The sequence below is a fragment of the bacterium genome, from assembly GCA_035691305.1.
Classification (GTDB): Bacteria; Sysuimicrobiota; Sysuimicrobiia; order Sysuimicrobiales; family Segetimicrobiaceae; genus DASSJF01.
Genome location: DASSJF010000073.1, coordinates 57,672 through 101,249 on the forward strand (window position 1 = coordinate 57,672; position 43,578 = coordinate 101,249).

At 69.4% G+C, this 43,578-nt stretch carries 40 protein-coding genes (1 of these 40 cut by a window edge); 29 read left to right on the plus strand and 11 right to left on the minus strand.

Annotated features, from left to right (window positions below):
- Positions 1–1,140, plus strand: the 3' portion of a protein-coding gene (gene hydA, locus VFL28_13685) for a dihydropyrimidinase (GenBank protein HET7265711.1). 252 nt of this gene lie to the left of the window's left edge; only the last 1,140 of its 1,392 coding nucleotides appear in the window; its start codon lies off the left edge, out of view; it ends in the stop codon at positions 1,138–1,140.
- Here the strand turns inward: hydA and VFL28_13690 are convergent.
- Positions 1,137–2,756, minus strand: a complete 1,620-nt coding sequence (locus VFL28_13690; GenBank protein HET7265712.1) for a gamma-glutamyltransferase — start codon at positions 2,754–2,756, stop codon at positions 1,137–1,139. The genes hydA and VFL28_13690 overlap by 4 nt on opposite strands.
- A 48-nt stretch (positions 2,757–2,804) precedes the next feature.
- On the opposite strand from VFL28_13690, the gene VFL28_13695 reads away from it, so the two are divergent.
- The 4 genes from VFL28_13695 (at position 2,805) to VFL28_13710 (ending at position 6,756) form a co-directional block, all read left to right on the plus strand.
- Entirely contained in the window at positions 2,805–4,391 is a 1,587-nt protein-coding gene (locus tag VFL28_13695) for an ABC transporter substrate-binding protein (GenBank protein ID HET7265713.1), read from the plus strand.
- Between the two features lie 11 nt (positions 4,392–4,402).
- The gene (locus tag VFL28_13700) at positions 4,403–5,152 is read left to right on the plus strand and encodes a cysteine hydrolase (GenBank protein ID HET7265714.1); all 750 of its coding nucleotides are present in this window, start codon (positions 4,403–4,405) and stop codon (positions 5,150–5,152) included.
- A 90-nt stretch (positions 5,153–5,242) separates the two neighbouring features.
- Positions 5,243–5,926: an RraA family protein gene (locus VFL28_13705; protein ID HET7265715.1), complete on the plus strand. Its 684-nt coding sequence runs from the start codon at positions 5,243–5,245 to the stop codon at positions 5,924–5,926.
- 32 nt (positions 5,927–5,958) lie between these two features.
- Positions 5,959–6,756, plus strand: a complete 798-nt coding sequence (locus VFL28_13710; protein HET7265716.1) for a creatininase family protein — start codon at positions 5,959–5,961, stop codon at positions 6,754–6,756.
- Between the two features lie 9 nt (positions 6,757–6,765).
- On the opposite strand, the gene VFL28_13715 is transcribed toward VFL28_13710, so the two are convergent.
- Both VFL28_13715 and VFL28_13720 read right to left on the minus strand, forming a co-directional pair.
- On the minus strand, positions 6,766–7,584 hold the full coding sequence (locus tag VFL28_13715) for an ABC transporter permease (GenBank protein HET7265717.1): 819 nt from the start codon (positions 7,582–7,584) through the stop codon (positions 6,766–6,768).
- Positions 7,585–7,606: 22 nt separating this feature from the next.
- Positions 7,607–8,530 (minus strand): ABC transporter permease, encoded by a 924-nt coding sequence (locus tag VFL28_13720; protein HET7265718.1) that lies wholly within the window; start codon positions 8,528–8,530, stop codon positions 7,607–7,609.
- Positions 8,531–8,660: 130 nt separating this feature from the next.
- On the opposite strand from VFL28_13720, the gene VFL28_13725 reads away from it, so the two are divergent.
- A complete protein-coding gene (locus VFL28_13725) occupies positions 8,661–9,482 on the plus strand; it encodes an SDR family oxidoreductase (protein ID HET7265719.1) in 822 nt (273 codons plus the stop codon).
- 208 nt (positions 9,483–9,690) lie between these two features.
- Here the strand turns inward: VFL28_13725 and VFL28_13730 are convergent, their stop codons facing one another.
- The 5 genes from VFL28_13730 to VFL28_13750 all read right to left on the minus strand — a co-directional run bounded on the left by VFL28_13730 (position 9,691) and on the right by VFL28_13750 (position 14,689).
- Positions 9,691–10,470, minus strand: coding sequence for an SDR family NAD(P)-dependent oxidoreductase (locus VFL28_13730; protein HET7265720.1), 780 nt, complete (start codon positions 10,468–10,470; stop codon positions 9,691–9,693).
- 4 nt (positions 10,471–10,474) lie between these two features.
- Complete coding sequence (locus VFL28_13735; GenBank protein HET7265721.1) at positions 10,475–11,050, minus strand: mismatch-specific DNA-glycosylase; 576 nt, start codon at positions 11,048–11,050, stop codon at positions 10,475–10,477.
- The gene (locus tag VFL28_13740; protein ID HET7265722.1) at positions 11,047–12,000 is read right to left on the minus strand and encodes an ABC transporter permease; all 954 of its coding nucleotides are present in this window, start codon (positions 11,998–12,000) and stop codon (positions 11,047–11,049) included. The genes VFL28_13735 and VFL28_13740 overlap by 4 nt, the downstream gene beginning before the upstream one ends.
- 6 nt (positions 12,001–12,006) lie before the next feature.
- Positions 12,007–12,933: an ABC transporter permease gene (locus VFL28_13745; GenBank protein ID HET7265723.1), complete on the minus strand. Its 927-nt coding sequence runs from the start codon at positions 12,931–12,933 to the stop codon at positions 12,007–12,009.
- Between the two features lie 61 nt (positions 12,934–12,994).
- On the minus strand, positions 12,995–14,689 hold the full coding sequence (locus tag VFL28_13750) for a peptide ABC transporter substrate-binding protein (protein ID HET7265724.1): 1,695 nt from the start codon (positions 14,687–14,689) through the stop codon (positions 12,995–12,997).
- Between the two features lie 190 nt (positions 14,690–14,879).
- Here VFL28_13750 and VFL28_13755 point away from each other — a divergent pair, with 190 nt between their 5' ends.
- The 9 genes from VFL28_13755 (at position 14,880) to VFL28_13795 (ending at position 26,628) form a co-directional block, all read left to right on the plus strand.
- Positions 14,880–16,544 (plus strand): ABC transporter substrate-binding protein, encoded by a 1,665-nt coding sequence (locus VFL28_13755; protein HET7265725.1) that lies wholly within the window; start codon positions 14,880–14,882, stop codon positions 16,542–16,544.
- A gap of 37 nt (positions 16,545–16,581) precedes the next feature.
- Entirely contained in the window at positions 16,582–17,514 is a 933-nt protein-coding gene (locus tag VFL28_13760; GenBank protein ID HET7265726.1) for an ABC transporter permease, read from the plus strand.
- Positions 17,507–18,370, plus strand: a complete 864-nt coding sequence (locus VFL28_13765) for an ABC transporter permease (GenBank protein ID HET7265727.1) — start codon at positions 17,507–17,509, stop codon at positions 18,368–18,370. Before VFL28_13760 ends, VFL28_13765 begins: the two co-directional genes overlap by 8 nt.
- A 16-nt stretch (positions 18,371–18,386) precedes the next feature.
- A complete protein-coding gene (locus tag VFL28_13770; protein HET7265728.1) occupies positions 18,387–19,742 on the plus strand; it encodes a M20/M25/M40 family metallo-hydrolase in 1,356 nt (451 codons plus the stop codon).
- Between the two features lie 47 nt (positions 19,743–19,789).
- Complete coding sequence (locus VFL28_13775) at positions 19,790–21,166, plus strand: MmgE/PrpD family protein (GenBank protein ID HET7265729.1); 1,377 nt, start codon at positions 19,790–19,792, stop codon at positions 21,164–21,166.
- A gap of 1 nt (position 21,167) precedes the next feature.
- The gene (locus tag VFL28_13780; protein ID HET7265730.1) at positions 21,168–22,550 is read left to right on the plus strand and encodes an MmgE/PrpD family protein; all 1,383 of its coding nucleotides are present in this window, start codon (positions 21,168–21,170) and stop codon (positions 22,548–22,550) included.
- The gene (locus VFL28_13785; protein ID HET7265731.1) at positions 22,547–23,932 is read left to right on the plus strand and encodes an MmgE/PrpD family protein; all 1,386 of its coding nucleotides are present in this window, start codon (positions 22,547–22,549) and stop codon (positions 23,930–23,932) included. Before VFL28_13780 ends, VFL28_13785 begins: the two co-directional genes overlap by 4 nt.
- 20 nt (positions 23,933–23,952) lie before the next feature.
- Positions 23,953–24,942: a hypothetical protein gene (locus tag VFL28_13790; protein HET7265732.1), complete on the plus strand. Its 990-nt coding sequence runs from the start codon at positions 23,953–23,955 to the stop codon at positions 24,940–24,942.
- A 93-nt stretch (positions 24,943–25,035) separates the two neighbouring features.
- Positions 25,036–26,628 (plus strand): M20/M25/M40 family metallo-hydrolase, encoded by a 1,593-nt coding sequence (locus VFL28_13795; protein ID HET7265733.1) that lies wholly within the window; start codon positions 25,036–25,038, stop codon positions 26,626–26,628.
- Here VFL28_13795 and VFL28_13800 read toward each other — a convergent pair.
- Positions 26,561–27,160: a methylated-DNA--[protein]-cysteine S-methyltransferase gene (locus VFL28_13800; GenBank protein HET7265734.1), complete on the minus strand. Its 600-nt coding sequence runs from the start codon at positions 27,158–27,160 to the stop codon at positions 26,561–26,563. The genes VFL28_13795 and VFL28_13800 overlap by 68 nt on opposite strands.
- Complete coding sequence (locus VFL28_13805) at positions 27,160–28,002, minus strand: isocitrate lyase/phosphoenolpyruvate mutase family protein (protein ID HET7265735.1); 843 nt, start codon at positions 28,000–28,002, stop codon at positions 27,160–27,162. The genes VFL28_13800 and VFL28_13805 overlap by 1 nt, the downstream gene beginning before the upstream one ends.
- 170 nt (positions 28,003–28,172) lie before the next feature.
- Between VFL28_13805 and VFL28_13810 the strand changes: the two genes are divergently transcribed.
- The 14 genes from VFL28_13810 to VFL28_13875 all read left to right on the plus strand — a co-directional run bounded on the left by VFL28_13810 (position 28,173) and on the right by VFL28_13875 (position 42,858).
- Complete coding sequence (locus VFL28_13810) at positions 28,173–28,925, plus strand: 3-oxoacyl-ACP reductase family protein (GenBank protein HET7265736.1); 753 nt, start codon at positions 28,173–28,175, stop codon at positions 28,923–28,925.
- Positions 28,922–29,821 (plus strand): DMT family transporter, encoded by a 900-nt coding sequence (locus tag VFL28_13815; GenBank protein HET7265737.1) that lies wholly within the window; start codon positions 28,922–28,924, stop codon positions 29,819–29,821. The genes VFL28_13810 and VFL28_13815 overlap by 4 nt, the downstream gene beginning before the upstream one ends.
- Positions 29,822–29,872: 51 nt before the next feature.
- Positions 29,873–30,727 (plus strand): ATP-dependent sacrificial sulfur transferase LarE, encoded by an 855-nt coding sequence (larE, locus tag VFL28_13820; protein ID HET7265738.1) that lies wholly within the window; start codon positions 29,873–29,875, stop codon positions 30,725–30,727.
- Entirely contained in the window at positions 30,724–31,563 is an 840-nt protein-coding gene (gene larB, locus VFL28_13825; protein ID HET7265739.1) for a nickel pincer cofactor biosynthesis protein LarB, read from the plus strand. Before larE ends, larB begins: the two co-directional genes overlap by 4 nt.
- Positions 31,544–32,803, plus strand: coding sequence for a nickel pincer cofactor biosynthesis protein LarC (gene larC / locus VFL28_13830; protein ID HET7265740.1), 1,260 nt, complete (start codon positions 31,544–31,546; stop codon positions 32,801–32,803). Before larB ends, larC begins: the two co-directional genes overlap by 20 nt.
- Positions 32,804–32,978: 175 nt before the next feature.
- Positions 32,979–34,190 (plus strand): extracellular solute-binding protein, encoded by a 1,212-nt coding sequence (locus VFL28_13835; GenBank protein HET7265741.1) that lies wholly within the window; start codon positions 32,979–32,981, stop codon positions 34,188–34,190.
- Positions 34,187–35,314, plus strand: a complete 1,128-nt coding sequence (locus VFL28_13840) for an ABC transporter ATP-binding protein (GenBank protein ID HET7265742.1) — start codon at positions 34,187–34,189, stop codon at positions 35,312–35,314. The genes VFL28_13835 and VFL28_13840 overlap by 4 nt, the downstream gene beginning before the upstream one ends.
- Positions 35,315–35,365: 51 nt before the next feature.
- A complete protein-coding gene (locus VFL28_13845) occupies positions 35,366–36,238 on the plus strand; it encodes a sugar ABC transporter permease (protein HET7265743.1) in 873 nt (290 codons plus the stop codon).
- Positions 36,235–37,101 carry an ABC transporter permease subunit gene (locus VFL28_13850; GenBank protein ID HET7265744.1) on the plus strand — a complete coding sequence of 289 codons (867 nt, stop codon included), beginning with the start codon at positions 36,235–36,237 and terminating at the stop codon, positions 37,099–37,101. Before VFL28_13845 ends, VFL28_13850 begins: the two co-directional genes overlap by 4 nt.
- On the plus strand, positions 37,098–38,393 hold the full coding sequence (locus tag VFL28_13855) for an enolase C-terminal domain-like protein (protein ID HET7265745.1): 1,296 nt from the start codon (positions 37,098–37,100) through the stop codon (positions 38,391–38,393). Before VFL28_13850 ends, VFL28_13855 begins: the two co-directional genes overlap by 4 nt.
- The gene (gene iolB / locus VFL28_13860) at positions 38,390–39,187 is read left to right on the plus strand and encodes a 5-deoxy-glucuronate isomerase (GenBank protein HET7265746.1); all 798 of its coding nucleotides are present in this window, start codon (positions 38,390–38,392) and stop codon (positions 39,185–39,187) included. Before VFL28_13855 ends, iolB begins: the two co-directional genes overlap by 4 nt.
- The gene (locus VFL28_13865; GenBank protein HET7265747.1) at positions 39,184–40,536 is read left to right on the plus strand and encodes a lactate racemase domain-containing protein; all 1,353 of its coding nucleotides are present in this window, start codon (positions 39,184–39,186) and stop codon (positions 40,534–40,536) included. Before iolB ends, VFL28_13865 begins: the two co-directional genes overlap by 4 nt.
- Positions 40,537–40,576: 40 nt before the next feature.
- On the plus strand, positions 40,577–42,040 hold the full coding sequence (locus VFL28_13870) for a tagaturonate epimerase family protein (GenBank protein ID HET7265748.1): 1,464 nt from the start codon (positions 40,577–40,579) through the stop codon (positions 42,038–42,040).
- Positions 42,037–42,858 carry an SDR family oxidoreductase gene (locus tag VFL28_13875; GenBank protein HET7265749.1) on the plus strand — a complete coding sequence of 274 codons (822 nt, stop codon included), beginning with the start codon at positions 42,037–42,039 and terminating at the stop codon, positions 42,856–42,858. The genes VFL28_13870 and VFL28_13875 overlap by 4 nt, the downstream gene beginning before the upstream one ends.
- 507 nt (positions 42,859–43,365) lie before the next feature.
- Here the strand turns inward: VFL28_13875 and VFL28_13880 are convergent.
- Positions 43,366–43,578: hypothetical protein (locus tag VFL28_13880; GenBank protein ID HET7265750.1), on the minus strand; the 213-nt coding region annotated here is incomplete at its 5' end.

Consider the following 43,578-nt stretch of genomic DNA (forward strand, 5'->3'; position numbering starts at 1 on the left):
ATCGCGGGCGGGATCACGACCATCGGCAACATGGTGCATCAATGGCAGGATGAAACACTTCGCGCAGCAGTTGCCCGCGACATGGCCGCTGCGGAGCGCGACGCGGCGGTGGACTACCTGCTGCACCCGGTACTGGCCCGGCCCGGCAGCGACGCGCTCGCCGACATCGCCGCGCTGGCCCAGGACGGCCATCGCACGGTGAAGTTCTTTTTGATGTACGACAACTTCGACCGCGAGGCCGATGGCTATCTCGACGCGTTCGGGGCGGCCGCCGCGAACCGCCTGCTGGCGATGGCGCACTGCGAGGATGGGCCGCTGATCCGGTATCTGCGGCGGCGCCTGCGCGCGGAAGGACGCACCGCGGCGCGCTATTACCCGGACACTCGCCCGGATTACGTGGAGTCCGCCGCGACCGAGCGTGCGATCGCGTATGCCCACGCGGCTCAGGCGTCATTGTACGTGGTGCACCTCGCGTCGGCTGCGGCACTCGACGCCTGCCGCCGCGCCCGCACGCGGGGATGGCCCGTCTCGGTCGAGACGCGGCCGCTGTACCTGTACCTGACGAACGAGCGATTCATGGAGCCTGACGGCGCCAAGTACACCGGCAACCCGCCTCTGCGCGCGGCGTCCGACCGCGAGGCGATCTGGGAGGGGATGCGGGACGGGTCGATCCAATGCCTCTGCTCCGACCACGCGCCGTGGACACTCGCGCAGAAGCTCGATCCCGCCCTCGACGCGACAAGTCTGCGCGCCGGTGTGTCGGATCTCGAGACCCTTCTGCCGATGCTGTTTTCGGAGGGCGTCCGGACCGAACGGATCAGCCTCGAGCGGTTCGTCGAGTTGACCAGTACCAATGCGGCGAGGCTCTTTGGCCTATATCCGCGGAAGGGCACGATCGCCGTCGGCGCGGACGCGGACCTCGTGGTGTGGGACCCCGAGGCGACTCGCACCGTCGACGGCGCGACGATGTACTCGCGCGCGGGGTACTCGGTCTATGACGGCTGGAAGGTCACGGGGTGGCCGGTGTACACGATCAGCCGCGGCGAGGTGCTTTGCGACCACGGCCGGGTGGAGGCGGAGCGGGGCCGCGGACGGTGGCTGCGCCGCTCACCCGGCACCCCGCCGGCCGCTCGCCGCTAGGTTTGGCCGATTCCCTGCCCGCCTCGGGGATCGGAGCCGCCGATCAAGGAGTTTCCGCTTAACAGCACCGCCTGATTGCAGCCCATGTACGACGCCGTTTCGACCTCATAGCCCATCCGCTTCAGGGCCGCGGCCGTCTCCGCGCCGATCGCCGGTTCCATGTAGATACGACCGTCCTCCTCGCAGTGGAACCGTGGCGCGCTGACCGCCTCTTGCGGATCCATGCCGTGGACGAAGACGTTGAGGATGCTCTGAAAGACGGCGGAGACGAGGCGGCTCCCGCCGGACGAGCCGATCGCGAACACCGGGCGTCCGTCGCGGAAGATGATCGTCGGACAGCCGCCGCCGCCGCGCTTGCCCGCTGCGATCGAGTCGTGCCGTCCCGGCGCCGGATTGAAATGGCCGAGAAAATTGTTGTAAAAGAACCCGAGCCCCGGCGTGATCACACCGGCGCCGGTGACGGACCCGATCGAGTGTGTGATCGACACGACGTTGCCGTCGGCGTCCGCGGCTGTCACATGCGTGGTGTGGCGGTCGTCGCGGCGCGGCTGCGCCGGGCGCGAGACGGGGACGGCCGGGCGGGTGCGGGACAGCAGCCGCTCGACCGCCACCGACGTGTACGCCGGGTCGGCCAGGATCGCCGCCCCGTCGGCGAACGCGCGGTTCGTCGCGCGGGCCAGCAGATCGATATACGCGGCTGAGTTGAATCCGAGCGCCGGCAGGTCGACACCCTCAACCGCGCGCAGCATGGCGATGAGCACCGCGCCGCGGGTGGGCGGCGTGCTCGTCTGGATCGTGAGCCCGCGCCACTTCGCCACGATGGGCATCTCGGTGCGCACGGTGTACGACGCGAGGTCGGCGCCGGTCACAGACGCCTCGTGCGCGTCGAGATCCCGCGCGATCTCGCGCGCGACCGCGCCGCGATAGAAATCGTCCGCTCCGCGGTCGGCGATCTTGGCGAGCGTCGCGGCCATGTCCGGCTGCCGCAGCACGTAGCCGACCGGCGGCGGTGTGCCGTTCGGAAGATAAAGCGCTCTGGCGGCGTCATCCTGACGCAGCTTCCGAAACAGGTCCGGGTAGCCCGGCTTGTCCGGGCCCTCAAACGTGTAATAGGAATGCAGGTACGGGTACACCTCGAACCCCCCGGCCGCGAACTCCTGCGCCGGCAGCACGAGCTCACGCCACTCGACCCGGCCGCTTCCGAACCGGCCCGCGAGCTCACCGAGGGCGGCCGTGAAGCCGGGAATCATGATCGAGGTGTAGCCGAGCTGGTTGAGATCGTTGGGAATGAGATACCGGCCGACACGCTCGGAACGCGGAACGGCGCCGCTCGTGATGTGCCTCAGTCCGGCGCCGGAGCCGATCGCCACAGATCCGTTCAGATAGATGCCCACGTCTTGCGGGCCGGCATAGAGCTGCACGCACGCGTGCCCCCCGAGGCCGCAGCCGAGGGGATTGGTCACGCCTTGGGCGAACGCTGCCGCCACCGCCGCATCGAACGCGTTACCACCTTTCGCAAGAATATGCGCGCCTGCGCGCGCGGCGGGCGGTTCTGGGCAGACGACGACACCTCGCATACAGCGCCTCCAACGCGTAGTGAAGAAGGAATTTTCCATAGCTATACGAAAATTCCCTCGATCTCCGGGATAGGGGGAGGAGAAGGCATGCGCATCTTCGCCGTTATCGTTGTCGTAGCCAGCCTCGGGCTGGCGCTGTCCGCGGCCGCCGCGCCCGCACCACAAAGCGGCGGAACCCTCTCATACGGCTTGATCCAGTCACCCGACCAGCTCGACCCGAATTTGTCGCCGTACAGGCCGTCACAGATCGTGTACTTTCAACTCTTCGATACCCTCATCATCCGGGACAAGAAGGACAAGAGCTTCAAGCCGCATCTCGCGACGAGCTGGACGATCTCGCCCGACGGGCGCGTCTATACGTTCAAGCTGCGTCCGGGCCTGCGCTTCCACGACGGCACCCCGCTCGACGCCGCGGCCGTCAAGTTCAACTTCGACCGCACGCATGATCCCAAGCTCGCGACGCGTATCGGGGACGTCGCAATCGGCTTCTACGATCACGCGACGGTGGTGGATCCACTCACCGTGCAGATCCATCTAAAGAGCTCGTGGGCGCCGTTCCTCGACGCGGTAAGCCTGTACTACCGCCTCGTCTCCCCCGCGGCGGTGCGGAAGTACGGCGATAAGGATTTCGGCACGCACCCCGTTGGCAGCGGGCCGTTCAAGTTCGTGGAGTGGGTGCCGAACGACCACATCACGCTCGCGCGCAACGAGGCGTACACGTGGTCCGCGCCCACGGCCAACCATCCCGGCCCGGCCTACCTTGATAGCGTCGTCTTCCGCATCATCCCCGAGGACGGTACCCGCGTCGCGGCACTCGAGAACGGCGAGGTCCAGGTCATCGACACGGCGCCGGCGCAGGCGTTCGATCAGATGGTCCGCTCGGGCAAGTTCCAGGCGGTCATCGGCTACGCGCCCGGCCGGCCCTTCTCGTGGGCCATCAACGTGACGAAGCCGCCGACCGACGAGCTCGCCGTGCGGCAGGCGCTCGAGTATGGGATCAACCGGCCGCTGATCGTGAACATCGTGTACGGCCCGTACCAGCGCCTCGGCGCGTATCTTCCGGCGTTCGGCGATCTAACGCCGTACACGTGGGGCTACGACAAGCGCGCCGAGATCTATCACTACGACCCGTCCAAGGCCAAGGCGCTGCTGGACCAGGCGGGCTGGAAACCCGGCCCGGACGGCATCCGCCAGAAGAACGGGATGCGGCTAACCATTCCGCTTGGCGACTGGGAGCACGGAGCGCCGGAGGTCATGCAGGACCAGTTGCGGGCGATCGGCATCGACCTCAAACTCTTCGTGCTGCCGGCGCTCGTCGTGAACGAGAACCAGCGTAAGGGCGCCACACTGCTCTCCCCGCTGCCCGCCGCGCGGACGGACCCCAACACCGTCTCCCGGCTGCATTCGCGCTATATCGGCGGCGGCGGTTTCAACTTCGCCTTCGTAAACAATCCAGACCTCGACCGCCTGCTGGATCAGCAGGCACAAGAGGCCAATCCGCAAAAACGGCTGGCCCTGCTTGCGACGATTCAGGAGACGATCATGCGGCAGGCCTACATGCTGCCCGTCTACGACTACGACAACATCTCGGTCAAGGCCGCGCGCGTGCAGGAGCTGCAGTTCAACGAGCTGGGTTTCTTCCCGATTCTGCACGACACATGGCTGGCCAAGTAGGAGCGTCGACAATGCCGGACAACGCCGAGCCCCGGCGCGCCGAGCCGGACTGGAAAGAGCGGCTGCGCGAATGGCCGCTTCCGCTGCCGCGATTTTCCGTTGACCTCGATCGCACCGCGCTGCTGATAGTCGACATGCAGCACGGGTCCGCCGATCCGGAGGTCGGCAAGGAGCGCTACGTCAACCACCCGGAGGTGGCGCGGTATCGGGCGGAGCGGATGCCGATCGTCGTGCCGAATATCGCCCGGCTGTTGGAGTTTTTCCGGCGGGCGGAGCGCCCGGCAATCTTCCTCACGATCGGCTACCGACGGCCGGACCGCAGCGATGCTCTCGGCCTCCTGCGGCAGATCGACGACGATCTCAACGCCCGCGGCGCGAAAGGTCCGCTCGTCCCGGTCGGCAGCCGCGAGAACAGCGTGCTGCCGGCGCTCGCGCCCCGGCCCGGCGAGATTGTGCTGAATAAGACGTCGATGAGCGCGTTCAACTCCACCGCGATCGACCAGATGCTTCGCAATCTCGGCATCACGACGCTCGTCGTCACCGGCGTGTCCACGGAGTGCTGCGTGGCCGCGACCGCGCACGACGCCGCCGACCGCGGTTACCACGTACTGCTGGTCGAGGACGCGTGCCGGGCCGTAACCCCGTACCTGCAGGAGAGCACGCTCGTCATCTTCGCGGCGATGTTCGGCCGGGTGGCGACGACGGACGAGGCGCTGCGAGAACTCGCCGCGTCGCGGCCGCCCGCCGACGGTCCGCGGTGACCGGCTAGTCGAACGCCCGACATCGTTCGCCCGCACGACCTGGGAATGAACGCCGCCGCGTTGTCGCGGCGCCTCGAGGAGGACCGCCGAATGGGCAACGTCGGCAATCGGATTCGCCTGACGATCGAGCGTCCGTCCGCGGCGATGATCGCCCGGTTTCAAGAAGCCGATCCGCCGGATCTCTGCGACGCGATGAACAAGAGCGGAGCGATGCGCGAGATCGCGCCGATCTACCGTCCGATGCGTCGATGTGTCGGTCCGGCCATTACCGTGAAGGCGCCGACCGGCGACTCTTTAATGATCCGGAAGGCGATGGGGCTCGCGCAGCCCGGGGACGTGATCGTGATCGACGGCCGCGGCACCATCAGCCGCAGCCTGTGGGGAGGCAACCGCAGCACGTTCGTCGCGCAGAAGGGCGTGGCCGGCGTGATCATCGACGGTGGAACGCGGGACATCGCCGAGACGCAGGCGCTGAACCTGCCCCTGTTCGCGCGGGCGATCTGCCCGATGGCCAGCGCGTCGAGTGGGCCGGGCGAAGTGAACTTCCCGGTGTCCTGCGGCGGGGTCGTCGTCCATCCGGGCGACATCATCGTTGCCACGGAGGAGGGAATCGCTGTGATCCCGCGGGCGGACATCGAGTCCGTGTATGAGGCGTGGCGCAAGATCGTCGAGCGCGAAAAGGTTTGGAGCGCCGGCGCCGCCTCGGGGAAGCAGGCCGGCGCCGACGAGGTCGACCGGCTGCTCGCGCAGAGCGGCTGCGAGATCCTGCCCTAGCGGCGGTTCGCCGCGGGCCCGGGAGGCATTGGATGGCCAAGACCAACGTCGCCAAGATGGTGTGGCAGGAGGCGAAGGAGTTCGCGGAGCGCAACGCCGTGGTGCTCGTGCCGCTCGGCAACGTGGAGCCGTCCGGCCGGCATTCGGTGATGGGTGGCGAGATCTTCATCGCCGACTACGTCGCCGATGGGGTCGCCGCAAAGACCGGCTCGTTCCGCCTGCCCACGCTCCCCTTCGGCTACTGCCCAACCTTCATGGGGTTTCCCGGAACCGTGACGCTGCAGGCCGCGACGCTCGAAGCGATCCTCTACGACATCTGTCATTCGCTCGTGCGGCACGGCTTTGACCACATCTGCATCGTCGACAACCACTCAGGCAACGAGGGCGTGATCGAACAGGCCGCGCGCCGGGTCAAGGCCGACCACGGCGTGCTACTCGCTAACATGCTTCTGCCGCCGATCATGCGCGCAGTCTCCAAAGACCTGTATCCTGATCTCGCCGCGGTGCACGGGCACGGCGGCGAACCGGGGGTGTCGGCGCGGTTGTACCTCTGCCCTGAAGATATGCGCCTCGACCTGGCCGCCTCGGCCGGTGAGACCCGTGGATCCTATCACGGTCTGCCGGTTTCCAACACCACGGTCAAGCACGGCGGCGCGTCCTGGACGCTCTACCTCGATTTTGGCGATACGAATCCGACCGGCGGCACGGGAGACGCGTCGCAGGCCAGCGCGGCGCGCGGCAAGGTCATTCTGGATCGCATGGTGGACTTCGGCGCCGAGGTGATCGAGCAGTTCCGCACTATTCCGACGCGGTTGCCGGCCGCGCGCTGACGCGGGCCTTCAGCGCATCCGGAGTCTTGGATCCAGCAAGTCCCGCAGCGCGTCACCGAGGATATTGAGCGTCAGTACGGCGAGCCCAATCGTCAGACCGGGAAACGCGGCGATCCACCAGTCCGTCCGCAGGTAGCTCCGTCCCTCGCTGACCATCGTGCCCCACTCAGCCGCCGGCGGCTGTGCGCCGAGACCGAGAAAACCGAGCGACGAGCCGATAATGATGGCGGACGCAAACCCGAGCGTCGCGATCACGATCACCGGCTGGATGACGTTCGGCAGGACGTGCCGTCGCACGGTGCGCAGGGGGCCGGCGCCGAGGGCGCGGGCGGCCTCAATATATGAATACTCGCGAACCACCAACGTCGAGGCGCGCACAATTCGTATGAAGACCGGCGCCTGCCCGATGCCAACGGCGATCATGGCATGAGTCAGCCCCGGGCCGAGGATAGCGATCACGAGCAGCGCGAGTAGAATCCCGGGGAAGGACATCACGATGTCCACCAGGCGCATGACCACCGCGTCGAGCCGTCCGCGGAAGAACCCGACCGCCGCGCCGATTGGCAGGCCGATGCCGACGGACAGCACCACCGACACGACTCCGAGGCTCATCGACAGGCGCGTCCCGTAGACCAACCGGCTCAGCAGGTCGCGCCCGTACTGGTCGGTGCCAAACCAGTGCATAGGCCCGGGTGGCTGTAGGATGTGGCCCGGCGACATCGCCGCCGGATCGTACGGGGCGAGGACACGCGGCGCCAGCAGGGCCGCCGCGAATACCACCAGCACGCCGACGCTCAACCGGGCGCCCGGACTCAGCCGCCGAAGCACGCTGCGCCCGCGGCGGCGCGGGCTACTGGAACCGGATCCTGGGGTCGACGACACTGTAGGAGAAATCGGCCAGCAGATTCACGAGCGTGTACACGAGCGCGACGACGAGCACCGTGCCTTGTACGACCGGGAAGTCTTTTTCCATAATGCCCGTCACGAGCAGCCGTCCGATGCCGTCGCGCGAGAAGACCGTCTCTACGATGACGGTTCCACCCAACAGATTGCCGAACTGGATGCCCGCGAAGGTGATCACCGGAATCAGCGCGTTGCGCAGCGCGTGCCGGCCCAACACGAGGCGTTCGCCGAGTCCCTTCGCGCGCGCGGTTGTCACGTACTCTTGACGGAGGACTTCCAGCATCCCGCTGCGGGTGATGCGGGTGAGCGTTCCGCCCACGTACCACCCGAGCGTGACGGCCGGCAGGAGCAGATGGCGCCAGCCACCCTGCCCTGTGATCGGAAACCAATTGAGCTCGACGCTGAAAATCCAAATGAGCAGTAGGCCGATGAAGAACGCGGGCATCGAGACGCCCGCGAGCGCGACGGCAGTCAGCCCGCTGTCGCGCCACGTGTTATGCGAGATCGCAGCCAGGACGCCGAATACGACGCCGCCGGACACCGCGAGGGCCATGGCGGCCACGGCGAGTTCTCCGGTAAACGGCAGGACGCGCCTGATCTCGGACGCGACCATTCGTCGGTTCATGATGGACCGGCCGAGATCGCCCCGCAGCACCTGGCCGGCATACCGAACGAATTGCGCGGGGAGCGGGAGGTCCAAGCCCAGTTCGTGCCGCACGAGTTCGATCTGCTCTTTGGGGACCGGGGCGTCGCTGAAGATGATTTGCACGGGGTCACCCGGAAGCAGGTGGATCATCATGAACACGATGACGAATACGCCCGCCACGACCAGGATTGCGTGAACGAGTCTCTGCGCGATGTAGGCAAGCATAGCGACACCGAGCGGCATCCATGCCGATCGGGTCGAGCGAATTTTCGTTTGCGGACGGAAGATTCCTTCCGTGGAGAAATCTCCGCGCATCGCCAATATCGAGCGTGATGCGGGGCGAGGAGGCGGTGTCATGTTCTCATTGCGCGGAAAGGCCTGCGTCGTCACGGGGGCGAGCCGCGGGCTCGGGCGGGCCATTGCCCAGGCGTTCGCGGAGCAGGGAGCAAGCGTGCTTCTGGCCGCCCGGAATCGCCCCGATTTGGAGGCGGTCAAGGCCGAACTCACGGCACGCGGCGGGCGGGCCGTCGCGCACCCGACCGACGTCACGCAGATTCCGCAGCTCGAGGAGGCGGCCGCCGCGGCAGTCGAGCATTTCGGCAAAATCGACGTGTGGGTCAACAACGCCGGCGGATTCACCGAGGCCCCCGGGAGCACGTCGGAGTGGCTGGACGTGACCCCCGCCGGCTGGGAGCAGATGCTGCGGCTCAATCTGACCGCCCAGGTGTTTGGGGCGCAGGCCGCGGCGCGCGTCATGCGCACGCAGCCCACCGGCGGCGTCATCCTCTTCATGTCGTCGATCGACAGCCTGTACGCGGCGCCGGGAGGCGAGGGGATCTACGGCGCCTGCAAGGCCGCGCTCAACAACGTCACCCAGACGATGGCGGTTGAGCTGGGGCAGTACCGCATCCGGGTCAACGCGATCGCGCCGGCGGTCGTCGAGACGCCGCTCACCGCGCCGTGGCTGGCGACCGAGGAAGACCGGCGCGCCCGGTCCGCCCTCTACCCGCTCCGGCGCGTCGGGCAGCCGACCGACGTGGCCGCCGCGGCCGTCTACTTCGCCTCGGACGAGGCCGCCTGGGTCTCGGGCGCGGTCCTCCTTGTCTCAGGCGGCGCGGTGATGACGAGCGATCCCTACCGGTACTTGATGCGGGTCAATCAGCCGAAGCCGGAGTAGCCGTTCGCGCGGGGTGTCCGCTCTCGTCAGGCGACCTTCTTCTTCGCCAGTTCGTCGAGCCGCCGGCTGATCTCTTCTTTCGTCTTGCCCGTGTGAGTGTGAATCGCGGTCACCAGCAGGTCGTAGTCGCCGGCGATTTCATCGAGTTCGTGGAATGACGCACCAACTGCACCCTGTCCATTCGCCGGCCCCAGCGCAGCCGCGTTCTTTAATGGAAGAGAATGCCGCCTTCCACATTGATCGCCTGGCCGGTAATGTACCGCGCGTCGTCCGAACAGAGAAACGCGACGGCGTCCGCCACGTCCTCGGGTTTCTCCAAACGGCCCAGCGCGATCGAATTGAGACGGCTCCGGGTGAACTCGCCGGGCTCGAGGTTCAGCAACAGCCCGACCTCGCGCTCGATCTTCGCCCACATCGCGGTCTCCACGATGCCGGGGCAGACGCAGTTGATGTTGATTCCGCGCCTTCCGTAGGCCACGGCGAGGTTACGTGTGAGCGCGACAACGCTCGCCTTGCTCACGTTGTAGTGGATGAACGCGGTGCTGCCTGCCTTGGCCGCGATGCTGGCGAGGTTCACGATCTTGCCGGCGCCCCGCTCGAGCATGTGCGGCAGCACGGCCTGACAGGTGAAGTACGTGCCTTTCACGTTGGTCGCCTGGATCCGGTCCCACTCTTCCTCCGAAATCTCGAGCGGATCACTGACTCGGATGACGCCGGCATTGTTGACGAGGATGTCGATCTTGCCGAATTTCGACAGCGCCGCGTCGACCAGCGCTCGCCGGTCCCCGGGATTGGCGACGTCCGTGCAGACCACGAGCGACCTGCGGTTGATCCGTTGCACTTCCTCCGCCACGGCGGAGGCGGTTGAGGCGTTCAACTCGCCGATCACGACGTCGGCGCCCTCGTGGGCCAGCCGCAGCACGATCGCGCGGCCGATACCCTGTCCGCCTCCGGTGACGATCGCGACCTTGTCCGTTAATCCCCGCACGCGCCTACCTCCTCGACGTCTTCTCACGCAGGAACTCGGCGAGACGGTCGTACCAGCGTACCTGGTCGTCGATCGTGAAATGGGCGTTCGCCGGGCTGGGGTTCGGCGCGACAAACAGGCGGGTGTGGCCCACGGTCAGCTCCTGCGGTCCCAACGCGATCTCCTTCGGATCCCCGCCGAGCGCAAACCGGACGAACGGACGAAAGCCCATCACGCCGTGGAAGCAGGCGACGCGCGGCTTGTGCTTCTCGAGACGCCGCCGCAGCCGCGGCGCCCATTTCCGAAAGAGTGCCGGTGCGATTCCGGCCGCGTTCCGGCTCGGTACTTTGACCACGTCCGTGAATCCGATGCCGAACCGGAGGAGCGCCGCGTCCCGCTCGGGACCGAGCACCGGCACCCGGAGGGTCTTGCGGATCGGGGCGGACAGGACAGAGCGCGAGAACGCGGGCCAGAAGCGGCTTGTGGTTCGAGCGAAATAGTGGCCGCGTTCGACGGAGTACAGTCCCGGGTTGATGCCGACGAAGACGACCTGAAGGCCGTCGGTAAGGTAGTCCGGGAGGGTCCGAAAGGGATAGTTCACTCGCGCTCGAGTACCGGGTCGAGCGCATCGCGAAGACCGTCCCCCACGAAATTCAGACTGAGGAGCGTGGCGGCCAGCACCAGGGCCGGCGCGATGACGAGGCGCGGATATGATTCGATCGAATCGATGCCTTCCGCGATCATGGTCCCCCAGCTCGGCAGCGGCGGCTGCACGCCCAACCCGAGGAAGCTCAGGCCCGCCTCGGCGATGATGAAATTCGGAATCAGCACCGTCGCCATGACGATGATCGGCGCCACGACGTTCGGAAGGAGGTGGGCGATCATGATGTGGTTGTCCCCGGCGCCGAGGCTGCGCGCCGCCTGGACGAACTCACGCGGCCGCAGACCGATCACCTGGCCGCGGACGATCCTGGCCACATCGAGCCAGCCGATGAGGGAGAGCGCCAGTACGATGGCCGCGATGCCGTGCGTGTTGTGGTTGAGTGCCTCGAGCCATGCCAGCGGCCCGCCGCGGACCGTCGGCAGGAACGCGGTGAAGAACGTTTGCAGCAGCACTACGAGCAGCAGGTACGGAATGGCGTAGACGACGTCCACGAACCGCATGAGCAGCAGGTCGAATGTCCCGCCGAGATAGCCGGCGGTCAGGCCCATCGGCACGCCGATCGCCAGCACCATCAGCAGCGTCGTCACCCCGACGCTCATCGAGACTCGGGCGCCGTACATGAGGCGGCTGAGCACGTCGCGCCCGAGGCTGTCGGTTCCGGCCCAATGGCGCGCCGACGCGGGAGCGTACGTGGCAAAGAGGTCCTGGCGGTCGTACGCGTACGGCGTCAGGAGGGGCGCCGCGGCCGCGATCAGGACCACGCACGTGAGAAACACGGCGCCGACCACGGCCATCTTATGCCGCTTGAACCGCGCATACGCGCGGTGGTAGCGGCGCCGTTCCCGCGCGGCACGTGACGGGTTCGCCGCTTGGGTGAGCGTGCTCACGGCCGCCTACCCGTACCGCACCTGCGGATCGAGGGCCGCATAGGAGAGATCCACCAGAATGTTCATCGTGATGATGATCACCGCGAACAGGAGCGCGAGCGCGAGCAGCACCGGATAGTCCCGGCCGGTCGTCGCCGTGACGAAGTACCGTCCGATCCCCGGCACGCGCGTGATCGTCTCGACGAAGAACGAGCCGGTGATGACGTCGGCGACCAGGATGCCCGAAATCGTCGCGATCGGCACGAGCGCGTTGCGCAGGCCGTGCCGGACGACGACCCTACGGGTCGCGAGCCCCTTCGCGCGCGCGGTGCGAATGTAGTCCTGTCCGAGGACCTCGAGCAGCGAGGTGCGGAGGTAGCGGGCGAGCGTCGTCGCCGGCCGGAAGCCGATGGCCACCATGGGGATGATGACGCGGACGTCCCAGATCCCGCCCCAGCCGCCCGTCGGCAGCCAGTGCAGATAGACGGCGAGCACCGTGACGAGGATCGTCGCCATCACGTAGTTCGGAATCGAGATGCCGGTGACGACCACGCCGATCGCCGCGTAGTCGATCGCGGTGTTGCGGTAGACGGCGGCGAGCGTGCCGAGCGGGATGCCGACGCCCACCGCAAAGAGCATCGCGACGACGCCCAGCTGGAGCGAAACGGGGAAGAAGTCGGCGATGATCTCGGAGACGTCGCGGGCGGTGTTCACGTAGGACGGCCCGAGGGAGCCGTGGAGCGCGTCGTTGAGGTAGAGCAGGTACTGCTTCCAGAGCGGGTCGTTCAGATGGTACTTGATCCGGATGTTCTCGATGACCTGCGGCGCGAGGGGTTTCTCGGCGTTGTCCCACGGACCGCCCGGAGTGGCGTGCACCAAGAGAAAGGCCACCGTGTACACGACGGCCATCGTCGGAACGGCAAGGAGCAGGCGCCGGAGAAGGTACGCGCCCACGATGTCCGGAGATGGAGCGGGACGCCGCGCCCGGCTGTGCCGGCGCGGCGTCCCGCGGCGATTACCCGGCCAGAATCTTCACGCGGCCGAACGTACCGTACCAGGCCGCGGCGGCCGGCGGCAGCCGGAAGCCTTGGACCGTCGGTTTGACCGCGATGATCACGCCGAGGTGGTAGATCGGAATCGCAGGGAGATCCGTGTTGAGAATCCGCTCCGCGGACTCGTACATCTGCCTGCGCTTGGCGGGGTCGCCCTCGGCCGATCCCTTCCGGACCAGGCTGTCGTATTCGGCGTTCTTCCAGCGGGTGTGGAAGAAGTCTTGCTCCGAGTCGAACAGGATGTTCGCCCAGTTGGCCGGATCCTCGTAGTCCGATCCCCAGCGGTCGATGAAGGCGGTGTAGGGCTGCTTCGCCCACGAGTTAAACGCCGCGTTGTACTCCTTGCGCTCCATGCGCTGCAGCGTAATGTTCACATTGAGCGAGTCGCGCAGCATCTGCTGCATCGCCTGCGCCACGAGGTCGTAGGTCACGAGCTTCGGCCACGCGAGCTTCATCTCCGGGAACCCTTTGCCGTTCGGGTAGCCCGCTTCCGCCAGGAGCTGTTTGGCCTTCGCGACCCCGCCCGTGAGCGGTGGGGTGGAAAGATATCCCATCGTTCCAGGCGGTGTGACCGTCGGCGCCGGATCGTAGATGCCGCGCAGCACCTCCGTCGCGAGCCGCTTGTGGTCCATCGCGAGGTAGAACGCCTGCCGGACCTTCGCCTTGCTGAGCGGCGAGGCCGGGTTGGTCGTGTCGCAGAACATCATCGCGGTGCCGGACCACCGGTACTTGTGCAGCTGCGGGGCGAGCTTCGCGTCCTTGCGGACGCGGTCGATGTCACCCGGCTGAATCTGGTCGGTGAGGTCGAGCTCGTTGTTCTCGAACGCGGGCAGGCTGGTGCGGAAGGTGTCGTCCGTGATCGTGAACACGACGCGCTGCAGCGTCGGCTTGGCGCCCCAGTACTTGGGGTTGGCCACGATGACCATCTCGCGGTCGTGGTCCCACTTTTGGAGCATGAACATGCCGTTGCCGACGTGGTTGCCGGCCTCGACCCACTTCTTGCCGTTCTTCTCCACGGACCAGCGCGGCACGGGCAGATAGTTCCAGGTGGAGACGAGGCGCGGGAAGTACGCCGCCGGATCGGTCAGTTCGACCCGCAGCGTCTGGGCGTCGACGGCCTTGACGGCGATCGTGTTCTTGTCCTTCGTCTTACCCTTGTTGAAATCCAGGGCGCCCTTGATCGGGTAGAACGCGGAGGCGTAGTCGCTGGCGATGTCCGGATCGACGACGCGTTTCCACGCGTACTCGTAGTCCGACGCGGTGACCGGGTGGCCGTCCGACCACTGCATGCCCGAGCGGAGGTGGAAGGTGTACGTTAACCCGTCCTTCGAGACATCCCACGAACGCGCTGCGACGGGAACCGCTTTGCCCGCGTCGTCAAAAGTCAGCAGCGGGTCGAAGAGTGCCATCCCCACGAGAATCTCCGGGCGCGACTCCATCGTCGCCGGATCGAAGTGCAGCGGCTCGACGTTCGGGTACCGCAGCACCTGTTTGGCCGCGGGGGCGAGAGCGGCGTGCGCCGGCCGGGGTTCGGACAGGACACTCGAGACGGCGGCGGCGCCCCCAATCATCGCCGTCAGCTTCACGAGCTGGCGCCGGGTAATCAAGCCTCGGCGGTAGTAGTCGTGCCAGGGAAACGCGGTGCGATCCTCGGGCAAGTCGACTCCTCCTTTTTCCGCAGGTCGGAACGAGGCGTGCTCGGGCGGTCGCGATGTTCCCTTCCTCATGCGCCGCCTCCTCCTCTGCGCCGCGGAACACCGTTCCACTTTACGCCCACAGGGCCGCGTTCGCGTGGCGTGGAATGCGGTGCGGGGAGAACGGTTTCACACACCGGGGGGTGACTTCGCGATGCCCGAACCTGGTACGACGTCTCGCCTGTCCCGCCGTAAGATGCTCCAACTGCTCGCCGCCGGCGCCGGATCAACCCTGCCGCTTTCCGCGCTCGGCGGGGCCGGCCGGCCAACGCTGCGCTCCGCGGCCGCCGCAACGGCGGAAACGCCTCGCCCGGGCGGCGAGCTTGCGATCGGGATGTACCGGACGCTCGACAAGCTCGATCCGGCCGTGTACTGGGGCCCGCCGGAGACGATGGTCACCCAGATGATCTTCGACTCGCTCGTCTACCTGGGGAACGACCTCAACATCTATCCGGGCCTGGCCACATCGTGGACGGCCTCCAAAGACGGCACGCAGCTCACCTTCAAACTGCGGCAGGGCGTGAAGTTTCACGACGGGACCGACTTCAACGCCGAGGCGGTGAAGTTCCACTTCGACCGCTGCGTCGATGCGGCGACGAAATCCCAGTACGCGAAGTCGCTACTCGGGCCCTACGATTCGACGGTTGTGATCGACGACCATACGGTGCAGCTGAGGCTCAAAGAGCCGTTCGCGCCGATCTGGGACTCGCTGAGCCAGGGGTACCTCGGCATCCCGTCGCCAACCGCGGTGAAGAAATACGGCCAGGACTTTCAGAACCACCTCGTCGGGACGGGACCGTTCACGTTCGTCGAATGGGCGCGGGACACGCACATCACGCTGGCGCGCAACCCCAACTACAAGTGGGGGACGACTTTCCCGGGGAAGACGAACGCGGGTCCACCGTACCTCGACCGTCTGACCTTCAAATTCATTCCGGAGCAAGGCACCCGCGACGGGCTCATGAGCGCCCGCAAAGAGCTGCGGGTGGAGGCGTGGCCCGGACCGCTGCGCCTGCGGGACTGGGAACGGGATCCGCATTACGCGCTGTACCGGGGCGTCTCGCCGGGTACGACGTGGTTCAACTTCATCAACGCGCAGAAGCCGCCGACGAACGAGCTCGCGGTCCGTCAGGCGATCAACTACGCGGTCAGCAAGGATACGATCGTCAAGGTCTTCTATCCGGGGTTCGCGCGGCCGACCTGGAACCTCATCGGCCCGACAAGCTTCGGCTACGATTCGGCGCTCGACCACCTCTATTCGTTCAATCCGGAAAAGGCGAAGCAGCTGCTCGAGGAGGCCGGCTGGAAGCGCGGCCCGAACGGCGTGCGCGCGAAAGACGGCGTGCCGCTGCATCTCGACGTGTTCACGAGCGGGTTCATGACGGAGAACTACAAGCAGCTGATGCTGACGATGCTGCAGGCCGTGGGGTTCGAGACCAAGCTGATCGCGGGTACCCCGGCCGACCGGACGGTGGCCGGCAGCAAAGGCCTGTACCATCTGATCAACCGGGAGTTCGAAGCCAGCGACCCGCACTATCTCGCGGACCTGTTCGCCTCCAAGAACGTCGGCAGCTTCGCGTGGGCGATGAACAAGGATCCGGAGCTGGACCGGCTCCTGGCCGAGCAGGATGGGACCGTCGATCGAAAAGCGCGGTTCGCCCTCGTGTCGAAGGCGACGCGGCGCATTCTCGAGCAGGGGTACGTCGTGCCGATCTACATCACCCTGTTCGTATGGGTCACGGACGCCCAGGTCAAGAACTTTCACATGGACGCGCGCTCCTGGTACCCGTACTTCCAGGATGCGTGGATCCAGTCGTAACGCCCGGCCGCGCGGCGCGCGGGCGTAGACCGGCGGCGTGCTGAAATTCGCGGGGCGGCGCGTCCTGACGACCCTTCCGGCCCTGCTCGGGGTCTACACGCTGATCTTCGTGGTGCTGCACGTGCTGCCGTCCGATCCGGCGCTGATGATCTCGGAAGGCAGCGCGTCGAAGTCGCAGTTAGAGTCGCTGCGCCACCAGTACGGGCTCGACCGGCCGCTGTGGCGGCAGTACGCGGACAGCCTCCGGTCGCTCGTGCAGGGGCGGCTCGGCCGCTCGATCCGGTACGGCGAGCCGGTGGGCCGGCTGATCGGGAAGGTGCTTCCGGCCACGCTCGAACTGGCGCTCGTCGGGCTCGGCATCGCGGTCGCGCTCGGCGTGACGCTCGGGACGCTTGCCGCGCTCCGCCCCCACGGCTGGGTCGACAACCTCAGCACCATCGCGGCGCTCTCCGGGGTGTCGATTCCGAGTTTCTGGCTCGCGCTGATGCTCATCTTCGTGTTTTCGCTGTGGCTCGGCTGGCTGCCGGTCACGACGGGGTCGGGCTGGCAGCAGCTGATCATGCCCGCGGTCACGCTCGGTCTGTACAGCACCGGCGTAATCAGCCGGCTCGCGCGGTCGAGCCTCGTCCAGACGCTGCACCAGGAGTACGTCGTGACCGCCCGGGCGAAGGGGTTGCCGCCGCGGCTGGTCGTGTTGAAGCACGCCCTGCGCAACTCCCTGATCCCGGTCGTCACGATCGTGGGCGTCGAGCTCGGCAATCTGCTGTCGGGCACGGTCGTGGTGGAGACGGTGTTCGCGCGCCCGGGCCTCGGCCGGCTCATCGTCGAATCGATCACCTATCGAGACTATCCCGCGCTGCAGTCGGCGCTGCTGGTCGCGGCGTGCGGCTACGTGCTCGCCAACATGCTGGTGGACGTCTCGTACGGTTACCTCGATCCCCGCATCCGTGATGCCCGCGCCCATGGCTAGAGGGCCGGCCGAAGCGGCATCGCGGACCACCGAAGTCGCGCGGAGATTTCGGCGCAGCCGCAAAGCGGTGTTCGGCGCCGCGCTGCTCGCCGTGATGGCCGCCGCGGCGCTGCTCGCATCCGTCGTGAGCCCGTATCCGCCGACGCAGCCGTCGCCGGAGGACGTCTTCGCGCCGCCCGGAGCGCGGCACTGGATGGGCACCGACGAGATCGGCCGCGACCTCTTCAGCCGGGTGCTCGCGGGCGCCGGCATCTCGCTCGCGGTGGGACTCGCCGCGAGTACGTTGACGCTGGCCGGCGGCGTGGTGTTCGGCCTGCTGAGCGGTTACCGCGGCGGCTGGGTCGACACCGTGATCATGCGCGCGGTCGATGTCATGCTGGCGGTGCCGACGCTGCTGTTTGCGCTGGCGATCGCGGCGGCGCTCGGCTCCGCGCTGTCGAACGTGGTGCTCGCGGTCGGTATCGCGAGCGTCCCCCGCTTCACACGGTTCGTGCGGGGGTGCGTGCTCTCGGCGCGGGAGAACGTCTACGTCGAGGCGGCGCGGGCCGGCGGCTGCAGCGAGGCGCGGGTGGCGGTGCGGCACATTCTGCCCAACATCTACGGGCCGGCGTTGATCCTCGGCACACTGAACGTCGGCGTCGCGATCGTAACGGCGGCGACGCTGAGCTTCCTCGGCATGGGCGCGCAGCCGCCCACGCCGGAGTGGGGGCTCATTCTCGCGCAGGGCCGCGACTATCTCCAGAACGCATGGTGGATCAGCACCTTCCCCGGGGTCGCGATCGCGCTCACGGTGCTGGCGGTCAACTTGTTCGGCGACGGACTGCACGACGCGCTGGACCCGCGGCTGCGCCTATGAGGAGCGTGCGTTGACGATGGCGGCCGCGGCTGCGCTGCACGGACAGATCGAACGTCATCGGGACCGCTACGTGGAGACGCTGCGGCGGTTCTGCCGGATTCCCAGCGTCTCGGGACAGGCGGTGCCGGAGGCCGTCGCGTTCCTGACGGCGCTGCTCCTCGATCTCGGCGCCGAGATCGCGCTGCGCGAGGCCGGTGGGTCGCCGCCGCTGATCATCGCCACGATCCCCGGCGGCTCGACGAAGACGCTCCTCCTCTACAATCACTACGACGTGGTGCCGGCCGAGCCGCTCGACGCGTGGACCCATCCGCCGTTCGGGGCGGAGATCGTCGACGGACGCCTCGTCGCGCGCGGCGCGAGCGACAACAAGGGGGAACTGACGGCGCGGCTCTGCGCGGTCGACGCCTGGCGCGCGGCGTACGGGACGCTCCCGCTCACGGTCAAGTTCGTGATCGACGGCGAGGAAGAGCTGGGTAGCCCGCACCTGCGCGACCTGGTGCTGGCGAACCGGGGCCTGCTGCGCGCGGACGGCGCGCTCGGCGAAGGCGGCGGCCGCGACGATCTCGGGCGGCCGACGATCAGCCTCGGCTGCCGAGGCCGCATTCTGTTCGAAATGGAGCGCCTCGGCGCCCGGCAGACGTTCCACAGCAGCCTCACGTCCGTGGTGCCGAACCCGGCGTGGGACATCGTGTGGGCGTTCGCGAGCATGAAGGGCGCCGACGAGCGGGTGACGATCGCCGGCTTCCATGACGATGCCGTCCGGCCGACGGAGGCCGAACTCAGGCTGCTCGACGACCTGCGCTTCGACGACGAGGGGCTTAAGCGCCGCCTGGGGCTTTCGAAGCTGACGCTCGACGTCCGCGGGCGCGACGCGATCAGGCGTCTGCTCTTCGAGCCGACGCTCGAAGTCTCGGGGCTCGGCGCCGGCCGCACCTACGACGGCAGCCGCGGGCTGCCCCGGCGCGCGGTCGGCGTGCTCCGGTTCGGCCTCGTCCCCAACCAGAACCCCGGGAAGATGGAGGCGCTCCTCCGCCGGCACCTCGACACGCACGGATTCCAAGGCATTACGCTGCGGCCGCTGAGCGAACGGTACCCGGGCAGGGTGCCGCTCGCCCATCCGATGGTGGACGCGATCGTCCGGACCGGGCGGAACTTCTACCGGACGGCGCCCGCGATTTACCCGGTGGCGCCGTGGATCGGCGCGCCCTACCATGAACTCGCGGATCCGCTCGGGATCCCGCTCATCAACGCCGGCATGGGGTCGGCCGAGTCGCAGTTCCACGCCCCGGACGAGGGCATCAGAGTAGACGATTACTGCGCGGGTGTTGAGTTCACGGCGCGGCTTTTCGGCGAACTGGCGACCGCGATCTAGCACGACACATCCCGCCGAGGGGTGTGACCGAAGTCAGGAGGCAGCAGATGTCCGGTCCCACTGAACGGCTCGCGACCTACGCGGGCGGCCTGCGCTACGAGGATCTCCCCGCGGCCGTCGTCGCCCGGACCAAGGACCTGGTCCTGGATACGCTCGGGACGCTGCTCGGCGGATCCCGGTACCCGGCGGGACGCCTCGTCACGGAGTACACGGAAGGCCTCGGCGAGTCCGGTCCGTGCACGGTCGCGGGCTCGGCGCTGCGCGTATCGCCGGTCGCGGCCGCGTTTGCGAACGCGACGATGTCGCACTGCCTCGAACAGGACGACAATTACAATCCGGCCAACGCGCACATCGCCAACGTCGTGCTGCCCGCGGCGCTCTCGATCGGCGAAGCGCGGCGCGCGAGCGGGCAGGAGCTCATCGCCGCGCTCGTCGCCGCCTACGACGTGGAGGGCCGGGTCGGGATCGCGCTCGACCCCGTGCGGCTGTACGCGCGGTCGTTTCACCCGTCGTCGATCGGCGGCAACTTCGGCGCGGCGGCGGCGGCCGGCCGCATGCTGCGGCTCGAGCCCGATCAGATGGTGGACGCGTTCGGCCTCGCGGGCTGCCAGGCGTCGGGCCTGCTCGCATGGGTCACCGAGTCCTCGCAGCTGAGCAAGGCGTTTCAGATCGGCGTCGCGTCCCGCAACGGCGTGACCGCGGCGCAGCTGGCCGAGATCGGCTTCCCGGGCCCGCCGCACATCCTCGAGGGCAAACACAACCTGTTCCGGGCGTTCAGCGGGATCCCGGACGGCCGGATCCCGGTCTTGACCGACGGTCTCGGGGAGCGGTTCGAGTTGATGCGGACGAGCCTCAAGAAGTACGCGGCGTGCCGGCAAATTCACGCGCCGCTCGACGGCCTCTTCGCGATCATGGGACGTCACCGCGTGCGCGCCGACGATATCGCGGCGATCGAGACGGCCGTGGCGACCTCCATGGCCGGCATCATCGACAACAACGAGTTGTCGTCGCACAACGCGCAGTACGTCCTGGCCGTCGCGGCCTACGACGGGAAGGTCGGCGTCGATCAACTCGACGGCCGCCGCCTCGGCGATCCGCGCATCGCGGCGCTCTCCAGGCGCGTGCGCGTCTTCGGCAGCGACGAGCTCGAAAAGCGCTTCCCGGAGCAGTGGTCCGGCGTCACGACGGTCAAGACCAACGACGGGCGGGAGTTCACCGAAACCGTGTACTATCCGACAGGAGATCCGGAGAACGCGATGAGCGCGGCCGACCTGCGGGCGAAGTTCCGAACGCTGTCGGCGGGTGTCGTGTCCGACCTCCGGCTCGACGAGATCGAGCGTCTCGTCGCGGAACTCGACACCCTGGGCGACTGCGGCGTGCTGGCGCGGTGTCTTTACGAAGGGCATTTCGAGAGGAGCCGATAGGATGTCGACGCCGGACATACGGCACGGTCCGACGGCTGCGCTGACCGCGTATGCGACGCGGTTCACGTTCGCCGATCTGCCCGCGCCGGCGGTGGCCGAGGCAAAGCTGGTCGTGCTCGACACGCTCGGGGCGCTGCTGCTCGGCTCGGCGCCGCAGTATCGGGCGTCCTGGCTCACGGGCGACCTCGCCCGGCGGGCCGGCGGGGCGCCGGAGTGCACCGTGATCGGCCGGGACTTCAAGGCGCCGGTCGAAAGCGCGGCACTGGCGAACGGCACCGCGGGATACGCGGCCGACATCGAGGGCGCGAGCGTCGCCCGCCAGCACGTGCCGGCGGTGCTGGTCCCCGTGGCCCTCGCCGTCGGGGAACGCGAGCACGCCGACGGCAAAGCGTTGCTCGCGGCGCTTGCGATGGGGTACGAGATCTGCAGCCGGGCCGGCGAGGCGTGCCGGACGGACCACTCGTACCCGCACTCGTTCCACCCGTCCGCGGTCTTCGGCTACTTCGGGGCGGCGGCGACCGCGGCGCACCTCCTCCGGCTCGATCAGCCGAGGTTCGCGAACGCGCTCGGCATCGCCGGCAGCAACGCGACCGGTCTCATGACCTGGGTCGACGACCCGAGTGAGAACTCGCGGCCGCTCGTGATCGGGATGGCGGCGCGCGGCGGAGTGACGGCGGCGCTGCTCGCGCAGATGGGGTTCGGCGGCCCGCCGGCGATTCTGGACGGCGGTAAGTACAGCATCTACGACGCCTACGCCGGCGAGATGCACCTGGGTCGCGTGACCGACGGGCTCGGCGAGGGACTGTGGATCACCCGGCACTACGGCTACAAGCGGCACCCCTGTTGCGGCGACATCCACACCGGTATCGACGCGCTCTTGTCGATCCTCGACGAGCACCGCATCGCGCCCGACGACATCGTCGCGATCGTACACCGGGTCAAGGCCGACCGGGCGCCGGTGATCGACAACAACCCGCTCAAGTCGCACTGCGCCCAGTACATCATCGCGGTGGCGGCGGTGCGCGGGAAGATCGAATCGGCCGACATCCTCGAGGACCGGCGGGCCGACCCGCGGGTCAAGTCGCTCTCCAACCGCGTGCGGCTGGTCGGGGACGCCGCGATGGACGCCTGGCCCGGCCACGCGCCCGCGGTGGTTGAGGTGACGACGCGTGACGGGCGGACGCTCAGCGCGCGTGTGGACGAGGCGAAGGGACGGCGCGACAATCCGATGACAAAGGCGGAGCTGGAGCAGAAGTTCATGGACCTCGCGACGACGCGCATCTCGAAGAGTTCGGCCACGCGCCTCATGGAACTGGTGTACCGGCTCGACCGCGTGGCGGACGTCGGGGAGATCGCGGGGCTCCTGCAGGTCGCCTCCAGATGACGGCCCCGTCGGGCCAGGCGGCGCAGACGAACATGACCGACCGGTTCGCGCGGTGGGTCGAGACGTTTCCGTACGAACGCATCCCGACGGAGGTCGTGGACCGCGCCAAGGAGATCATCTACGACGGCCTGGGCGCGCTTCTGTCGGCGACGTCCCCGCGCTACGACATCGGCGGCGTGCTGCGCCGCTTCGTGCGGGAGACGGGCGGAACGCCCGACGCGCAGGTCTTCGGGACGGACCTGCGGACGAACTGTGCCACGGCGGCGCTCGTCAACGGGACGTTCGGCTACTACTGCGACGTCGAGAGCCATCACGCCGGCGCGATCATGCATGCGATCGCGGTCGTCGGACCGGCCGCGCTCGCGGTGGGCGAGCGGATGCACCGGTCCGGGAGGGACGTGCTGACCGCGATCGTCGTCGGCATCGACGCCGCCTGCCGGGTGAGCTACGCGCTCGGCGGCGCGGCGTTGTACGCGCGGGGCTTCCACCCGACGTGCGTCGCCGGAACGTTCGGGTCGCTGACTGCGGCGGCGCGCCTGTACGGCCTGAAGGGTCCGGCGCTGCGGCACGCCTTCGGGCTCGCGGGCACGGAGACGTCGGGCCTGCTCGCCTGGGTGAGCGACGAGACCGAGCACTCGCGTCCGTACAACATGGGCCTGGCCTCCCGCCACGGCGTCTTCGCGGCGCACCTGGCGTCGTGCGGGTTCGGCGGGCCGCCCGCGATTTTCGAGGGCAAGTATCCGCTGGGCCATGCTTTCACGGGGCGGTGGGACGAAGGGGCGCTGTTCGACGGGCTGGGTACGGCGTTCAAGGTCATGGAGATCGCGGTCAAACAGTACGCCTGCTGCGCCTTCATCCATCCCGGTCTCGACGGCCTCTTCGAGATCATGGAGCAGGAGGGCGTGCGCGCCGGCGACATCCGGCGGATCACCCTCCGCTACCCCGCGGGCGGCTATCACGTGATCGACGGCAACGCGCTGCGATCGCACTGCGCGCAGTACGTGCTCGCGCTCGCCGCCTACAGAGGCGCCGTCGATTTCGACGACATCCTGCACGACCGGCGCAGCGACCCTGGGATCAAGGCCCTGTCCGAGCGCGTCACCGTCGCCGGCGACAAGGAGCTGGACCGCACCTATCCCGACCTGTACCGTTCGATCATCCAGGTGGAGACCGCCGGCGGGCGCCACACCCGCGACGTGACGTACCCGAAGGGCTCGCCGCAGCGGCCGCTCTCGCGCGAGGAGCTCGACCGCAAGTTCGCGCGGCTGACCGCGGACGTGGTCAGCCCGCGCCGGCGTGAGGAGATCACCGAGACGGTGCGCCGGCTCGAAGAACTGCCCGACGTCGCCGATCTCGCGCGCCTCCTGCGGCGGGATGCCTGACGGCCGGGGCCCCGGCGCCGATGGCTGAACCGCGCCGCGGAGAGGCCGCGCCGCTCCTCTGGCTGTCTCGCGACGACGTGGCGGCTGCGCTGCCGCCGCTCGAAGAACAGTTCGCGTGCATCCGGGACGCGCTCGTCTGGGTTGCGGAAGGCCGGGCCGAGGTGCCGCCGAAGTTGGGCGTCCACCCGCCGGGCGCCCGCCACGCGCACGCGATGCCGGCGCTGTTGCCGGACGGCCGCGGCCTCGGCATCAAGTGGCTCGCCGACTTCCCGGACAACAAGGCTCTCGGCCTGCCGACCGTGCCGGGCATCGTCGTGCTGAACGATCCCGCGAACGGCATGCCGCTCGCGATCATGGACGGGACGGTCGTGACGGCCGTGCGCACGGCCGCGGTGACGGCGGTGTCGCTCGCCGTGGCGGCTAGGCCGGCGGCCGCCGTCGCCACGATCGTCGGAGCGGGCGTCGAGGCGCGGTCGCATCTCGAAGCGCTGCCGCATGTGCTGCCGTCGCTCGTCCGGATCTGGATCGTCGGCCGCGAAGCGCCGTCCGCGGAACGGCTCTGCGCCGAGATGGCGCCGCGCGTGGCCCCCGCGCTCGTGCCCACGGCGAACCGGGAAGAGGCCGTGCGCGACGCGGACGTGATCGTCACCGTGACCACGAACACGACCACGCCGTTGCTGGCAATGGAGTGGCTGAAGACCGGGGCGACGGTCGTCGTGCTCGACAACGGCGGCAAGGAGACCTCCATCCTTCACCGGGTCGACCGGGTGCTGGTCGACGACAGGAAGCCCTTCGCCAGTCCCGAGGTGCTCGGGCGGTATGCCGGCGGAGTGCCGCCGGTTGCCGCGGAGATCGGCGAGGTGCTGCTCGGCCGCGCGGCCGGCCGGACGAACGAGCGCGAGCGGATCCTGGTGCTTCCCCTGGGCATCGCCGCCTGCGACATCGTGCTCGCCGCCCCGATCTACGAGCGCGCAAGAGCTCGCGGGCTCGGCACGCCGCTTCCACGCTGACCGTCAAAGACACGGTGCGGCCCAAAGTCTTGCGCGACAACGCCCGCCGGCTGCTGTTCGGACCGCAGAAGGCCGGGTTCTGAGGAGGACGAGATGGCGTACACGTCCGCAGCAAAGCAGACCGCGCTCGCCTGGGTGGACGCGAACCGGCCGAAGCTCTCGCGCTTCTGCGAAGAGATCTGGCGCTACGCCGAGCCGGCGTGGCGCGAGTACAAATCGGCGCGCGCCTACTGCGAACTTCTTCGGGCGGAAGGCTTCCGGGTCGAGGCTGGCAGCGGCGGCATGCCGACCGCGTTCTTTGCGACGTTCGGCGAGGGACGGCCCGTGCTCGGCACCTACGCGGAGTACGATGCGGTGCCGGAGAACTCGCAGCGGCCGGTGCCGTACCGGGCCCCCCGCGAGGGTCTCAACCCCTACGCGGCCGGACACACCGACCCGCACTCAGCGCTCGGCGTCGCCGGCCTGACCGGCGTGCTCGCGGTCAAGGCGGCGATGCAGAAGCACGGGCTGCGCGGAACGCTCCGGTTCTTCGGAGAGCCCGCGGAGAAAGTCTGCGGCTCGAAGCCGGTCCACGCCGCGAAGGGGTACTACGATGGCGCGGACGCCTACATCGCGTTCCACCCGAACCCGAACAACACGGTCGCGTGGGATACCCAGTGCGGCTCGTACTGGAGCGCCCAGTACTCGTTCGAATGCGACGCGCCGGAGACGTGGACGGACCACACGCTGATGCCCGTCCGGCACTCGCACGCGACGGCGCGCTGCCCTGGGGCGCTGGACGCCGTGTGCCTCATGTACACGACCGGCAAGTATGTAAAGGAAGCGATGTTTCCGCACACGGGCACCTGGACGCTCAACGAGTTCCTGATGGTGGGCGGTCAGTGCACCTCCGACAACCTGCCGCCGCGGTTCGCCGCGATCCAGTACGCCTGGCGGTCGCCGAGTCTCGGGATTCAGGAACAGATCGCGCGGGTGCTCGAGCGCAACGCGGAGCACGCGGCCGCGGTGACACACTGCCGGCACGGGGTCCGGTGGATCACGAAGACCCGCGTCGGCCTCCCCAACCGCACCCTCGCCGAGCTCGTCTACCGCAACCTCGAACTGGTCGGGCCGCCCGTCTTCGGTGAGGAGGCGCGCCGGTTCGCCTGCGAGATCCAGCGCAACCTCGGGATTGCGCCGATGGAGGATCCGTTCATGGAGGCGGCTACCCGGCTCGTCGCGCCGGCGGAGCACGAACGCCGCCTGCGGGACGCGCTGCCGGCGTGGCAGCAGAATTTCACGTCGGACGACTACGTCGACTACACGTGGCACGCGCCGACCGCCCGTCTTTTCGTGGGGCGGCCGCGGCTGCGTCCGGCGCAGCCGGATTACGAGTATCCGGCGTGGACCGGGAACGCGCTCGGCGGGGTCCCGGCCTGCATCGATCCGATGACGTTCACCGCGGGCAAGACGATCGCCGGGAGCCTCGTCGATCTGTTGGTCAACCCGGATGACCTGGCGAAGGCGCGGACGGAGTTCGAGGAACGAACCGGCGGCGGCGTGGGCGGGACGAAGTGGGTCGCGCCGCTGCTGCCCCGCGATTTCGCGGCGCCGGTCGACCTCCGCTGGCCGGAGTACGTTACGACGGCCCGCGGCGAGGAGTGGTGGATACCGACGCCAGCATCCACGAGCCGGCGGGATCGGTGAACAGCCGGGTGCCGCCGCGCTCGAAGTCGAGCAGGGCGCGCTTGATCGGCAGCCCGCCGCCGTAACCCGTCAACGAGCCGTCGCTGCCGATGACGCGGTGGCACGGCACGACGATCGGCCACGGGTTTTGGCCGTTCGCGGCGCCGACCGCGCGGACGGCGTTGGGCGCGCCGATCTCCGCCGCGATCGACCCATAGGAGCGAGTTTGGCCGAAGGGAATCGCGGCCACCGCCTGCCACACCCGCCGCTGAAACGGCGTGCCCTGCGGCGAGAGGCGCACCTGGAACCGCCAGCGCGTCCCCGCGAAGTACTCTCGCAGTTGAGCCACGATGCCGATCGCGTCGTCGTCGACTTCCCGCCACGCCGGATCGACACGCCTGCGCCGGCGGCCGTTCTCGAAATGAATCGCCGCGAGGCCGTCGTCGTCCTCGGCCACCAGCAACGGGCCGATCGGCGTGACGAGCCGCGCGTAACGGATGTCGCCCCGCGTGGGCGGGACCGGCCCGCGGGATGCGCGGGCGTCGCCGGGCATCACCGCCGCCGCGCCTTTAGGTCGTCGGCGAACAGCGTGTTTAGCTCAGCCCCGGCCGCCGCGTCCGCGAACGCGTCGAACGTGCCTTCGACGAGGCCCCGCGCGGCGCGCATAAGGCCGCCCCACGCCGATCGCGCCAGCGCCCCGCCGACGCTGATCCGCCGGACGCCGAGCGCGGCCGCGTCTTTGAGCGTGAGACCGATCGCCGAGCCGACGAGGAGATTGACCGGCTTCGGCGCGACGGCGTCGACAACCGCGGTGATCTGCTCCCGCGTCCTGATGCCGGGCGCGTACAGGCAGTCCGAACCCGCGGCCGAGTAGGCTTTGAGGCGGCGGATCGTCTCGTCGAGGTCGGGCGCCCCGCGAATGAAACCTTCAGAGCGTCCGACGAGCAGTACGTCGCCGCCGGCACGGTCGATCGAGGCCCGGGCCGCGCGGATGCGGGCGACCGCGAGATCAAAGTCGTAGAGCGGGCGAGCGGCGTCACCGGTCGAATCCTCGACCGAAAGGCCGGCGACGCCCGTCTCCACGCACAGCCGCACGCTCTCGGCCACACCCGCGGGATCGTCCGCGTAGGCGGATTCGAAATCGGCGTTGACCGGCAGGTCGGATGCTTCGACGATCATGCGGATATGCGCGAGCATGGGCCCGCGGGTCAGCGCCCAGTCCTCGTCCGGCAGTCCCATCGACCACGCCGCGCCGCTGCTCGTTGTCGCGATCGCGTGGAAGCCGAGGCGCTGCAGATACCTCGCCGTACCGGCATCCCAGGGATTCGGAATGATAAAGCAGCCCGATTCGTGCAGCCGGCGGAACGTCCGGCGCTTCTCGGCAATCGTCGGCATCGGGGCGGAACCTCCGTGGGTGGAGCACCGCTCTGCCGTTGGATGCGGCGTCGAGGCTCTCCTCCCGGCCTGCCGGTCATAGGTCGCGCCGTGCGCGCCGCCGAACCTCCCGCCACCGCGCCGGACAGAGGCACGGCGAGGCGGCGGCAGGGCGTTGTCCGGAGGTTCCGATGAGCAGGTTGGCCGATCGAGTTGCGGTGATCACCGGGGGGAGCCGCGGCTTCGGCCGCGCGACCGCGCTGGGTTTCGCGCGGGAGGGCGCCGATGTCGTGGTCGATTACCGAACCGCGGAGGCGGACGCCGCGTCCGTCGTGGAGCAGATCGAACGGATGGGGCGCCGCGCGATCGCCGTGCGGGCCGACGTGGCGCGCGGGGAGGAGACGGCCGCGCTCGCGGACCGAGCGATGCAGGCGTTCGGGCGCGTCGATATTCTCGTGAACAACGCGGGGATCATGGACGTGGCGCCGTTTGCCGCTCAGGATCCCGCGACGTGGACGGCGATGATCGACGTCAACATCTACGGCACGCTGACGCTCACGCGCGCGCTGCTGCCCGCGATGATCAAGCGGGGCTGGGGACGCGTCATCAACCTGTCGTCGCAGCTGGGACACGTCGGGTCGGACAAGTTCGCGGTGTACTCCGGTACGAAGGGCTTCATCCTCGCGTTCACCCGCTCGCTCGCGAGGGAAGTGGGCCAGTACGGGATCACGGTGAACGCCGTCTGCCCCGGCGGGATCGTCACGGACATGAACCGCGCGATCTATCCGCCCGAGCGGCAGCGCACCCGGGCCGCGGAGCTCCCGGTGCGCCGGATGGGCGATCCGGACGACATCGCGATGGCGGCGCTGTACCTCGCCTCCGACGACGCGCGGTTCATGACCGGGCAGTGCCTTGATGTTAACGGCGGTTCTGTGATGGTATGAGCCGGGACGGAGCGGGACGCGGGCGGCTGCTCCTCGAGCCGCTGCTCGCGGTCGTGCTGTGGGGCGGCGTCTATCCCGGCGTGCGGCTGGCGCTTCGCGAGATCGACCCGGTGGACGTGACGTTTCTGCGTCTGGTGATCGCGACCGCGGTGCCGGCGGTAATCTGGCTGCCCCGCCGGCGTCCCGCGCCGCGGGGGTCCGCGGGGTCGATCGTGCGTGCCGGGCTCGCCCAGGCGACGTTTCAGATTCTCCTCATCGGCGGCCTTCGGTGGACGACGGCCGGGCAGAGCGCGATCTTGCTCGCGGCTGCTCCGATCCTGACCGCCGGGTGGCTGGCCGTCCGCGGGGGCGAAGCGCCGGACGCGCGCCGCTGGACCGGGCTCGTCACCGGGCTCGCCGGCGTCGCGCTGATCGTCTGGGGGCAGGCCGGCGGGCTCGATTCGCAGCATGCGCTGGGCGACCTGATCGCGCTCGGCGCGGCCGCCGCGTGGTCGTGGTACGCCTTCTCCATCAGTCCGGTCGTCGCGGCGACCGGGACGTGGCAGGCGACGGGATGGTCGATGGGGATCGCGATGCTCTTGTTCGCGCCGATCGCGCTGCCGGGCGCGGCGCGGCACGCTTGGGCCGTGGTGTCGTGGCCGGCGTGGGCCGGACTCGTTTACGGCGCAACGGCCGGCATGGTGCTGGCGATGGCGCTGTGGGGCCGGTCGCTCTACCGGTACGGCCAGCGGCAGACGATGGTGTACGTCTACCTGGAGCCGATCTCGGCGGTGATCATCGCCGCGGTCGTGCTCGGCGAAACCCTCACCCTCGTACAGGCGGCCGGCGCGCTCCTCACGTTTGCGGGCGTGTCGCTGGCATCGGAGCCTGTGCGCCCCGCGGCCGAGGCGTCGTGACGGAGGCGCGGCGCCGCGGCCGGTCGAAGGACGCGGTAGGGGATGTGAGATGTGACCACGATCGACAGCGCGCAACTCCGGTGTAAGCAGGCGCGGCTCGACGCGACGCTGCGCGAGCTTCGCGGCGCCGTCGTCGCTTTTTCGGGCGGCGTCGACAGCGCGTATCTGCTCGCGGCGGCGTTCGACGTGCTGGGTGACCGATGCGTGGCCGCGACGGCGGTCTCGGCGTCGCTCGCCCGGGACGAGCTCGCCGCGGCGCAGCGGATCGCCGCATCCATCGGCGTCCGGCACCTCCGCGTAGAGACGCGCGAACTCGAAGACGATCGCTATCTCCGCAACGACGCGAACCGGTGCTATTTCTGCAAGCGCGCGCTGTTCACCGAACTCGAGCGGCTCGCCCGGGGCCTGGATCTTCCCGCGGTCGTGTACGGCGCGAACGCGGACGACGTGGGGGACTACCGGCCGGGGATGCGCGCGGCGGCGGAGTTCGCGGTGCGGGCGCCGCTCCTCGAGGCGGAACTCGGCAAGGACGAGATCCGCGCGCTCGCCCGCGCGCGGCGTCTGGAGGTCTGGGACAAGCCGGCCGCGCCGTGCCTCGCGTCGCGCCTGCCGTACGGCTCGCCGGTGACCGTCGCGGCGCTCGGCCAAGTCGAGGCGGCGGAGCGGATCGTGCGCGGCCTGGGCTTCCGCGAGGTGCGCGTGCGCCACCACGGCGCCGCCGCGAGCGTCGAGGTGCCGCTGCCGGAGGTCGAGCGGCTGACCGCGCTCTCCGGGCGCCTTACCGAAGCGTTGCGCGTCGTCGGCTTCACGGCCGTACGGATCGCGCCGGACGGCCTCCGCTCCGGACGGTTTTCCGCGAGTCTGGCGGGCCGCGGCACGGGGGGAACGGCCGGGGGCGGCCCGTGAACGAGGACGCGCTTTCGCGCCTGCTCGACGACGTGCGCGCCGGTCGCGTCTCGGTCGGCGACGCCCTCACCGCGCTGCGCTGGATGCCGTTCGCGGACCTCGGGTTTGCGAAGGCCGATACCCACCGGCCGCTCCGCCGCGGCGCGCCCGAGGCGGTCTACTGTCCCGGCAAGTCGATCGCGCAGATCGTCGAGATCGCGGCGGCGCTGCGGCGCGCCGGCGGTCCCGTGCTGTTGACGCGCGCGACGCCGGACGTGGCCGCCGGGGTGGCGGAGAGCTTCCCGGACGCCGAGTACGCGGCGCACGCCCGGCTCGTCGTGCTGGGCGGCGTCCCCCGCCGCCGGACCGGCTGCGTGGGGATATTGACCGGCGGAACCGGTGACCTGCCGGTCGCCGAAGAGGCGGCGTGGACGGCCGAGGTGATGGGCGCCGAGGTCGCGCGCGCCTATGACGTCGGCGTGAGCGGCCTCCACCGTCTCGGAGCGCACCGCGGGCTGCTCGAGCGGGCGCGGGCGCTGGTTGTCGCCGCTGGAATGGACGGCGCGTTGCCGGCGGTCGTCGCGGGGCTGACGCGGGCGCCGGTGATCGGCGTGCCGACCAGCGTCGGCTACGGCGTGCATCTCGGCGGCATCGCGCCGCTCTTCACGATGCTGAACGCGTGCGCGCCCGGGGTCGCGGTCGTGAACATCGACAACGGGTTCGGCGCCGGCTACCTCGCCGCGTGCATCAACGGCGCCGCCGCGGGGGGCGGCGGGGAAAGGGACGGCACGGAAGTCCGATCCACGGAAACGCGCGGGGCTGACGCGGAGGGACCGCATGCGACTCGGCTACCTTGACTGCGCCAGCGGCGCGAGCGGCGACATGCTGCTCGGCGCGCTCCTCGGCGCGGGCTGGCCGCGGACCGCGCTGCAGCGCGTCGTCGCGGACCTCGGGGTGCCGGTCCGTCTGACCGTTACCAGGGCCGAGCGCCGCGGCGTGCCCGCGCTGCGCGTCGAGGTCACGGAAGACAATCCGGCGCACGAGCGGCTCTATCCGGAACTGGCCGCGATCGTCGACCGCTGCCGCGTTGCCGCCCCGGTGCGGAGGCGCGCGGCCCGCGTGCTGCACCGCCTTGCGGAGGTCGAGTCCCGCGTTCACGGCGTGCCCGTGGAGCGCGTGCACCTCCACGAACTCGGGGGCCTCGACACCGTCGTCGACGTGGCCGGCGTGCTCGCGGGCATCGAGGCGCTCGGGCTGGATCGAATCGCGGCGTCGCCGGTGAGCATCGGCCGCGGGTGGGTCCGCATCCGCCACGGCTTGGTGCCGGTGCCGGCCCCCGCCACGCAGGCGCTGATCGAAGGGATGCCGGTGTACGCGGGCGACGTCGAGGGCGAGTGGCTGACGCCGACCGGCGCCGCGCTGCTCAAGGAACTCGTGACGGAGTGGGGGCCGCTGCCGCCGATGCGGGTCGACCGCATCGGTACGGGTGCCGGCCGTGACGATCCCGAGCGGGCCAACGTGCTCCGGCTCTTCGTAGGTGAGCGGCAGAAGACGAGCGCGTCCGGTGCGGCGGACCGCGGTGCAGGCGCCGCGGCCGCCGTTCCCTTTGGTGACGGCGCACGCACGGAGCGGCTCGTCATGCTCGAAACCTCGATCGACGATATGAACCCGCAACTCTATCCGTACGTGACGGCGCGGCTGATCGAAGCCGGCGCGCTCGAGGTCGCGACCGTCCCGGCGGTCATGAAGAAGGGGCGCCCCGGCCACGTGCTGCGGGTCCTCGCATCCCAGGCCCGGGCGAAGGAACTGACCGGGGTGCTGCTCGCCGAGACGACCACGCTCGGTGTGCGCGCCTACGAAGTAAGCCGGCTGGCCGCGACCCGGCGCACCGTGGACGTGGATACGGAGTACGGCAGGATCCCGGTGAAGATCGCCGTCGACGGCGACGTGGTGCTGAACGTCGCGCCGGAGTTCGAGGCGTGCCGCGCCGCGGCGGAATCCCGCGGCGTGCCGGTCAAGCAGGTCATCGCGGCCGCGCTGCGCGTGGCACCGTCGAGCCCCGCCAAGCGGGGGGCGGCCCGCGCGCGGCGCACGTGACCCACCGAGCCCCGTCCTCGCATTATCGTTACAGGGCCATTAGGCCCGATCCGCGAAAAATCGACTGGGAAAATCCGATTTACATCGGATATACAGACGGAACCCACGGCGGTCATCATAACGTGGGATGATATAGACCTTCAATTTAATAACCCGACGTGGGGGGTGGCACATCGTGAAGGACAGTTCACATCGGTTCGATCGCCGGACGCTTCTGATCGGCGCGGGCGTTGCCGCGGCCGCGGGTACCGGAATCCTCGGCCGTCCCGGCGCCGTCCGCGCGGCCGGCGCGGCGCTGCCGCCGCTGCCGTCGCGGCCGCTGGCGCTCACAATCATCGACGTCGCCGGCCAGCTGCAGCTCACGAAGGCCATCATCGAGGACTACGCCGCCAACCACAAACAGTACGTCAGCGGCGTGAGCTACCAGCAGGCGACGGCGCCGGAGCTGCCGGCGAAGATCCTCGCGCAGCAGCAGGCCAACCAGCTGCAGATCAACATGGTGCTGACCGGCTCGGACGCGCTGTCGGCCGGCATCGTGCAGAAAATCTGGCAGCCCATCCTGCCGGATTACCAGGCGAAGTTCCCCAACCTGATCGGCAACTACATCCAGCCGAAGGCGCAGGGGCTCGCGCAGGGGTACGGCATTCTCGACGTCTTCGGCAACTACGGACCGACGTTCACCTACAACCCGCAGCGGCTGCCGAATCCGCCGAAGACGCCCGAAGACCTCCTGAACTGGGCGAAGGGCAACCCCGGGCAGCTGATCTACGCGCGGCCGGCCAACTCCGGTCCGGGCCGCAGCTTCATGATGGGGCTGCCGTACCTGCTCGGTGAGGGGAACCCGCGCGAACCCAGCTCGTGGACGAAGGTCTGGCCGTACTACCAGCAGTTGGGCCAGTACGTTCAGTACTATCCCACCGGCACCGCGGGCACGTTCCAGGAGCTCGGCCAGGGCGCGCGCACCATCGCGGCGTCGACGATGGGCTGGGATCTCAACGTTCGGGCGCTCGGCGTGGTGCCGAAGAACTTCGGCGCGTTCGCTTTCAACGGCGAGCATCTAATCGCGGACACGCAGTACATCTGCGTGCCCAGGGGCAACTCGCCGGAGATGCTGGGACTCGTACTCGACCTGATCGCGTGGGTGCTGAAGCCCGATCAGCAGGCCAAGACCTACGACACCGGCTACTTCTATCCGGGCCCCGCGGTGAAGAACGTGCCGCTGTCGATGGCGCCGAAGGACAGTCAGGACAAAGTCGGACCGGTGCAGCGGGCGTCGTTCGACGAATTGATCAAGACTCGGCCGATCGAGATTCCGCTCGAACCGGCGAAGCTGGTGGAGGCGTTCCAGATCTGGGACCAGAAGGTCGGCGCGAACAAGCTCAAGTGAGCGCCCAATTCCGGGTGCAGCCGTCCGGGCCGGCAGGCGAGAGCCTGCCGGCCCTAGCGCACAAAATCGGCCGCGTTGAAATGCGCGGCCTTTCGAAACACTTCGGCGGCGTCGCGGCGGTGCGGGACTTCGACCTCGACGTGCGGGGCGGCGAGTTCGTCAGCCTGCTGGGGCCCTCGGGGTGCGGCAAGAGCACCGCGCTCAATCTGCTCGCCGGTCTCCTCGAGCCGGATGCGGGACAGATCCTGCTCGACGGCCGTGACCTCGCGCCCGTGCCGCCGGAGCGGCGGGGCTTCGGCGTGGTATTCCAGAGCTACGCGCTCTTCCCGCATCTGACCGTCGCCCGCAACGTCGCCTTCGGGCTCGAGATGCAGGGCGTTCGGCCGGAGGACGTGGACCGGCGGGTCCGCCGGACGCTCGCGCTCGTCCATCTCGAAGAGACGATCGACCGCTATCCCGCGCAGCTCAGCGGCGGCCAGCAGCAGCGCGTCGCTCTGGCCCGCGCACTCGTCATCGAGCCGCGCCTGCTCTTGATGGACGAACCGCTCAGCAACCTCGACGCGAAGCTTCGCGTCGAGATGCGGCTCGAAATCCGCCGGCTGCATCAGACGCTCGGGCTCACGACCGTGTACGTCACGCACGATCAGGAAGAAGCGCTCTCGCTCTCCGACCGCATCGGCCTGATGAAAGACGGGATGCTGCGGCAGGTGGGCTCGCCCGAAGAAGTCTACCTGCGTCCGGAGTCGGCGTTCGTCGCGAACTTCTTCGGCTACCGGAACCTCTTCCCGGTGCGCGTTCGGACTGCGCGCGGCACCCAGGCCGAGGTCGCGACTCCCTCCGGCCTGCACCTGGCGGGCACGATGCGCGACGGGGTCGCGGCGGGCGCCGAGGCGGTTGCCGCGGTACGGCCGGAAGACGTCGAGGCGCTGCCCGCGCCCGGCAACAAGCCGGGCATCGCGGCGAGGGTCGAATTCGCAGAGTTTGTCGGCGACGCGTTCGAGTGCAGCGTCGTGGCCGACGCCGGCGACGCGTTCGTCGTCCGGACACCGTCGCGTCTCGAGCGCGGAGCGGCGGTGGTCCTGAACGTCAACCCCGAGCGGCTTCTGGTCTTTCCGCCGGAGTAGGCCGCGATGCAGCGGACCGGGGGAATGCAGGCGGGCGGAGGGGGGGCGCCCGTGTCGCCGCGCGCGGGCATCCGTTGGGGACCGCTCCTGCCGCTCGCGCCGGCGCTGTTCGTCGTACTCGTCCTGTTCGTCTATCCGTTCGTTTACGGCCTGCAGCTGTCGCTCTCGCCGATCGGGGCGCTCGCCAAGGCCGGCGCGTTCGCCAACTACGGCTCGTTCTTCGGCGACCCGCGGGAGCGGCTGTCGATTTGGAATACACTGCGGCTCGCCGTCCCGGTGACCGTGCTCGATCTCGCAATCGCGCTGCCGCTCGCTTACCGGCTGCGGCGTCCGCTGCCCGGTCAACGCCTCATCACGGGCCTGCTCGTGATCCCGATGACCCTCGGTACCGTGCTGCTCGCGGAGGGCATGATCGAGTTCTTCGGGCCGGCGGGGTGGGTCAACAAGGCGCTGCTGGCGCTGCACCTCGCGCGGTTCCCGGTGCAGTTCGTGCACAACTACACCGGCGTCTTTCTCTCGCTGACGATCTCGGACTTTCCCGCGGTGTTCCTCGTGCTGCTCGGGTACGCGTCCGGCCTCGATCCGCGCCTCGAGCAGGCGGCGCGCACGCTCGGCGCGGGGTGGCCGCAGCGCCTGCGCCGGGTCACGCTGCCGATGCTGGCCCCCGGGATCGCCGCGGCGGCGGCGCTCTCCTTCGTCGCGACGTTTTCGGTCTTTCCGTCGGCGGTGCTCGTCGGCGAACCGGCCGGATCCACGCGGGTGATCGCGCTCGCCGCGTGGCAGGCCGCGTACGAGAACTTCGACTACCCGCGGGCGTCGGCGATCGCGATGGTGATGGCGGCGATCGAGCTCGTTTTCGTGGCGTTGGTGCTCATGGCGCGGAACCGCGCGTACAAAGGCCCGACGATCGGAGGACGCGGATGAGCCGGGCGGCTTCGGCGTCGGCGCAGCAGCCGCCCGCCCGCCGGCGCGGCCGGACAGGCGACGGCCCGGCGTGGTGGGTCTATGCTGTCGTCGGCCTGTTCGCGCTCTTGGTCGCCGGCATCTTCCTCTCCGCGTTCCTCAACTCGATCGCGTCCACGTGGTTCGGCGGATGGCTGCCGGACGCGTACACGGGGAAGTGGTACAGGTTCGCGCTCGCCGAGTTCGATCTCGGCTACGTGCTCGGCGTTACGATCGTCGTCGGCCTGAGCGTCACCCTGATCAGCCTCGCGCTCGGCGTGCCGGCCGCCTACGCGCTCGCGCGGTACGCGTTTCCCGGACGGCCCGCCCTCATGCTGCTGCTCGTCCTGCCGATGATGGTGCCGCCGATCACCTACGGCATCCCGCTCGCCGCGATGCTGTACAAGCTCCACCTCGGCGGCAAGCTCGCCGGCGTCATCGTTGCGAACATCGTGCCGGCGATGCCGTTCGTCGTGCTGATCATGACGCCGTTTTTCGAGCAGATCGATCCGAACCTCGAGCGCGCCGCCCGTACCTTAGGCGCGCCGCCGCTCCGGCTGTTCGCACGGGTGCTCTTGCCCATCGCGCTCCCCGGCGTGCTGGCCGCGGGCCTCCTGATCCTCGTGCGTGCGATCGCCCTGTTCGAGCTGACGTTCCTCGTCTCCGGCGCGAAGAGCCAGACCCTCGTCGTCGCGCTCTACTACACGGCGTTCGCGGCCGGGATCCGGCCCAGCCAAGCGATCGACGCGATGGCGGTCGTCTACATGGTCACCGGCCTCATTCTGCTGCTCACCGCGCTCCGGTTCATCAACCCCGTGAACATGGTCATCCGCGTCCGCCGGTGAAACGCCTTCCGATCGCCGATCTCCGCGCGACGACGGTCACCGTCCCGGTCGAGGCGCCGCTCCGGCACAGCAACGGCGCGCACTGGGGCCGGTTCGTGCGCACCATCGTGGAGCTCAAGACGGCGGACGGGCTCGTCGGCCTCGGGGAGATGGGTGGGGGCGGCGAGGCCGCCGAGGGCGCGCTGCTCGGGCTGAAGCCCTACGTCCTCGGGCACGACGCCTTCGACCTCGAGGCGCTGCGCTTCAAGATCTGCAACCCGACGGCGGGCCTGTACACCAACCGGACGCAGTTGCACGCCGCGATCGAGTTCGCGTGCCTCGACATCATCGGGCAGGCGCTCGGCGTGCCCGTGTACGATCTGCTCGGGGGACGGCTGCGCGGCGAGGTGCCGTTCGCGAGTTACCTGTTCTTCCGCTACGCCGACCCGAAGAGCGGCGCGGGCGAGGTCCGGACGGTGGAGCAGCTGGTCGCGCACGCCCAGACGCTGCGCCGCGCGCACGGGTTCCGGACACACAAGCTGAAGGGCGGCGTCTTCCCGCCCCAGTACGAGCTGGAGTGCTACCGCGCGCTCGCGGCGGCGTTCCCCGAGGACGGGCTGCGCTACGACCCCAACTCCGTGCTGAGCGTGGAGGAGGGCATCCGGTTCGGGCGGGCGATCGAGGACCTCCGCAACGATTACCTCGAGGATCCGACGTGGGGCCTCAACGGCATGCGGCGCCTTCGGGAGCGCGTGCGCGTGCCGCTCGCGACCAACACCGTCGTGGTGAACTTCGAAGGGCTCGCGGCGAACGTGCTGCAGCCCGCCGTCGACGTGATCCTCCTCGACACGACGTTCTGGGGCGGTATCCGTCCGTGCGTGAAGGCGGCCGGGGTCTGCGAGACGTTTCAGCTCGGCGTGGCCGTGCACTCTTCAGGCGAGCTCGGCATCCAGCTCGCGACGATGCTGCATCTCGGCGCGGTGATCCCGAGTCTGGCTTTCGCCGCGGACGCGCACTACCATCATCTTGTGGACGACGTGATCGAGGGCGGCAAGATGCCGTACCGCGGCGGTCGGATCGCGGTCCCGACCGGGCCCGGGCTCGGCGTCCGGCTCGATCGCGACAAGATGGGCCGCTACGCCGAGCTTTACCGGCGGCTGGGTGGGTACCCGTACGATCGCGATCCCGGCCGGCCGGCCTGGTACCCGCTGATTCCCAACACGCGCTGGGCCGATCCGGCCGTCTCGGTGTCGCTCGACGATGCGGCGCCGGCGCATCCCGCCGGCCAGTCCCCTTCGGAGGTGCGGCCGTGAACGTGTTCTTCAAGCGCAGCCGGGGCAACGGCGTCTCGGAGATCGTGAATCCCAGGAACTCCGATTCCGACGGGCTCGAGCTCGCCATCCTCCGGCCGGCGTCCGGCCGGCCGCTGGAGGCCGCGTCGCCGGGACGCGAGTCGCTGCTGGTCATTCTCGGCGGCACGTGCTCGATCGCCGTGCAGGGCGCCGGCGAGTGGAAAGACCTCGGCGGACGCGCGGACGTCTTCGACGGCGTGCCGACCTCGGTCTACGTGCCGGCCGGTCTTCCGTACCGGATTTCGGCGGCGGCACCCGTCGAGATCGCGGCGCTGCGGGCGACGGCGCCCGACGGCGGGCAGGCATATGTGATCCAGCCCCGGGACGTGGTGGTCGCGGTGCGGGGCGACGGCCCGAACAAGCGCACAGTCTACACGATTCTCGACGAGTCGAAGCCCGCGCAGCGGCTCGTGGCGGGCGAGACGTTCAACGAGCCCGGCGGATGGTCGAGCTACCCGCCGCACCGGCACGACCGCCACGATCCGCCGCGGGAGGCCGTCTTCCAGGAAGTCTACTACTTCCGCGTGAAGCCGAAGGGGGGCTTCGGGTTCCAGCGTCTGTACTCGCCGGAGCGGCACGTCGACTCCACGTTCGTCGTCGAAGACGGCGACACCGTCCTGATACCCTGGGGCTACCATCCCGTCGTCGCCGCGCCGGGATACAAGCTCTACTATCTGTGGGCGCTCGCCGGCGAAGGCCGGAAGCTGATGGCGAGCGAGGACCCGGCGCACGCGTGGGTGGCCAAGAACGCATGAGCGGCGCCGTCCCGGTCGAGGGGATCCGCGCGCCGGAAAGAGCGGCGCTGCCCAAAGTCGTCCGCGTGCGTCAGCAGTTCGCGACGCCGGGCCGGTGCGACGTCGAGGCCGAGATCCGCCGGCGGATCGACGCGCCGGACATCGCGCGGCGGATTCCGAAGGGGCGCGTCGCGGTCGCGGTCGGGAGCCGCGGCGTCGGCGAGATTCCGCTCATCACGAAGGCCGTGGTCGCAGCGCTGCGCCGGCACGGCGCGCAGCCGTTCATCATCCCCGCGATGGGCAGCCACGGCGGCGCGACCGCGGACGGGCAGCGGGAGGTTCTCGCCGGACTCGGCGTGACGGAAGCGTCGGCCGGCGCACCGATCGTCTCCTCGATGGACGTCGTGGAGTTGGGGCGGCTCGCGGACGGCTCCGGCGTTTTCTGGGACCGCGCGGCGCTGGAGGCCGGGGCCGCGGTCGCAGTCGGCCGCATCAAGCCGCACACCGCGTTTCGCGGCGTGATCGAGAGCGGGCTCGTCAAGATGGCCGTGATCGGCATCGGCAAGCAGCGCGGGGCGCAGTCGATGCACGCGCCGGGCTTCGGAGGCTTTGCCGATCGTCTCGTCGAGGGCTACGGCATCGTAGCCAAGAAGGCGCCGCTGCTCTTCGGGGTCGGCACGGTGGAGGACGCCTACGACGTGCCGGTCGAGGTGGCGGTGCTGCCGCCCGAGGCGTTCCTCGACCGGGAGCCGGCCTTGCTCGACCGCGCGCGCAGCCTCATGCCGCGGCTGCCGGTCGCGGCGGCGGACGTGCTCGTCGTCCAGGAGATCGGCAAGAACATCAGCGGGGACGGGATGGATCCCAACATCACCGGCCGGTATCCCACGCCGTTTGCCTCCGGCGGCCCGGTGATCCGCAAGATCGCCGTGCTGGACCTCACCGCCGAGACGCAGGGCAACGCCAACGGCGTCGGCATGGCTGATCTGATCGCGCAGCGGGTGCTGCGGAAGGTGGACCTGCGCGCGACGTACATGAACGCGCTCACGTCGACCGTCATCGACTCGGTGCGGCTGCCGATGGTGCTCGCGACCGACCGCGACGTGCTCGACGCCGCGGTGCTGACCGCGCCGAGGATCGACGGCGGGCAGGCGCGGCTCGTGTACATCCGCACCACGCTGGCGCTCCGCGACGTGGCCGTCTCGGAGGCGGCGGTGCCGGAGCTGCTGCCGCACGCGTCCGTCGCGCCCGGGGCGGCGCCTCAGACGCTGTCGTTCGCGGCCGATGGGTCGCTCGCGCCGCCGCTCGATCCCGTGACGCCGCGCCCGGGGCGGGAGCCGGCCGGCCGCCGCGCGGATCCCGGCATCTTTTGATCCCGCCGCGCCGCGGGTGCAATCAGGAGGCCGATCGCCGATGACCGGTTTGGGGTCCGTACGAGGGCTCGACGTGCTGCCGCGTTCCGTCGTCCGGATCGGCGAGGCCGAGGTGGGCGCCGTTCGCGACGCGCGGGCCGCGGCCCGCGTGGCCGCGCTCGCCCCGAGCGCGCCGGCAGACCTGCGCGCCCTCGAGGGCGAGACCACGGACGTGGACGGCCGGTGGCTGCGCGTCGGCCCGATGACCCCGCGGAACCTGGCCGTCCTCCGGCGCACGCTGCCCTGGCTCTCGCCGCGCGTGCTGGGGCCGGCGCGGTCGTTCGGGTTCGGCGACCGGCTGGGCGTCGCCACGCCGGGGCACATCCGCGCGATGCGCGCCGCGGGGGCGGGGATCGCGCCGATCTTCGCGCAGCAGTCGATCCGCGAGATGGTCCGGACCAACCGGACGCCCGTGCAGGTGCTCGACGACGCGGCGTGGGGCGTCTTTATGGAAGGATGGCGCGACGGCTTCGGCGCGGACGCGGACCACCTGAAGACCGCCGCGGACGTCGACGGCTGTCTCGCCGCGGGCTACACGTTCTTTACGTTCGATCCCGGCGCATACGTCGATCCGGACGCCGATTCGAAGCCGGCGGCGGAGATCGCGCCGGCGCTCGACGCGCTGCCGTGGCGCGACCTCGACGACACGCGCGAACGGATGTGGCACCGGTACCGCGGCCATACCCTCGAGCTCGACCGCGAGCCGCTGGCCTACGACGACGACGCCGTCGCGCGCGCCGCCGTCAAGTACGGGCGCGCGGTCGCGCACGTCGCGTCACTCTACCGGCATCTCCGGTCCCGGAACACGGCCGTCGAGGTCGAGATCTCGGTCGACGAGACCGATACGCCCACCACGCCGGTGCAACACGCGTACGTCGCGACCGAGCTCCGCCGCCTCGGCGTGCAGTGGGTGAGCCTCGCGCCGCGCTTCGTCGGCCGCTTCGAGAAGGGCGTGGACTACATCGGCGATCCGGCCGAGTTCGACGCCGATGTGGCGGTGCACGCGGCGATCGCACGCCGCCTCGGCCCGTACAAGCTCAGCCTGCACTCCGGATCCGACAAGCTGAGCGTGTACGGCGCCTTCGGCCGCCGGTGCGGCGCGCTCGCGCACATCAAGACCGCCGGGACGAGCTATCTCGAAGCGCTGCGGACGATCGCGCCGCTCGATCCGTCGCTGTTCCGGGACATCTACATCCTTGCGCACGAGCGCTACGCGGAGGACCGGGCGAGCTACCACGTGTCGGCCCTCGCGCAGCGCACGCCGGCGCCCGGGAAGGTGGCGGACCGGGATCTCGCGTCGCTGCTCGACAACTTCGATGCCCGGGAGATGCTGCACGTCACTTTCGGCTCCGCGCTGGCGGCCTACGGGTCCCGACTGCAGGGGGCGCTGCGGGCGAACCCGGAGGCCTACGATGGGAACGTGGAGCGCCACTTCATCCGTCACCTCTCCGCGTTCGGCCGATGAAGCCGCGGGATCTCTTCGACCTGCGGGGCCGCGTCGCGGTTGTGACCGGCGGCAGCGGCGTGCTTGGGTCCGCCATGGCGGGCGGGCTGTCCGCGGCCGGGGTCCGCATCGCGATCCTCGGCCGGCGGCTCGACCGGGCGCAGGCCGTGGCGGGCCAGCTCGAGGCGTCCGGCGGCGAGGCGATACCGGTTGCGGCGGACGTGCTGGATCACGCGGAGCTCGCCCGCGCCCGCGACGCCGTCGCCGGACGGTGGGGGCGAATCGATATCCTCATCAACGCCGCCGGCGGCAACCTGCCGCAGGCGACGCTCGCGAACAGCGGGTCGGTGTTCGATCTGCCGGTGGAGGCGTGGCGGGCCGCCGTGGACCTGAACCTGACCGGCACGCTGATCCCGATTCAGATCTTCGGTCCGGTGATGGCGGCGGCGAAGCAGGGCAGCATCGTGAACATCTCGTCGATGGCGTCCCAGCGCGTGTTGACCCGTGTGCCGGCGTATTCGGCCGCCAAGGCCGCGATTGAGAATCTGACCCGCTGGATCGCGGTAGATCTCGCGCGCAAGTACGGCGAAGGGCTGCGCGTCAACGCGGTGGCGCCGGGCTTTTTCATCGGCGAGCAGAACCGCCGCCTCCTGACCAACGAAGACGGCAGCCTCACGCCGCGCGGCCGGACGATCATCGAGCACACCCCGGCGGGGCGGTTCGGGGTGCCCGACGACCTGATCGGCACCGTGTTGTGGTTGTGCGGCCCGGGAAGCGGGTTCGTGAACGGCGTGGTCGTCCCGGTTGACGGCGGGTTCAGCGTGTTCAGCGGGATTTAGGGAGCGACCAAAAGACGAGGGGCCAGTCGTCCCGACCCGGCCCCTCTGTACAACTACCAGAACAACTCGGCCTACTTACCGCCCGCGTTGATCACCGCGGCAGTAACAAAGATGCCGGCCAGTACCCACACCACCCATTCGGGCATTGCGGCTCACCTCCTGGTAGAGTGGCGGCTCAGTATGTTTTTCTTCCCCGATCGCGGGTGCGCAAACGTCGCGCCGTCTCTGCGATCCGTGCCGCCAAAAGTGTGGGGAGCCGAGTCGGAGCCCCGGCCCCCCGCCAGATCCTGCTATGCGGTTGTGAACTTACTTACCGCCGGCGATCGAAGTCACCGCGACGGTGAACGCGATTCCCGACAAGAGCGCAACCAGCCAAACCGGCATCTCGATCCACCTCCTCCACAGCTGAGACTGGAGGTCACGTGTATTATTCCCTCCGGTGCGCGCCCAATCACGCAGGCGCGAACGCATGTCCGAGGAATCGGAAGGCCGCGATCACGGGGGACGCTAAACCGTTTTCACCCTGAGGTCGAGCCATCCGTGCGGCGTGACCCGCGCCTGTTCGCCCGGGCGGATCAGCACGGTCGTCGCCTCCGACTCCGCGATGGCCGGTCCGTCGATGACCGCGCCCGGCTCGAGGCCGTCCCAGACGTGCACGGGAACGTCGCGCCAGCCGTCCAGATAGACCCGCCGCGCGGCAGGGCGGTCGGCCGGCGCAGG

What these genes read in the sequence shown, in the direction of transcription:
- VFL28_13690 (HET7265712.1), bottom strand. Translation starts at nt 2,756, where the DNA reads ATGGAAAATTCCTTCTTCACTACGCGTTGGAGGCGCTGTATGCGAGGT.
- VFL28_13695 (HET7265713.1), top strand. Translation starts at nt 2,805, where the DNA reads ATGCGCATCTTCGCCGTTATCGTTGTCGTAGCCAGCCTCGGGCTGGCG.
- VFL28_13700 (HET7265714.1), top strand. Translation starts at nt 4,403, where the DNA reads ATGCCGGACAACGCCGAGCCCCGGCGCGCCGAGCCGGACTGGAAAGAG.
- VFL28_13705 (HET7265715.1), top strand. Translation starts at nt 5,243, where the DNA reads ATGGGCAACGTCGGCAATCGGATTCGCCTGACGATCGAGCGTCCGTCC.
- VFL28_13710 (HET7265716.1), top strand. Translation starts at nt 5,959, where the DNA reads ATGGCCAAGACCAACGTCGCCAAGATGGTGTGGCAGGAGGCGAAGGAG.
- VFL28_13720 (HET7265718.1), bottom strand. Translation starts at nt 8,530, where the DNA reads ATGCTTGCCTACATCGCGCAGAGACTCGTTCACGCAATCCTGGTCGTG.
- VFL28_13725 (HET7265719.1), top strand. Translation starts at nt 8,661, where the DNA reads ATGTTCTCATTGCGCGGAAAGGCCTGCGTCGTCACGGGGGCGAGCCGC.
- VFL28_13755 (HET7265725.1), top strand. Translation starts at nt 14,880, where the DNA reads ATGCCCGAACCTGGTACGACGTCTCGCCTGTCCCGCCGTAAGATGCTC.
- VFL28_13765 (HET7265727.1), top strand. Translation starts at nt 17,507, where the DNA reads ATGGCTAGAGGGCCGGCCGAAGCGGCATCGCGGACCACCGAAGTCGCG.
- VFL28_13770 (HET7265728.1), top strand. Translation starts at nt 18,387, where the DNA reads ATGGCGGCCGCGGCTGCGCTGCACGGACAGATCGAACGTCATCGGGAC.
- VFL28_13775 (HET7265729.1), top strand. Translation starts at nt 19,790, where the DNA reads ATGTCCGGTCCCACTGAACGGCTCGCGACCTACGCGGGCGGCCTGCGC.
- VFL28_13780 (HET7265730.1), top strand. Translation starts at nt 21,168, where the DNA reads ATGTCGACGCCGGACATACGGCACGGTCCGACGGCTGCGCTGACCGCG.
- VFL28_13785 (HET7265731.1), top strand. Translation starts at nt 22,547, where the DNA reads ATGACGGCCCCGTCGGGCCAGGCGGCGCAGACGAACATGACCGACCGG.
- VFL28_13790 (HET7265732.1), top strand. Translation starts at nt 23,953, where the DNA reads ATGGCTGAACCGCGCCGCGGAGAGGCCGCGCCGCTCCTCTGGCTGTCT.
- VFL28_13795 (HET7265733.1), top strand. Translation starts at nt 25,036, where the DNA reads ATGGCGTACACGTCCGCAGCAAAGCAGACCGCGCTCGCCTGGGTGGAC.
- VFL28_13800 (HET7265734.1), bottom strand. Translation starts at nt 27,160, where the DNA reads ATGCCCGGCGACGCCCGCGCATCCCGCGGGCCGGTCCCGCCCACGCGG.
- VFL28_13805 (HET7265735.1), bottom strand. Translation starts at nt 28,002, where the DNA reads ATGCCGACGATTGCCGAGAAGCGCCGGACGTTCCGCCGGCTGCACGAA.
- VFL28_13810 (HET7265736.1), top strand. Translation starts at nt 28,173, where the DNA reads ATGAGCAGGTTGGCCGATCGAGTTGCGGTGATCACCGGGGGGAGCCGC.
- VFL28_13815 (HET7265737.1), top strand. Translation starts at nt 28,922, where the DNA reads ATGAGCCGGGACGGAGCGGGACGCGGGCGGCTGCTCCTCGAGCCGCTG.
- larC (HET7265740.1), top strand. Translation starts at nt 31,544, where the DNA reads ATGCGACTCGGCTACCTTGACTGCGCCAGCGGCGCGAGCGGCGACATG.
- VFL28_13850 (HET7265744.1), top strand. Translation starts at nt 36,235, where the DNA reads ATGAGCCGGGCGGCTTCGGCGTCGGCGCAGCAGCCGCCCGCCCGCCGG.
- VFL28_13865 (HET7265747.1), top strand. Translation starts at nt 39,184, where the DNA reads ATGAGCGGCGCCGTCCCGGTCGAGGGGATCCGCGCGCCGGAAAGAGCG.
- VFL28_13870 (HET7265748.1), top strand. Translation starts at nt 40,577, where the DNA reads ATGACCGGTTTGGGGTCCGTACGAGGGCTCGACGTGCTGCCGCGTTCC.
- VFL28_13875 (HET7265749.1), top strand. Translation starts at nt 42,037, where the DNA reads ATGAAGCCGCGGGATCTCTTCGACCTGCGGGGCCGCGTCGCGGTTGTG.